Source organism: Propioniciclava sinopodophylli (genome assembly GCF_004324755.1).
GTDB classification, from domain to species: Bacteria; Actinomycetota; Actinomycetes; order Propionibacteriales; family Propionibacteriaceae; genus Propioniciclava; species Propioniciclava sinopodophylli.
In genome coordinates this window covers 282,267-339,937 of record NZ_SDMQ01000002.1, presented here as the reverse complement: position 1 = coordinate 339,937, position 57,671 = coordinate 282,267, and the positions used below count along the sequence as shown (strand labels likewise).

Genomic DNA, 57,671 nt, shown 5'->3' with positions numbered 1-57,671 from the left:
CGCCGGCCTCGGAGAGCATCCGGACGCCGACGGGCGAGGTCAGCACGAGCCAGTCCACCCGGCCGGGCAGCGAGAACGGCAGCGACTGCGTCTCGGTGACGGGGACGGCGTCCACCTCGGCGCCGGCGGCGCGGATCGCCTGCGCCAAAGGTCCCTCGGGGCGCGGCAGCAGGACGCGGCGCCCCACGAGCGCCTCGGCGGTCCCGGGGGCCCACAGGGCCTGCTCGTGGTGGAAGTCCTCGAGTTGGCTGGCGCGGGCCTCGCCGAGTGGCGTGACGTCGGCAGCCCCCTTCGCGAGCAGCTCCAGGGCGACCTCGTGGCCCAGGGCCCCGGCGTCGACGGGCAACGGGGCGCTGCGCCGGGCTGTCACCGACGACGTCCCCTCGGCGTTGAACACCGAGGCGGTGAACTCGACGTGGCCGTTCACCACGCGGGCGTACGCGCCGACCGGCGCGGCGCAGCCGGCCTCGAGGGTGGCCAGCACGGTGCGCTCTGCGGTCACGCAGAGCCGGGTGTCGGCGTGGTCGAGCTGCAGCAGCACCTCCCGCAGGCCGACGTCGATCGTGCGGCACTCGACCGCGAGCGCCCCCTGCCCGGGCGCGGGAAGCAGGTCGAGGGTGTCGGTGGCGGCGTCGAAACGGCCCAACCGCGCCAGCCCGGCGCGGGCGAGCACCACGGCGTCCAGGTCGCCCGGCTCGGTGCCGTGGCCGTGCACGCGCGCGAGACGGGTGCCGACGTTGCCGCGGATCTCGACGACGGTCAGGTCGGGACGCTGCGCGCGCAGCTGGGCGGCCCGCCGCGGCGAGCCGGTGCCGACGCGCGCCATCGGGGGCAGCTCGGCGAACGTCAGGCCGTCGCGGGCGCACAGGGCGTCGAACGGCAGCTCCCGTTCGGGGATCGCCGCCACGGCCAACCCCTCGACGGGGGCGGTCGGCAGGTCCTTCAGGGAGTGGACGACGAGGTCCACCGCGCCGCGCAGCAGCGCCAGGCGCAGGGCTGCGGCGAAGACGCCCAGGCCGCCCGCCTCGAGCAGCGATCCCGACGTGACGTCGCCCTCGGAGCGGATCGTCACCAGCTCGACGGAGTGCCCCAGCGCGCGGAGGGCGTCCGCCACGTGCCCGGACTGCGTGCGCGCGAGCTCGGAGCCGCGCGTGCCCAGGCGCAGGTGGAGGCGGCCGTCCGCGGTGTTCATGGGGCCGCCAGCTCCCCGGCGACCCGTGACGCGTGGGCGACGACGGCGGCCAGCCCCGTGCCGGCGAACCAGGCGCCGGTGATGGCCAGGCCCGGAGTGTTTGCCAGGTGGGTGGTCAGCTCGTCGACCCGGACGCGGTGCGCCGGGGTCTGCGGGGGCAGCGAGTTGGGGAAGTGGATGACGCCGTGGCCGACCACCTGCTCCTCGGCCAGGTCGATGCCGAGCAGGACGCGCGCGTCGGCGAGCGCGCCGGCCAGCGTCGGCTCGGGCGTCGGGACGCCGGCGCGCCCGTAGGAGACCCGCAGCACGTGCTTGCCGGTGCCGGCGACGACGCCGGGCCACTTGATCGAGTAGTGCGTGATCGCCTTGCAGCCGACCCGCCGCTCGGCGCCCTCGGCGTCCGGGGTGACGAGCAGCCCGGAACCCCGCGGGCCGGCGTCCAGCTCGGGTGCGTCCAGCACGATGCAGACCTGCGCGAGGTCGGCCCCGCGGGGCAGCTCCCAGTCGCCGATGGCCAGGTCGGACAAGGGGCGCAGCAGGTCGAGCGCGGCGCGACCGTCGAGGGCGACGACCAGGCGGCCGGTGGTGTCGACCTGCGGCTCGCCGACCGGGACCGGCGGGTCGGCGGGGTTCGGCGCGCGGCCGGCCTCGTGGTGGGTGACGCGCCAGGTGTCCCCGTCGCGCTCGACGGAGGTGACGACCCGCCGCGTCGCGACCGTGCCGCCAAGCCCACCGATGCGCTCGACCATCGCGCGCGGCAGCGTGAACAGGCCGCCGGACGCCGAGCTCACGACTGCGCCGGGGGGCGCGGCGGCGCGCAGGGCGGCAGCGGCCCGGACCAGCGACCCCTCGCGGACGAGCGCCGCGCGGAGGCCGGGGGAGACGACGTCGACCGACAGCTCCGAGGGGTGCGCCGAGTGGACGCCGCCGGCGATGGGGTCGACCAGCCGGGTCAGCACCTCCTCGCCGAGGCGGGCGACGACCAACGAGGCCAGGTCGGGGGCGTCCGCGCCGGTCTCGGGGCCCATGGTCAGGTCGTCCCGCGCGCGGGCCAGGCCCTCGGGCGACAGCAGGTCGACCACGATCGGGTCGTCCAAGTCGGTGGGGATGCCCAGCACGCCGTGCGGGATGCGGGTCGCGAACCCGCCCGAGCGGTGCGACCACAGCCACGACTGGCCGGACGGGTCGACCACGTCGAGGCCGACCTCACGGCACAGCTCGGCGGTGGCGACCGAACGCTTCGCGAACGACTCGGCGCCGAGGTCCACCCAGACGCCGCCGATGGGGGCGCCGAAGACCAGCCCGCCGCACGTGCCGCGGGATTCCAGCAGCAGCGGGGCGTGCCCCGCCTTGGCCAGCGTGAGCGCTGCGTGCAGGCCGCCGATGCCGCCGCCGACCACGATCGCGTCGAGGTGCGTCATGGCTGGTGGATGAGCTCGACGAGACGGGTGAGGATCGCCGGGTCCGTCTCCGGCGGGACCCCGTGGCCAAGGTTCACCACGTGGGCGGGGGCGGCGCGGCCGCGGTCCAGCACCTCGCGGGCGTGGCTCTCCAGGGCGTCCCAGCCGGCGAGCAGGCGGGCGGGGTCGATGTTGCCCTGCAGGGGCATGCCGGGCAGGCGGGCGGCGGCCTCGTCCAGCGGCGTGCGGTAGTCGATGCCCAGCGCGTCCGTGCCCTTCGCCATCTCCTCCAGCAGGTGGCCGGTGCCGGTGCCGAAGTGCAGCCGCGGTACGCGCCCCTCGACCGACGCCAGCGCGCGGCGCGACCACGGGGCGACGCGCGCGGCGTAGTCCGCCAGCGGGAGGGACCCGGCCCACGAGTCGAACAGCTGGACGGCCGAGGCGCCGGCGTCCACCTGGAGGGTGAGGAAGGCGCCGGACAGGTCGGCGCACCAGGCCATCAGCTTCTCCCAGGCGGCCGGGTCGGCGACCATCAGGGAGCGGGCGGCGAGGTGGTCGCGGCTGGGGCGGCCCTCGACGAGGTAGGCGGCGAGGGTGAAGGGGGCGCCGGCGAAGCCGATCAGGGGCGTCCAGGCCGCTTCGCCGGACGGCGTGGTGGCGAGTTCGGTGGTGATGAGCCGGATGGCCTCGGTGATCATGGCGGTGTCGCCCAACCTGTGGGCGACGAGCCGGTCGACGTCGGACGCCGTGCGCACCGGCTCGGCGATGACCGGGCCGACGCCGGCGACGATGTCGACGTCCACCCCGGCGAGCTTGAGCGGGATCATGATGTCGCTGAAGAAGATGGCGGCGTCCACCCGGTGGCGGCGCACGGGCTGGAGCGTGATCTCGGCCGCGAGCTCGGGGATCAGGCAGGACTCGAGCATGCCCGTGCCCCGGCGCACCTCGCGGTACTCGGGCAGGGAGCGCCCGGCCTGGCGCATGAACCAGACGGGGTGGGTCTGGGGACGATCGCCGGTGAGGGCGCGCAGCAGCGGAGGTGTCGGGCCGGTCGGAGTCACGGCCCTGATCATAGGCGGGTCGGGGGCAGGCGGAGCCGGGTGCCCGACCGTCGTGCCGGATTCGGGATCGTCGGCGCGCAGTGGTTGAATGGGTCGGGTCATGGCGCTGCACCTCGTCTCCATCCACCACGCCGAGCACGGGCTCGGCGCAGTCGAGTCCGCCACCCCCGCGGTGCCCGGTCTCGGACGCCGCGTCGTCGCCGCGTCGGACGCGGTGCGTGGCGCTGTGGTGCTCGCCACCTGCAACCGCGTCGAGGTGTACGTGGACGCCGACGCTCCCACCCACGTCGTGGCCGAGGTCGTGCGCGCCGAGGTGGGGGAGACCTCGATGACCGTGCGCGAGAACGCCGACGCCCTGCAGCACCTCTTCGACGTGGGCGCCGGCCTGGACTCGATGGTCGTGGGCGAGCGCGAGATCGCCGGCCAACTGCGCCGCGCCCTCAAGCAGGCCCGCGAGGAGGGCCTGGCCACCGGCCTCCTCTCGGAGACGATCGAGCAGGCCCTGCGCACCTCCCGCAAGGTCTCTCATCTGACCCGTCTCGCAGCCACCGGCCGCTCCGTCGTGTCGGTCGGCCTCGACCTGCTGCGCCGCGACTGGGCCACCACCCGCGTCCTGCTCGTGGGCACCGGCGCCTACGCGGGCGCCGTCGTCGCCGACCTGGACCAGCGCGGCGCCACCGACGTGGTCGTGTGGTCGGCGTCCGGCCGTGCGGGGGCGTTCGTCGCCACCCACCTCGGCACGCGCGATGCCGGCCCCGACCTGCTGGACGCCGTGGCCGCGGCCGACGTCGTGGTCACCTGTCGCGGGCTGGGCGCCCCGATCCTGTCGGCAGAGGACATCGGTGCCGTGATGGCCCGCCGCGACGGCGCGGAGCTGGTCCTGGTCGACCTGGCCGTCTACCGCGACATCGACCCTGCAGCCGCCGCCCACCCCGGCGTGATGCTGCTCGACCTGCCCACCATCCAGCGCCACGTGCCCGAGGCGTCCCACCGCGAGATCGGCCGCGCCCGCTCGCTGGTGGACGCGGGCGTCCGCGACCTGGTCGGCCGCCTGAAGGGACGCGAGATGGACCCGGTTGTAGTCGCCCTGCGCGACACCGTGAACGCGATGGTCGCCGACGAGGTGGCCCGCCTGCCCCAGGGCCGCCAGCTCACCGCCGAGGAAGCCGCCCACGCGCTGCGCCGGCTCGCCGCCCGGCTGGTGCACGTGCCCAGCGTCCGCGCCCGCCAGGCCGCCAACGAGGGCCGCACCGATGAGTACCTCACCGCGCTCTCCGCCCTGTGGGGGATCGAGCCCGAGGTGCGGCCCGTGCTGCGCAACCTCGAGATCGACCCGGCCTCTGAGCCGTTGCTGGGCGACCGCGAGCAGTCCGCGATCGTGCCGCCGGATACGCTCGACTGCGACACCTGCCCGATCACCGGGCTGCGCCTGTCCGATCTGGGCGCGTCCCGACACCTGGAGGCCCTGTGACCGACGCCATCCTCGTCCTCTCCTACGGCGGCCCCCGCGGCCCCGAGGACGTCCTGCCCTTCATGCGCAACGCCACCCGCGGGCGCGGCATCCCGGACGAGCGGCTGGTCGAGGTGTCCGGGCACTACCAGATGTTCGGTGGCGTCTCCCCGATCAACGAGCGCAACGGCGAGCTGATGGACGCCCTCGGCGCGGTCCTCCGCGAACGCGGAATCGACCTGCCCATCGTCATCGGCAACCGCAACTGGACGCCGTACGTGGCCGACACCCTGCGCGACCTCGCGGCGTCCGGCGCCCGCGACCTGCTCGTGCTCGCGACGGCGGCCTACGCCTCCTACTCGGGCTGCCGCCAGTACCGCGAGGACCTCGCCGGGGCGCTCGCCGAGACCGGCCTGTCCTTCGGTCTGACCAAGATCGGGCCCTTCGCCGAGACCGACGGCTTCGTGGCGGCCAACACCGACGCCGTGCGCGCCGCCGTCGCCGAACTGCCGGACGCCCGCGTGCTGTTCGTCACCCACTCGATCCCGACCGCGATGGACGCGGCGTCGGGGCCCGGCCCCCGGTCGGCCGAGCCCGGCTCCCGGATGGCTGCGCCCGGCGAAGCCAACACCTATTCCGCCCAGCACCGCCGGGTCGCCGAGCGGGTCGCCGCCGCGGCCGGGCTGGCCGACGACGCCTGGGAGATCGCGTACTGCTCGCGTTCGGGCGCCCCGCACATCCCGTGGCTGGAGCCCGATGTGAACGACCGGATGGCCGAACTGGCCGCCGAGGGCGTCCGCTCGGTCGTCACCGTGCCGTTCGGGTTCGTCAACGACCACATGGAGGTCGTCTACGACCTCGACACTCAGGCCCGCGAGACTGCGGCCGAGCACGACCTCGCCTACGTGCGGGCCGCGACCGTGGGCGTCCACCCGGCGTTCGTGGGCATGCTGGCCGACGCGGTCGAGGCGGCCCTGGGTCGCGGCGAAGGTGGATTCGACCCCGCGGCCGACCCCGCGCGCTCGCTGCTCGGCGGGCTGCGCACCTGCACGGCCACCTGCTGCGGCTCCGGACGCCCCGGCGGCCCGGCACTCCCCGCCGCGTGCGGGGCCCCCGAGACTCCCTGACCACGAACCATCCCGAACGCGAGGAGCACCATGTCCCAGGCACCCCACGGCAAGACCTCCGGCGCCCCGTTCAGCGGCGACCCGCGCGACTCCTACGTCGCGCCCGAGGACGTGAACTCCGGCTCCCACTACGTCATGTACTCGGTGTTCACCATGGCCGGCCTGATGGCCGGCGAGGCGGCCGAGCGCGCGGAGCACGCCGCCGAGACGGTCGCGGCCGTCGAGGCGACCGGCGTCACGATCCGCGGCTGGTACGACGTGGGCGGCTTCCGGGCCGACGCCGACCTGATGGTCTGGCTGCTGGCCGACGACCCGACCAAGCTGCAGGCCGCCTACCACGCGCTGCGTCGATCCACGCTGGGTGAGGTGCTGGAGCCCCGCTGGAGCAACGTCGGCGTCCACCGCCCGGCCGAGTTCAACAACGCGCACACGCCGGCCTGCTTCTCCGGCATCGCGCCGCGGCCGTGGCTGACGGTGTACCCGTTCGTGCGCTCCTATGAGTGGTACTACATGGACGGTTCGAAGCGCTCCCACATGCTGCGCACCCACGGCATGGCCGCCAAGGACTTCCCCGACGTGCTCGGCTCGACCACCTCGGCGTTCGCGCTGGGCGACTACGAGTGGCTGCTGGCCTTCGAGGCCGACGAACTGCACCGCCTCACCGACGCCATGCGCGCCCAGCGCGCCGTCGAGGCCCGCCTGCATGTCCGGGAGGAGACCCCGTTCTTCACCGGTCCGCGCGTCGAGCTCGCGGCGTGGGTCGAGACGCAGCCCCACGAGTGACCCAATCCGCCGCGGCTCGGTGGGAGCGAAGCGCCGAAAGCCCCGGCAGTTGGTGCCGAGAGCCCCGGTGGTTGGTGCCGAGAGCCCCGGTGGTTGGTGCCGAGAGCCCCGGTGGTTGGTGCCGAGAGCCCCGGTCCTATGCGCCGGTAGCCCCTATCCCCGCGCAGGTCGACGGCGAGAAGAACTTGGGAGGCGGCGGGTTCCCCGACGCCTGTTGGTGGGGGCAGGCGCAGGCCTTCGACGAGCGCGAGGCCTGCGTGGCCTTCGCGGGCGGCCAGATCCACTCCGGCCCGCTGCGCACCGAGGTTTACCGATCTGGCGGTGCGCCTGCCGGACGTCACGGTCGTGCGCCTGGGCAACCCGGAGAAGCCGGTCACGGCGAGCCCGGGGAGCACCGCAACACCCCCGGCGCGCTGGAGCACCTCCACGGGAGCATGACGGCTACCGTGCGCCGGAACGGACGGACCCTCTGGCGCGGCACCAGCCACATGGCTGGGCTCGAACACGGTGGGCTCGCCTGCGCGCAGGCCGAGCTCGCTCGCGCGGCGGGGATCCGCGACCGCTGTCGTAGGTGTCGGCAGACGACACCGGGGCTGTCGGCGCAAACGACCGGGGCTGTCGGCGCAAACGACCGGGGCTGTCGGCGGAGGGGTGGGGTGAGCGTCGGGCTGGGAGCGCCTCTCGGCGCGTGGCCGCTCGTAGCGGCTATGAGTGGAGCCCGGGGCTACCGCAGCCCGACGCCTGTACGAGGATAGGCGCCGCGCCCGTGTGAGCCAAGTGCGGGCTCAGGTGAGGTCGCCGTTGCGCCACAGGCGGGCGTTCTCGGCGAGGTCGTGGGCCATGTCCTGCAGCTTGACGGCGCGGTCGAGTTCACTGTGACCCCGCGCGACCTCCGCCCGTCCCGAGGCCACCACATGGCAGAACGCGGCGGCGCGCTCCAGCGCGATGGCGAAGTCGCCGGTGAACACCCCGCGCAGGATGGCGTCCGCCACCCGGCGAACCTCGTCCGGACCGGGCGGGTCGACGCCGGCGACGGCGTGGTTGGGCTCGGTGAAGCGGACGCCAGCGCCGTACTCGCGCGCGGCCCCGTCCGGGTCGGACACCATCCACTCGCGCAGCAGGTAGAGCCGCCACAGGGCGCCCGGCAGGGTGGCGGCCGGGCGGTGCGCCCACAGGTCGGCCAGCGTCGACAGCCCGGTCTCGTCCACGAGCGCGACGAGCCGGGCGGCCACGCTCGGATCCTCGGCGGCACGCCCCACGCGCAGCAGGGCGGCGGCCGTCTCGTGGGCCGCATGCAGCTGCGCGATCGGGTCGGTGCCCTGCCCGAGCGCCTCGAGGGCCTCCGGCGATCGGAGCACGGGCCGGTGCGGCCGCTTGGGGGATGTCACCCGACCAGAGTAGGTGCCCGGCGAAGCGAGCGGGAACGGCCCTTCGAGGCTCGCTCCGCTCCTACCTCCGGGACCCGAACGCTCGCACTCAGTGACGTGACCGCCGCGGCCGGCCCAGCCCGGCCGACGCCAGCTCCAGGTCGGCCAGCCGGGTCATCACGGCGGCGTCGCCCGTCCGCCACGCGGCCACCGGGTCGGACGCCACCTGGCGCAGGCTGCCCAGCGGCTGGTTGGCCAGCGCCCGGAGGGCCAGTAACTCGTTCCCCTCCGGCGAGGCGGCCAGCTGCGCCAGCTCCCGGGAGCGCGCGACGAACGCCAGCCGCCGCGGCACCCACCACAACGCCACGAGCAGCACCGGCACGAGGAACGCGAGCCACCCCAGTACGGTCGCAACCCGCTCGACCTGCGCCACCTGGTCGGACGCCGAGGCCGACAGGTCGCCGATCCTCCCCGCGATGCCGTCGAACGGCTGCCGCAGTTGCGCCCCCACCACCGGGACCCCCGCGGCTTGGGTCGCGGCCTCCGTGGTCTGCCGGGCCAGGTCGCTGGTGATGCGCTGGGTCTGGCGCGACGGCTCGGCGATGGCCCGGATCGTGCCGTCCACGAAGCGGCTCCCGAACCACCAGCCGATGGCCCAGACCGCGACAAAAACGTCCCCCACGAGCTGGGACGCCAGACGTCCGGGACGGCGGGCGCAGAAGCTCATGCGCCCATCATGGCCTGCCTCAGCCGCCGGTCACCACGTCCTCGCCGGCCGCCTGCCAAGCTCCGATGCCGCCGCCCAGGTGCCAGGCGTCCCCGAAACCGAGCTGCTTCATCGCCTCGATCGCGGCTCCCGACCGGCTGCCGGACCGGCAGTAGACGGCGTAGGGGGCGGCGCGGTCCAGGCCGGCGACGGCGGCTTCGAAGTCCCCGTTGATGTCGGCCAGCACCGCGCCCTCCAGGTGGCCGGCGGCGTACTCGGCCGGCGTCCGCACATCGAGCACGATCACACCGGGCGTGTCCAGGGAAACCGCGAACTCGGCGGCGTTCAGCGTGGCCCCGTAGGCGCGGGAGGCCTCGGCCGAGGCTGTGGCCCGGCCTCCCGCGGCGGGCTCCGACGCGGTGCACGCGGCCCCGGTCAGGGCCACCAGGGCGGCGACGGTCACGGAAGCGAAGCGGCGGGTGCGCACGGGGACTCCTCGGTTCGGCGAACGACTGTCGCCCACGATACCCCCATGGGTATGAGGATCAGATCAGGAAGCGGTAGAACGGGCTGTCCGGGTCGACGGGCTCGGCTCGGATCGGGCTGCGCTCGAGGCGTCCGAGCAGGTCGCCGAGCGTGGTCGGGTCACCCAGCTCGATGCCGACCAGCGCGGGCCCCATCTCGCGGTTGCTGCGCTTGACGTACTCGAAGTGCGTGATGTCGTCGTCGGGGCCGAGCACCTCGTCGAGGAACCGCCGCAGCGCGCCCGGCTCCTGCGGGAAGTTCACCAGGAAGTAGTGCTTGCGGCCCTCGTAGACCAGCGACCGCTCGACGATCTCGGCGTAGCGCGACACGTCGTTGTTGCCGCCGGAGATGACGACCACGACGACCTCGCCGGGGTTCGGCTTGGCCTGCCGCAGCGACGCGGACGCCAGCGCGCCGGCCGGCTCCGCGATGACGCCCTCGGTCTGGTAGAGCGCCAGCATCTCCGAGCAGATGGCGCCCTCGGGCACCGACACCATCTGGGGCGCGAGCTGGGCGGCGATCGCGTAGGTGAGGTCGCCGGCCCGGCGCACGGCGGCGCCGTCCACGAACGTGTCGATGCGCTTCAGCGTCGTCGGCCCGCCGGCGTCCAGCGCGGCAGCGATGCACGCCGCCCCGCTCGGCTCGACGGCCACGACCGTCGTGCGGGGGCTGAACGTCTTGAGCCACACGAGGCAGCCGGCCAGCAGGCCGCCCCCGCCGACCGGGACGACCATGCGGTCCGGCTCGCGGCCGAGCTGCTCGACGACCTCTTTGGCAACGGTGCCCTGGCCGGCGATCGTGCGGGCGTCGTCGAAGGCGGCGACCATGACGGCACCGGTCTCCTCGGCGGCCTGCTTGGCGACGGCGGACGCCTCGTCGTACGAGTCGCCCACTACGATCAGCTCGACGAACGCGCCGCCCAGGGTCAGCATGCGGTCGCGCTTCTGGCGCGGAGTCGTGCTCGGCACGTAGATGCGGCCCTTGATGCCCAGCTCGGCGCACGCCATGGCGACGCCCTGCCCGTGGTTGCCGGCCGACGCGGCGATCACGCCAGCGGCCCGCTCCTCCTCGGACAGCTGCGCGATGAAGTTGTAGGCGCCCCGGATCTTGTAGGAGCGCACCGGCTGCAGGTCCTCGCGCTTGAGCCATACCTCAGCGCCCGTCGCGGCGGACAGGCGCTCGTTGTACTGCAGGGGCGTCTCCGTGATGACGCCGGCCAGGCGGGCGGCCGCGGCGTCCACGTCGGACGCCGTCACCGGCAGGGGGCGGCGGCTCGCATCGATGGGCAGGTGGCTCACCCGCCCATTGTGCCCCCGTCGGTGGTCGTGGTTCGGGGGCGTCCCACTCACGCGTGCTGGCGGACCGGCGGCGCCACCTCGGGGGAGGTCTCGCCCACCAGGTCGAACAGGTCGGGCTCGCCCCGCTGGAGGGCGGACGCCTCGGGCAGCTCGCTGGACGCCTTGCGCCCGATCACGGCAGGGACGGCGGTGGCGTCGGCGACCAGCTCGGGCGCTGCGATCTGGCGCAGCGGCTCCTCGATGGGGGTCAACTCGCCCAGCTCGGCCTCGGTGACGTTGAGGTCGCGGAACCGGCGCGCGGTGACCATCACGCGGGTCTCCAGCGAGCCCACCGACGCGTTGTACGCCTTCACCGCAGACCCCAGCGCGCGGCCCAGCTTGTCGACGTTGTGGCCCATCGTGCCCAGCCGCTCGTACAGCTCGCGGCCCAGCGTCGAGACCTGGGCGGCCGACTCGGCCAGCTTGGCCTGCTTCCACCCGTAGGCGACCGAGCGCAGCATGGCGATGAGCGTCGACGGCGTCGCCACGACCACGTTGCGACCGCTGGCGTACTCGTGAAGGTCGGGGATCAGCCGCAGCGCCTCGAAGCCCAGCGCCTCGTTCGGCACGAACATCACGACGAACTCGGGCGTGCCCGGGTCGGCCTTCCAGTAGTTCTTCCCGCCCAGGGCATCCACGTGGCCCTTCACATTCTTCGCGAACAGGGCGAGATGGTGCTCGCGATCCCGCTCGTCCTCGGTCTCCTGGGCGTCGAGGAACGCCGACAGCGGCACCTTGGCGTCGACGTAGACGAACTTGCCTTCGGCGAGGGTGACCTTGAGGTCGGGGCGGATCACCCGATCCTCCGACGTCGTGGAGGTGGACTGCTGGGTGAAGTCGCAGTGCTCGAGCATGCCCGCGAGTTCGGCGACCCGCTTGAGCTGCAGCTCGCCCCACGCGCCGCGCACCTGGGGCTTACGCAGGGCCGTCGACAGGGCGTTGGTCTCACGCCGCAGTTGTTCGCCGGTGAACTGCACCGCCTTCACCTGCTGCGCCAGCTCGGTCGACATTGCGACCCGGGCCTTCTCCACCTCGGTGAGGCGCTCGTTGAACGCAGCGAGGCTCTCGCGGATCGGTGTCATCAGCTGGTCGGTGGCCTTGAGCCGGGCTTCGGCCGTGGCGTCCGCCTTCTTGCCCTGCTCGTCGAGCGCCTGGCCCGACAGCAGCTTGAACTCCTTCACCAGCGCGTCGCGGTCGGCGGCCACCTCGATCGCCCGCGCCACCGCGGCTGCCTTCTCGGCCTCGGCGGCGACCACCTTCGCCTGCAGCGCCGCCACCGCCGCCTGGTGCTCGGCCGCGTCGGCCTGCGAGTCGGACGCCGCGGCCCGCGCCTCGGCGACCTGGGCGCGGGCACGCTCCGCCTCCGCGCGCGCCTCCTGGACGCGCACCTCGGCCTGGCTCACCCGCAGCTCGGCGTTGGACACGTCGGCCCGCGCCCGCTCGGCGTCGGCCCGCGCGCCCTGGGCCTGGGCGCGCAGCCGCTCGGCCTCGACCCCGGAGGCGGCATCGGCGGTGCGGCGCAGCACGAACCAGGCCGCGGCCGCGCCCAACACGACGCCGACCAGCAGGGCGACCAGGAGGATGCCGAAGTTGTCCATGCCTCGATCCTGTCAGGGGCCTCCGACAATTCCCGCACGCCCCGCCGCCTGCGGCAGGATGGTGGCCGTGCACACGAGCAGCGGAGCAGGCTTCCGGAGGATCACGACCTGATGCTGCTCGCGCTCCTCGTCTCCCTGCTGGCCGGGCTGGCCACCGCCGTCGGCGGCGCCATCGTCATCTGGAAGCGGACGCCGCGACGCCCCATGATGGCGGTGGCCCTGGCGTTCGCGGCCGGCGCGATGCTCATGGTGAGCATGGGGGAGATCCTGCCCAAGGGCGTCGCGGCCCTGTCCGAGACCATGGAGCGCGGCCCCGCGATGGGCGCCACCTACCTCGCATTCTTCGCCGGCATCGCGCTGGTGCTGGTCATCGACCGGTTCCTGCCCGAGCCGCTCAACCCCAACGAGACCGAGGGGCGCGAATCCGAGTTGTCCTCCGGCGAGGGGCAACGCCGCACGAGCACCCTGCTGCGGTCGGGGCTGCTCGTGGCCGTCGTGCTGGCGCTGCACAACTTCCCAGAAGGCATGGCCACGTTCGTCGCCACCTACTCCGACCCAGCGCTCGGCCTGACCCTGGCCACGGCGATCGCCATCCACAACGTGCCCGAGGGCATCGCGGTGGCCGCCCCCGTCTACGCGGCCACCGGTTCGCGCAGCAAGGCGTTCTGGTGGACCACGGCGTCCGGCCTGACCGAACCGCTGGGCGGGTTGCTGGCCGCCGCCCTGATCGCGTGGGTGCTGCCGGCGTCGCTGTTCGGCGTCCTGTACGGCCTCGTCGCGGGGATGATGATCTTCCTCGCGCTCGACGAGCTCCTGCCGGCGGCGTGGCGCTACCAGACCGACAAGCACCAGACCATCTACGGCATGATCGCCGGACTCGCCGTCGTCGCCTGCAGCCTGGTGCTCTTCGCCCTCTGACGTGCGGCAGGATGGACGTCATGGCACTGGACCACATCAGCGACCTGGCCGCCTTCGTCAGCGCGTCCCCGAGCTCCTTCCACGCCGCGGGCGAGGTCGCCCGGCGGCTGGACGCGGCCGGCTTCACACAGCAGCCCGAGGACGAGCGGTTCGTCCTCGAACCCGGCGGCGGCTACGTGGTCCGCGACGGAGCGGTCGTCGCGTGGCACGCCCCCAGCGGGTTGGACGCCGCGCACTCGGGCTTCCGCATCGTGGGTGCCCACACCGACTCACCCGCGCTGAAGCTCAAGCCGCAGCCCACGGCGTCCGCGTTCGGGTGGCAGCAGGTGGCGGTCGAGGTCTACGGCGGCCCGTTGCTCAACCAGTGGCTCGACCGCGAGCTCGGCGTGGCCGGGCGCGTGGTGACCCGCTCGGGCGAGCAGGTGCTCGTCCGGACGCCCGCGTGGCTGCGGGTGCCCCAGCCGGCCCCGCACCTGGACCGCTCGGTCAACGAGGCCCTGAAGCTGGACAAGCAGGCCCACCTCAAGCCCGTCTTCTCGGTCGGACGCCCCGACCTCGACCTGCTGCAACTCATCGCCGACGAGGCCGACCTCGACGCCGCCGACGTCGCCAGCCACGACCTCTACACCTACGTCACCGAGGCGCCGGCCGTGTTCGGTCCGACGGGGGAGTTCTTCGCCTCGTCCCGGCTCGACAACCTGTCGTCGGTGCACGCCGGGCTGGTCGCGCTGCTCGAGGCCGAGGCGTCCGACGACATCACGGTCCTGGCCTGCTTCGACCACGAGGAGGTCGGCTCGTCCTCGCGCTCGGGCGCGGCCGGTCCGCTGCTGGAAGAGGTGCTCCGCCGTCTCGCTGGTGCGGTCGGCGTGGACACCGACGGCTGGCACCGCATGCTCGCTCGCTCGTCCTGCATCTCGGCGGACGCAGGCCATGCCGTCCACCCCAACTACGCCCACGTGCACGACCCCGACCACCGGCCCGTGCTGAACGCCGGCCCGCTGCTGAAGCACAACGCCAACCTGCGCTACACCTCGGACGCCACCAGCTCCGCGCTGTGGCGGCGCGCGTGCGCCGCGGCGGGCGTCCCGACCCAGGACTTCGTCTCGAACAACGCCGTGCCGTGCGGCTCGACCATCGGGCCGATGACCGCCGAGCGTCTGGGCATCGTGATGTGCGACGTGGGAATCCCGCTGCTGAGCATGCACTCGACGCGTGAACTCGCCGGCGTTCAGGACCCGGCCTGGCTGGCCGGCGCGCTCACCGCGTACTACGCGGGGGCCTGACGCCCCGGTCGCTCATCCGAGGGCTTGGGCTCGGTTCGGGCGCGCGCATCCGGCCATCTAGGATGGTCTCCCGTGGCACTCACCATTGGAATCGTCGGTCTCCCCAACGCGGGCAAGTCGACCCTGTTCAACGCACTCACCCGCAACGACGTTCTCGCGGCGAACTACCCGTTCGCGACGATCGAGCCGAACGTGGGCGTGGTGGGCGTCCCCGAGCCGCGGCTGGCGAAGCTGGCCGAGATCTACGGGTCGGAGAAGCAACTGCCGGCGACGGTGTCCTTCGTGGACATCGCAGGCATCGTGAAGGGCGCCTCGCAGGGCGAGGGCATGGGCAACGCGTTCCTGGCCAACATCCGCGAGGCGGACGCCATCTGCCAGGTCACCCGCGTCTTCGAGGACGCCGACGTGACCCACGTCGACGGGTCGGTGAACCCTGGCAACGACATCGAGACGGTGACCACCGAGCTGATCCTGGCCGACCTGCAGACGCTGGAGAAGGCGATCGTGCGGGTCGAGAAGGAGGCGCGCATCAAGAAGGAGGCGCGCCCCAAGCTCGAGGCGATGCAGGCGGCTCAGGAGGTGCTCAACGCGGGCAAGACGATCTTCGCCTCGGGGATGGACACGGAGCACCTGCGCGACCTGTTCCTGCTGACGGCCAAGCCATTCATCTACGTCTTCAACTGCGACCAGGACGAGCTGGCCAACGACGCCCTCCGCGAGCGGATGAGCGCGCTGGTCGCCCCGGCCGAGGCGGTGTTCCTGGACGCCAAGTTCGAGTCCGAGCTGGTCGAGATGGACGAGGACGAGGCGCGCGACTTCCTCGCCGAGATGGGCGTGGAGGAGCCGGGCCTCGACAAGCTCGCGCGCGTCGGTTACGACACCCTCGGGCTGCAGTCGTACCTGACTGCCGGCCCCAAGGAGTCGCGCGCGTGGACGATCCGCAAGGGCGCCACCGCCCCCGAGGCCGCCGGCGTCATCCACACCGACTTCCAGAAGGGCTTCATCAAGGCCCAGGTCGTCTCCTTCGACGACCTCGTCGCCGCCGGGTCCGAGGCCGCCGCCAAGGCCGCCGGCAAGATGCGTCTGGAGGGCAAGGACTACGTGATGGCTGACGGCGACGTGGTCGAGTTCCGCTTCAACGTGTGAGCTGGTCGGGCGATCCAGCCCGATCGACCGAGCGTCACCTCACAGATGCACCTCGAAAGTGAATCTGCGCCCGATGGAGCAGGAGCGGATTCACTTTCGAGGTGCATCTGCGCGGGCCCACCCAGACGGGCAGGGGCGCTGATTCATCAGGCCGGACGCCGGGACACCAGCAGCGCATCGGCGACGAGATCGTGGGGGAGGGCGTCCCACTCGATGGGGACCACACCGACCCAGTCCAGGTGCGCCCCGAGCACCCGGGCGCAGTCGGCGATCAGTGGTGTCGTGTGGTCACGGTGGTGGATGTCGGCCACGTTCCAGACCACGAAGCCGCCCGGTCTCGCGACCCGGGCGCACTGGGCGGCCACCAGCCCGAGCTCACGCAGGTAGCGTGCGTAGTCGCCGCCGTCCCGCTCGTAGGCGGTGAGAGGGTCGGCCTCATGGTCGGTGGCGGTCATGTACGGCGGGGAGGTGAGCACCAGGTCGACCCGGCCCGCGATCGGAGCGTCGGCCTCGGCGAGGACGTCCAGCAGGGCGCGGGCGTCGCCCTCGATGACGGACGCCGTGGGCACCCGCTCCCGAACGAGCGCCACGCGTTCCGGCAGAAGCTCGATGCCCCACGCCTCACGCCCGAGCGCGATGGCCCTGGCGAGGGTCGTCCCGAACCCCACGAACGGGTCGAACACCACGCCGCCGGTTTCGGTGCAGCGCTCGATCACGTGGTCCACGACTGCGGCGACCATGTGCACGTCCTCGTCGGCGCCGGGGGGTCGCTCGGCCACGAACGCGTCGTGCGTCGCGCGCACTGCGTCGAGGGGGCAGGTCATGCTGGGCAGGTTAGGTGGGGCCCTTCGAGGCGCGCTCCACTCGCACCTGAAGGACCGTGGGCATCCACGATCAGAAGCGCTTCGCCCAGACCGGACCGGCCTCGGCGTCCCAGGAGTAGATCTGCTCGCCGGAGACCCACGTCCGCAGGACGCGCTGGGCCAGTTCGAGGGGGTTGCCCGTCCACAGGACGACGTCGGCGTCCTTGCCCACCTCCAGGGAGCCGATGCGATCGGCCACGCCCATCACCCGTGCGGGGTTGATGGTGATCGCCCGGAGGGCGGCGTCGGCGTCCATGCCCTCGCGTACCGCGAGCGCCGCCTGGGTGACCAGATACTCGATGGGCACCACCGGGTGGTCGGTGATCAGCGACACCGGCGAACCCGCCCGGTCGAGGATGCCGGGGGCCGCCAGCGAGCGGTCGCGCACCTCCACCTTCGAGCGGGTGACGATGAGCGGCCCGTACAGCACCGGGATGCCGCGCCCGCCCACGAGGTCGGCGATCTTCCACGACTCGGTGCCGTGGTCGAGCACGAGCTCGTAGCCGAACTCGTCGGCCATCCGGATCGCGGTGGCGATGTCGTCGGCGCGATGGCAGTGCTGGCGCCACGGGATCTCGCGGTTCAGCACCTGCAGCAACGCCTCGTGGACGAGGTTGCCGCCCGCGTCGTCCTTGGCGGCGTGGTTCCGCGCCTCGGTGAAGGCCCTGCGGATCACCAGCGCCGTGCCCAGCCGGGTCGAGGGGGTCTTCTTCTGCTCGCCGTAGACGCGCTTGGGGTTCTCGCCGAGGGCGGCCTTCAGCCCGGACGGCGAGCGCAGCGCCATCTCGTCGACGATCCGGCCCCACGTCTTGATGGCGACGGTCAGGCCGCCGATGGGGTTGCCCGAGCCGGGGTTCACGTTGACCGCGGTGACACCGCCCATGACAGCGTCGTCGAAGCCCTGGTCGAAGGGGTTGATGGCGTCCAGCGCGCGGGCGCCGGCCATCACCGGATCGGTCATCTCGTTGGTGTCCTGGCCGGCCCAGCCCTCGCCCTCCTCCCACACGCCGAGGTGGACGTGGGCGTCCACGAAACCGGGCAGCACCCAGGCGCCCGCTGCGTCCACGACCTCGTGGCCCTCGGGGACGTCGACGTCGGGGCCGAGGGCGCTGATGCGACCGTCGGTGAGGACGATGGTGCCGTCGAAGGGCTCGGCGGTGACGGGGACGATGTGGGCTCCGGTGATGGCGACATTCATGGGCGCGAGCCTATGCCCATGCCTGGGCTGGGGGCATGCCACACCTCACGGGGCGGGGCCTCGGCGCGCCCACGCCGCTTCGCGATGCGGCGCCGCTGCCTCGCGTCAGCCCAGGTCCAGGAACTCCCTCAGGCCACCTAGCTCGCGCCCGATCTGGGCCAGGCCCCGCTGGTGCGCGGCCTGCAGCTTCGCGACGTTGCGCTCGCCGTTGGAGATCTGCATCGATTCGGGTGCGAACACCCACGCGTCGCCTGCGCGCTCCAGCTCGAACAATTCCTCGCGGGTCTCGTTGTAGCGCGCCGGACGTGCGATGAGGGCGTCCGCCACGGCCGGATAGCGGCGGAAGTGACGCCGGAACAGCCACGGGTTGGACGCCGGCTTCTTGGTGTAGCCGCGCTCCTGGGTGAGGACCACCACGAACTTCCGGTAGCCGGCCTCGCGCGCCGCGTCGATCGGGATGCCGCCCGATGCGCCGAGGGCCCCGTCCACGTACAGGTCGCCGTCGATGTCGACCGGTGGCATCACGATCGGCATCGTCGAGGACGCCTGCACGCGCACCATCAGGTCGTGGGTGTCGTGGACGTCGGCGCGCCCCCACCGGACGGTCGCCCCGTCGCGGGCCCGGAAGGCCGTGATCGACAACTCGCCCGGGTGGGCGTCGAAAGAAGTCCGGTCGAACGGCAGCGCCTCGTCGGGCCCGGACGTGCGCCGGTAGATGTAGTCGGAGTTGAACAGGCCCTGGCCGCGGACGAAGGTGCGCCAGTTGCCGAAGTTGGGGTCTGCGGCGAACGTGGTGAAGGACGCCCGCGCCCGCCACGTGTCGCCGGCCAGGTAGTTGACGGTGTTGGACGCCCCCGCAGAGATCCCCGCGACGAACGGGAACACCAGGCCCTCCTCGACGAGCCGGACCACGACGGCCGAGGTGTACGCCACGCGCATGCCGCCCCCCTCGAACACGAGGGCGACGTCGGGGGCGTTCACGACGCGGGCGGGGGTCTCCGGCACGCGTCGAGCCTATCGCTCAGTTTGGCCTACGAGCCCGACTGATCCCCGTCGGCGTCCGCAGCGGACGCCTCCCGGTTGCGGTTCGCCCGCCGGTCGTTGCGCTCCTTCAGCCGCAGCACGTTGGCGCGCGGGTCGAGCGGCTTGAGGGCTGAGCGCAGGTTGAAGTCGATCGGTTCAGGCAGCATCCAGCCCAGCCGGCGGGCCAGCAGGCCCAGCACGGCGCAGGTGACGATCGAGACGCCCATGCCGTCGTCGGCCATCCCGAGGTGGAACAGGGCGAGCGCCTCGATGCTGCCAACCACCGCCAGCGACGCGTACAGGGTGTTGCCGCCGAACACGGCCGGCGTCCGCCCGACCAGCACGTCGCGCAGCATGCCGCCCCCGACGGCGGTGATGACGCCGAGCATGATGGATGACACGGGCTGCAGCCCCAGGGAGGCCGCCTTGATGGTGCCGGTCGCCGACCAGCAGCCCAGGGCGAGCACGTCCGCCAGCGCCAGCGCCCGGCGGGGCCACGTGCCCTCGAGGTTGATCAGGTAGGCCACGAACGCGGCGATGAGCGCGCCGGACAGGTAGGCCGGGTCCACCAGCGCGACCGGGTACCCCGCACCCAGCAGGACGTCGCGGATCATGCCGCCGCCCAGGCCGGAGATGATCGCCAGCGTGGCGAACCCGACGATGTCGAAGCGCTTCGAGCGGGCGACCGCGCCCCCCAGCAGCCCGTTGGCGACCACGCCCATCACGTCGACGAAGCGGAACAGCGCTTCGGCATCCCACTGCGGTGGCACGCACCCTCCTTCCGACGCCCGCCATCCTCCCACGTCACGCCCAGGGCCCGCGGCGTCCCGGAGGCGGAGCGCGAGCAGTGCTGGAGCGGTTCGCGGTGGCGTCCAGCGCAGGGCGGGCCGGCCACCGTGGAACCCGTGCACGACGAAGCGGGGACCGTGGGCAGGATCGAAATCCCGCTCGCGGTCCCCGCCTTTGAGCCGGTCGGCTCAGGCGCCCGGAGACGCCAGCCGGGTGATGATGCCGTTCAGGGTGGTGGAGGGGCGCATCACGGCGTCGGTCTTCCCGGCGTCCGGGCGGTAGTAGCCGCCCAGGTCGACCGGGGAGCCCTGCACGTCGATCAGCTCGGCGGCGATGGCGTCCGCCTGCGCCCGCAGCTCGGTCGCCACCGGCCCGAAGGCCGCGGCGAGTTCGGCGTCGTCGGTCTGCTTGGCCAGCTCCTCGGCCCAGAACACGGCGAGCCACGCGTGCGAACCGCGGTTGTCGGTCTGCCCGACGCGGCGTGCCGGCGACTTGTCCTCGTTGAGCAGGGTGCCGGTCGCGGCGTCCAGCGCCGCACCGAGGACGCCCGCGCGGGCGTTTCCGGTGGAGCGGGCCAGGTGCTGCAGGCTCTCGGCCAGCGCGAGGAACTCACCGAGGGAATCCCAGCGGAGGTAGTTCTCCTGCAGGAGCTGCTGCACGTGCTTGGGTGCCGAGCCGCCAGCTCCGGTCTCGAACAGGCCGCCGCCGTTCATCAGCGGAACCACCGACAGCATCTTCGCCGACGTGCCGACCTCGAGGATCGGGAACAGGTCGGTGTTGTAGTCGCGCAGCACGTTGCCGGTGACCGAGATCGTGTCCTCGCCGCGGCGGATGCGCTCGACGGAGGCCTTGGTGGCCTCGACGGGGCTCATGATCGAGATGTCCAGGCCCTCGGTGTCGTGGTCTTCGAGGTACTTCTTGACCAGCGCGATGAGGTTGCGGTCGTGGGCGCGCTCGTCGTCCAGCCAGAAGATGGCCGGGGTGCCGGAGACGCGGGCACGGGTCACGGCCAGCTTCACCCAATCGCGGATCGGGGCGTCCTTGGTCTGGCAGGCGCGCCAGATGTCGCCGGGGGCGACGTCGTGCTCCATCAGCACCTCGCCGGACGCCGTGACGACCTGGACCTTGCCGTTCTGGGTGATCTCGAAGGTCTTGTTGTGCGAGCCGTACTCCTCGGCCGCCTGCGCCATGAGGCCGACGTTGGGCACCGACCCCATCGTGACCGGGTCGTAGGCGCCGTTGACCTTGCAGTCGTCGACGACGGCCTGGTAGACGCCGGCGTAGGACGAGTCGGGGATGACGGCCAGGGTGTCGGCCTCCTTCCCGTCGGGGCCCCACATCTTCCCGCCGATGCGGATCATGGCGGGCATGGAGGCGTCCACGATCACGTCGGAGGGCACGTGCAGGTTGGTGATGCCCTTGTCGGAGTTCACCATGGCCAGCGCGGGCCCGTCGGCCAGCTCGGCGCCGATGGACGCCTTGATCTCGTCGCCCTTCTCCAGGCCCTCGAGGCCGGCCAGGATCGCGCCGAGACCGTTGTTGCCGTTGAGGCCGGCCGCGTTCAGCTCCTCGCCGTAGGTCGCGAAGGTCTTGGGGAAGAAGGCGCGCACGACGTGGCCGAAGATGACCGGGTCGGAGACCTTCATCATCGTGGCCTTGAGGTGCACCGAGAACAGGACGCCCATCTCCTTGGCGCGGGCGACCTGGTCGGCGAGGAACGCGTCCAGGGAGGCTGCGCGCAGGACGGTGGCGTCCACGACCTCGCCCTGGAGGACCTTGAGGTCGTCCTTGAGGACGGTGACGTCGCCCGCGGTGTCCACGAGCTGGATGCGCAGGGTGTCGGCCTCGGGCATGACGACGGACTGCTCGTTGCTGCGGAAGTCGTCGCGGGCCATGGTCGCGATCTCGGTCTTGCTGTCGGCAGACCAGGCGCCCATCGAGTGCGGGTGCTTGCGCGCGTAGTTCTTGACCGCCAGCGGCGCGCGGCGGTCGGAGTTGCCCTCACGCAGCACGGGGTTCACGGCCGAGCCCTTGACCGCGTCGTAGCGGGCCTTGGCGTCGGCGTCCGCGTCGGCGTAGGAGGGCAGGTCGTAGCCCTGCGCGTTCAGCTCGGCGATCGCCGCCTCGAGCTGGGGAACCGACGCCGAGATGTTCGGCAGCTTGATGATGTTCGCCTCGGGCGTCTTGGCCAGCTCGCCGAGCTCGGCGAGGGCGTCCGGGACGCGCTGGGCGTCGGGCAGGACGTCGTTGAAGGCGGCGAGGATGCGGCCGGCCAGCGAGATGTCGCGAGTCTCGACCTCCACGCCGGCGGCCGAGGTGAAGGCCTCGATGATCGGCAGGAGGGAGTGGGTGGCGAGCAGCGGCGCCTCGTCGGTGAGCGTGTAGATGATCTTGGCCATACGGACTCGGGTCTCCCTTGAGTGTGTCCAGTGATGCACTTTCCACCCTATCGGGTCGCCGTCGGCCCGGAGGAACCCGATGGGGCCCCCATCGGTATGAGCGATGGGGGCCCGACATCTGTTCTGACCGGAGATGGTGTGACGATTCCGGCCGATGACACGAGGGAAAGTGCCTTCACCCACGTCACCCGGGTGAAGCGGTGGACTGCAGACCACCGACGGCCACTCGATCGTGCCATCCCACGCCGCACCTCGCGGCTCGACGTGTAGGGACATGTCTAGCGTCCGCCGGAGGCTCCGAGCAAGGCCGGCGGCGTGTCGTCCACAGGGGAGTCGATCCCTCCACAGGGGAGTCGGTGGACATCCACAATCCATACCCAACCCCCTGTGGAGAACCGTGCCAGACTGGCTGATGTGAGCATCGACCGGCCCCTTGCCCGCGCCCTCCCGACCGAAGCCGGGGTGGACCCGGCCGGGGTGCACGCATTCCTCGACGGGCTGGCCCGCCGGCGCATCGACCTGCACAGCCTCCACCTGCTCCGCCGGGGCCGGCTGGTCGCCGAGGCGACCTGGGCGCCGTACCGCCCCGACGACGCGCCCCTGCTCTACTCGCTGTCGAAGACCTTCTGCTCGGCCGCGGTCGGGCTGGCCGTCGCTGACGGCGCCCTCTCCTACGACGACCGCCTCGTCGACCTGTTCGCCGACGTGGTGACGGACGCCGGCCCCATCGCCTCCCGCATCCGCGTGCGCGACTGCCTCGCGATGGCGACCGGCCACACCTCCGACACGGTCTGGAACCCCCGCGTCGCCCAGGCCCCCGGCCGCTCGCCGTGGCGCACCACCCTCGGCGTCGAGCCCGACGGGGAGCCCGGCGCGACGTTCTGCTACAACCAGTGGGCCACCTGGACGCTGGCCGAGGTCGTCCGGCACGCCACCGGGTCGTCGGTGCTCGACCTGCTGCGCGCCCGCGTGTTCGGCCCCCTCGGCATCACGCACGCCACCTGGGACACCGACCCGGCCCGCCGCGTCCTCGGCTTCTCGGGGCTGCGCCTCGCGCCGGAGGCCATCGCGTCCTTCTTCCAGCTCCTGGCTGACGACGGCGTCCGCGACGGCGAGCGCATCCTCCCCGTGGAGTGGGTCACCCGCCACCGGCAGCGCCACGTCGAGACCGCCCCGACCCAGCAGAACCCCGACTGGGCGCAGGGCTACGGCTGGCAGGTGTGGCACGACACCCACGGCGGGTACCGCGGCGACGGCGCGTTCGGGCAGTTCGGCATCATCATGCCGACGCAGGAGGCTGTGCTCGTGCTGACCGGCCTGACGCTGCGCATGCAGGAGGTGCTGGACGAGGTCTGGGCGTCGCTGCTGCCCGCGTTCGACCGCCCCGGCACCGGCGACGACCACCAGCTGGCCGGACGCCTCGCGCGCGCGGCGCTGCCCACGGTCGGCGGGGAGCGCGGCGGTCCGGTGCACCTGAGCTTCGAGAACCGGACGAACCGGTGGCACCTGATGGACGACGCGGACGGCTGGCAGCTGCGCTGGGTGGACGCCGACGGCGGCGACAACCGCATCCCGGTGGGGTTCGGGCACTGGCGGCGCGGCGAGATGACGTGGGTCGGGCGGCGGCTGCAGGTCGCGGCGTCCGGCGCGTGGGTCGGCTGGGGGCACTGGGTCGGCCACGTCGTGACCCTGGACGCGCCCCACGGCGTGCTGGTGCGGCTGCGCGACGACGGGTCGGGGCGGATGGAGTGGGTCGAGTCGGCGCCGCTGGGCGCCACGAGCCTGGCCGGGCTGGCCGTCAGGGGCTGAGGCCGCGCCGCTCAGAGCCGTGCGCGCAGCCCCGCAAGCGCCCGCAGGAGGCGGCCTCCTCGCCGTCCGAGAGCTGGGTGGTGGACCGCACCGTACGGGTGAACTCGTCGAGGCGTCCGGCCGCGTTGGCCGGCGTCCCCGACGACAGCGACGCCCAGCTCCGCTCGAGCCGGCGGCGTCCACCCGGGTTCGCGACGCCGGCGATCGCGCTGGGCACCGCCCGGATGGAGGGGCCCAGGTCTCGGGGGAGGGCGGTTGCCCGGTGACTCGGGCGACACATCTGAGTGGCGGCTCTGGGGCCCGGGTTGCATATCTGGCTGACGCAACACACGCCCAGGCGCGCCATGCGTCAGCCAGCATTGTCGCCCGGGACGACATGGAGCCCGGGTTGCATATCTGGCTGACGCAACACACGCCCAGGCGCGCCATGCGTCAGCCAGCATTGTCGCCCAGGCCACCGGCCGTCGGCTCGGCCGACGATCGATCCATCGTGCAACGGTGTAACCGGCTGAACAGTCGGTCGATTGCCTTTAGCATCGAGTCATCACCCCGGCAGGGGTGAGACCGAAAGGCCCAGGCCCGTGCATCTGAAGTCAAGCTCCGACGGGCGCGCACCGCGCCCCCCAGCCCACCTTGTGGGCAGGCTGCGCATGATGGTGGTCGACGGCACGATCCCCACCGGCGAGCCGGTCGCGATCGAGCGGATCGCGGAGCTGCTGGGCGTCGACGACACGGCCACTCTGCTGGCGCTCATGGAGTTGGGCCGCGACGGCTTCCTCGAGCGGGTTGGCGAGGACGCCGTCCGGGTACGCGACCGCGTCGAGGCCCCCGGTGACGGAATCATCCAGGTCCGGCGCATGCTCGAGCCCACCACGCTGCGGACGGCCGCCGAGCACGCTCGCCCCGTCGACCTCATCACCCTGCGGAACCTGGCGGACGAGGTCGAGGCAGCAGTGGCCGCCCGTGACTACCTCGCGTTCCGGCGCGCCGACAACGCGTTCCTCGCCACCTTGCTGTCCTTGCACCCCAACCCGGAGCTCGCCCGGGTTTGCACCGAGTTGGGGGAGCGCACCGCGTACGAGGGGTTGAGGGTTCCGGTCGAGCATGGCCTCCTGAGCGACACCCTGCGCCCCGACGCGCGCATCGTCGACCTCATCGCAGCAGGTGACTTCGCGGGCGTGGAGTCGCTGGCGGCCAGCCTTATCGACCGGTTGCGCCTCGTCGGAGCCCCACTGATGGACTCACCCCATCTGGTTGGTGCCCCGATCCCCGTGGACGTCGACGCCGACGTAGAGTTCCTGGAGGTCCCGGTCAGCTGACCAGGCCGTCGTTCACCATGCCGAGCGTCCGGGTGCGCTGGCTCGTCCAGTGCAGCGTGAGGTCGCCCACGGGCCTGCGATCATCCCCATCATGGAGGCACCCAGCGGGTGACTCTAGTGTGGGCAGCGGTCCTGGCGGCGGCATGGGCTCGCGTCCCTGCTCGTCCTCGCGTTCACGCGGGACCTGAAGGCCGACGTCCCCATGGGACCCGCCCTCATCGTGGGCACGGCCGTCGGGGTGGCGTCCTCGACCGTTGGGCTGCCCTGGTAGCAGCCTGGCGGCGTTGGGTCAGCGCGCCTCGACCGGGACGAAGTCGCGCTCGCGGTGGCCGGTGTAGACCTGCTTGGGGCGCATGATCTTCTGCTCCGGGTCGGTGACACCCTCGAGCCACTGGGCAGCCCACCCGGCCGTGCGGGGCACCGCGAACAGCACGGTGAACATCTCCGGGGGGAACTTCAGCGCCTCGTAGATCAGCCCCGAGTAGAAGTCGACGTTGGGGTAGAGGCGGCGCTTGACGAAGTACTCGTCCTCCAGAGCGATCCGCTCGAGCTCGACGGCGATCTCAAGCAGAGGGTTCACCCCGGTCACCTCGAACACGTCGTCGCAGGCCTTCTTGATGATGCGGGCGCGCGGGTCGTAGTTCTTGTAGACGCGGTGCCCGAAGCCCATCAGGCGCGCCTTGCCGTTCTTCACGCCCTCGACGAATTCGGGCACCCGGTCGACCGACCCGATCTCGCGCAGCATCTTCAGGACGGCCTCGTTGGCTCCGCCATGTAGCGGGCCGAACAGGGCGCCGATGCCGGCGCCGGCCGAGGTGTAGACGTCGTTGCCGGCCGACGCCACGGCGCGCACGGCGTTGGTCGAGCAGTTCTGCTCGTGGTCGGCGTGCAGGATGAACAGGATCTCCATCGCCCGCGACACCCGCGGGTCGGCCTGGTAGACGCGCTGTTGGCTCTGGAACAGCATGGCCAGGAAGTTGTCGACGTAGCCGAGTTCGTCGTTGGGGTAGACGTAGTGCCGGCCGATCGAGTGCCGGTAGGACCACGCGGCCATGGTGGGGATCTTCGCGATGAGCCGGACGATGTTCATCTCGCGGGCCTCAGGGTCGTCGAGGCGGCGCGAGCTCGGGTAGAACGTCTGCATGGACGCCACGGCGGCCATCATCTTCGCCATAGGGTGCGCGTCGTGGCGGTAGGAGCGGATGAAGTTGCCCACGTTCTCGTGCACGAACCGGTGGGTGTTGACCGTGTGTTCCCACGAGGCGAGCTGGTCGGCGTTCGGCAGCTCGCCCTTCAGCAGCAGGTAGGCCACCTCCAGGTGGGTGGCGCTGGCGGCGAGCTGATCGATCGGGTAACCGCGGTACTCCAGGATGCCCGCGTCGCCGTCGATGTAGGTGATCGCGCTGCGGCAGGCGGCGGTGTTCATGAAGCCGGGGTCGTAGGTGGCGAGGGGGCCCTGGGCCGTGCTGACCTGCTTGAGGTCGTTCGCCTTGATGGTGCCGTCGGTGATCGGCAGGTCGAAGCTCGCCCCACCGCTCCTGATCGAGAGGGTGTCGGTCATACGACGCACGGTAGGGCTGATCCCGCCCGCGTGGGTGATGGTTCACCAGTCGGGCACCTGGCCGGAACATGGTGCCAAGGAGTCGATCAGCGCGAAGCGGGGGTCTGCTGTTCGAACCGCAGTCGCCAGGAGTCGTTGGCCTTCACCCAGATGGAGGAGCGCAGGCTCACCGCGCTGCGGGAGCGCGCGCGCCAGCGCAGGTGGACGACCCACGGCGCGAGCTCGTCGATGCCCTCGACCTCGACGGTGACGGGGTCGTCGTAGGGTTTGAGCGTCGCCAGGGTCCGCCCCTTGCCGGACGCCCGCCCCGCGACGTCGTGCTCCAGGAACTTCGGGTGCAGCAGCGCCTCGGCAGCGGAGCGGTCGGAGCGCACGGCGTCCGAGACCCACTGACGCTGGAGGGCGACGACGGGGTGTTCGTCGGGATCCTCCGCCGGGTCGGGGGCCGCGTCGAACAGGTCCGGCTCGCGGCGTGGCCCGGGGGAGAGGTCGGGCGTGGGCGTCCGGATGACGGTGGCGGAGAAGCCGGGGCCCTCGTTCACTGGCAGGCCCTTTTGGAACGCGGTGGCCGCGGCGCGGGCGCGGGCGTCTGCGGCCTCGTTCAACTCCTGGCCGGCGTGGCCCTTGACCCACTCGAACGTGACGCGGCGACCCTGCAGCTCGCGGTCGAGGTCCTGCAGCAGCTCGACGTTGAGCACCGGCTTGCCGTCGGCCTTGCGCCAGCCCTTGCGCTTCCAGCCCGGCAGCCACTTGGTCAGGGCGTTGATGACGTACTGGGAGTCGCACATCACCAGCAGGTCGTCGTCGGCGTCGCGGGTCTGGCGCAGCAGGTCGAGCACCGCCATGAGTTCACCCATGTTGTTGGTGCCGTGCTTCCAGCCGCCGGCCGCCCAGCGGTCCCCGTCGATGAACCAGGCCCACCCGGCGGGCCCTGGGTTGGACAGCGACGAACCGTCTGCGGCAGCAATGATCACCCGGTCATTGTGCCGCACCAGCGGTTCAGGGCCATCCATCACCCCCCATCGGCCTCACCGGCCTCCACCCCACCCCGGGTGTGCACTTCGAGGCGGCGGGTCTATCGCTGTAGCGCTAGTTTTGTGAGCTCGAAGCGCACACCGGGGGTGGTCTCGTCCCAGAGGATCGGCTCAGCCGACCAGGACACGACCCGACTGCCAGCCCAGCCGAGGCCGGACTACTGCGCTCAGTCGATCGACGTAGCGTGGCAAGTCGTCGCGGATCGTGGCCGGGGTCACCGGCACGACGACCATCCCGTAGGTCTGGTAGTCGAGGTCGCGGTCGACGGTGGACGCCCAGCGATCTCCCTCCACCTCATCGTGGCCTTCGTGGAACTGGCGGGAGTGAACCTGCACCACGACGCCTGCGTCGGGGAAGAAGCCGTCGGGCTTGCCGATGAGCTTGTCGTCGGTGGTGGTCAAGCGCGGGTTCAGGAGCATGGCAGGCAGGGTTGGGTGCTCACGGACGGCAGCGGCCAGCTGCGCCTCGGGCACGGACCATGCACCCCGCCGGTAGTCCAGGACGGCTCGGACCATGCCTCCGTCCGCGTTGGGGCGTCCGCACTCGATCTCTCGCGTGACGCGGTCAGCCGTCGTGCGCCGGTTCTGGAGCGCCGCAAGGCAGATCCCTCGCAGTTGGTGGTCGGTCAGCTGCCGCAGTCGCATCGCATCCGCGAGTGCCCGCTCGATGGGCGCCGCACGCACGTCCTGGATCATGACCGCTCGGGGGAGACGTTTGGTCCGCAGCGTCTCGTACCCAGCGGCGCGCATGCGTGTCCGACAGGTCTGGGGTACCAGGAGGGTCGCGACAGGCGGGGCGTCGTGTCCCTGCGCGAAGCCATGCAGGTGCAGCGCGTGCACTCCCGTCACGATGGATCGTGGCCCAGCCCAGAGTGTGGCCGCCAAGAGGAGGTCGGCGTCCGACCAAGGGCCGGGGGCACGCGAGTAGACGGTTCGTAAAGGCCTGCGGCCCACGCGGACGAGGTGCTGCAGGTGCGAGACGGACGCCCCGGCCTTCAGGAGTTGCTGGGTGGTGGCGAAACCCCGCTGGCCGGGGATGTCAGGGAACGTGCTGGAACTCATGCCCGGACAGTCGGTGGTGAGGGTCACTTCCGGTCACCGGATTCCCCACCTGTGGACAACCGCACAGTTTCGCCGGCTTGGTCCACAGCCCTCCGTGTGCACTTCGAGCTCACAGAACTAGCGCCACAGCGATGGGCTCGCCGCCTCGAAGTGCACACTGGCGTGGGCATATGGGCAGATTGGCACCGAGGCGGATCGTCAGCACGAGATCCGCCTACAAGCGTCGGCCTAGGGGCGGGCGCGTCCTGGGGCCTCAGGCGCCGGGGTGGGGTCGCTCATCCTGCGGGAGGCGGCGGCCTGCGTCGCGAGCACGGTCGAGCGGGCTGCCAGCAGGATCATCGTGAAGAACACCGCCACCGAGCTCATCGCGAACGGGACGCCGAGGGCGTCCGTGCCGCTCAGGGCGATGCCGGCGCCGAAAGCCAGGTTGGCGATGGCCAGCACCGTCGCGGTGATGCCCTCGCGCCACAGGCCGAGGGCCTTGGCCTCGCGGGCGGCGAGGAAGATGAGCAGGGCAGCGGCCGCGACGAGCGGGAACCGGAGCCACTGGGCGAACAGGCTGCCGTGCACGTCGGCCTCGAGAAGGCGCCAGACGGGCCAGCTCACAACGCGCGTGAAGGAGCTGGGGCCGGCGGCCCACAGGCCGGCGAGGTGCATGACCAGCAGGGTGGCGAGGGCGCCCCAGGCGTACACGCCGGTGCGGGTGGTGAACCACTGCGCGGGCGTCCGCTCGAGGGCGATGGTGGCCGTCGTCATGGCGGTCAGGGCCACCAGCGCTGCGCCGAGGTCGGCGGCGCCGACCCACGTGGGGTAGACCTCGCCCAGCACGATGCCGCGGCCCACGAAGCCCGCGACGATGGCGCAGGCCACGGTCACCCACGGCAGCACCTTGACCAGCGGGTGGGCGCCCTTGAGCCGCAGCGCGACGATCCCCGAGATGAGCGCGAGCGGCCCGGACAGGACGGCGGAGGCGCGGTGCGCCATCTCGATCCACGGGTTGCGGTAGAGCAGTTCGTTCACGGGCCCCCCGGGCAGGATCGCGTCGGCGTCACAGCCGGGCCAGTTGCCGCACTCGAAGCCCGAGTGTGTGGCGGCGACCAGCGACCCGCCGATGACGGCGAACAGTGTGAAGAGGCCTGCGGTGCGGAACAGGATCTTTACCCAGCGGGGGACCGTCGTCATGGTGGAGTGTCTCCGACTCGTTGTAGTAGCCGACTCCACCATAGCCTCAATGGGGGTGTTGGTGCCGCGAGTGTTCGTGCTCGTGGTCACCGTCGATGTGCGGGTCGTCGAGGAAGTCGCCGTCCGACGCGTGCAACGAGCCCAGCCCGTAGGCCGTCTCGAGGTTGCGGCGGGTCAGCACCTCGGCCGGCGGCCCGGCCGCCACGACGTGCCCGCTCATGAGGATCACCCAGTCCGCCGCGCGGGCCTCGTCGAGGTCGTGGGTGGTGAGAACGACGGCGTGCCCCCGGTCGCGCTCGGAGTGGATGATCTCGTCGATGGTGCGCGCGGACAGGATGTCCAGACCGGTCAGCGGCTCGTCGAGCAGGAGGGCCTCGTGGCGCTGGGTCATGCCCTGGGCCACGTAGACCCGCTGCCGCTGGCCGCCGGAGAGCTCGTCGAGGTGGCGGTGGGCGAGGTCGGTGACGCGGAGGCGCTCCATCGCGCGCTGGACGCGGGCGCGATCGTCGGCGCTGGGGCGTCCGAACCAGCCCAGCTTGGGGTACAGCCCCATCGCGATGGCCTCGCGGACGGTGATCGGCGTCCCCTCGGGGAACGCCAGCGACTGCATCACGTACGCGACCTCGCTGTGCCGACCGCCGGGCTTGCGCCCGAAGACGCTGATCTCGCCCGACAGGGGTTCGATGACGCCCGCGATCGCGTTGAGGATCGTCGACTTGCCGGACCCGTTGGGGCCGATGATCGTTGTCACCTTGCGGTGTGGGATCGTGAAGCTCGACGCCTTGACCGCGATGTTGCGCTCGTACCCCAGCACCACATCGGACGCCTCGACCAACAGTTCGTCGTTGCTCACGTCGTGGCCTCCTTCTGGCGGAACAGCGGCCTAACCGCCAGTGTCACGAAGAACAGCGCGATGGCGACCAGCGCGATGGTGGCGGCACCCGCGGTGCCCCAGTAGTAGCTGAGCACCAGTCCGAGCCACACCGTGAACGCCGCGAGCGCGGCCGAGATGACGAACATCTGCGGGATCGTGCGCGTGACGAGCGCGGCGGTGGCCGGCGGGCCGACCAGCAGTGCGAAGACCAGCAGCGTGCCCACCGCCTGGAAGCTGGCGATCACCGCGGTCGCGATCAGAACCAACAGGGCGGCGTGGGTGAACCGGGGGTTCATGCCCAGCGTCTTGGCCTTGGTCGCCGAGAACGACAAGGCGAGCAGCGGGCGGTAGAGCAGCAGCGAGCCCACCAGCACGGGGACGCCGAGCACGAGCATCGCCGTGAGCGTCTCGGCGTTCACGCCGAAGATGTCGCCGAACAGGATGCTGGTGAGCGAGCCCGTGTAGGAGTTCGATTTGCTGATGATCACCACGCCCAGGGCCATCATGCCGACGAAGAGCAGGCCGATGGCCGTGTCCTCCTTCAGGGCGGTCTGCCGGTGGATCAGCTCGATGCCGCCCACCATCACCAGCGCGGCGATGGCCGCCCCCAGGTAGGGGTTGAAGCCGAAGATCACCGCGGCGGCGATGCCGGGCAGTACACCGTGCACGAACGCGTCACCGAAGAAGCTCATGCCGCGCAGCACGAGCCAGACGCCCACGATCGAGCTCATGAGGCCGGCGGCGAGGCCGCCGATGAGCGCGCGTTGCTGGAAGCCCAGGAGAAAGGGCTCAAGGAACCAGTCCACGGAGGAACAACCTACTTCAGGGCGTCGGCGATGAGCCGGGCGTTGGTGAGCATCATGTCGGAGTACGTCTCGGCGCCCGAGCCGGCCGGGCCCACGGAGCCCTCGAACAGCTGGACGACCTTCAGGTCGGTGCCCGCCTCGGCGGCGACGGCCTCGACCAGACGCGGGTTAACGGTGTTGTTGGAGAAGATTGCGGACACCTTGTCCTCGCGGACGACCGCGACCAGGTCGGCCAGCTCCTGGGAGCTGGGCTCGGCGTCGGTCGACCCGCCCGGGATGACCACCCCGGCCACCTCGAAGTCGTAGGCCGCCGCGAAGTAGTTGTAGGCCTCGTGGTCGGTGACGAGGACGCGCCTCTCGGTGGGGACGGCGCTCAGGATGTCCCGCACCTCGGCGTCCGTCTGGTTGAGCTTGGTCTCGACCTCGGTGCCGCAGGTGGCGTACTTGTCGTCGCCGATGACCTTCGCCAGCTCGGCGCCGATGAGGGAGGCGGCCTTGGCCATGCGCTTCACATCCATGTGCACGTGCGGGTCGAACTCGCCGTGGTTGTGCCCGTCGTCGTGGCCCTCATCAGCGTGGTCGTCGTGCGCGTGGTCGTGCCCGGCGTGCTGCTCGGCCGCCTTGGCCTCGATGTCGGCATAGGTCAGCGGCTCGAGCAGGGGAGCGACCTCGAAGATCGTCGCGCCGTCACCCTGGGCGCCGTCGAGGGCAACCTCCAGGCCTGATTCGAGCCCCAGGCCGTTGGCGACGACAAGCTTCGTCTTCGTGAGGTTGGCCACGTCGCGTGACGACACCGAGAACTCGTGTGGGTCGTCGCCCGCGCCCATCAGGGTGGCTGACGTGGTGCCCGCGCACGCCGTGATGTCGGTCAGGATCGACCCAAGCTGCGTCGTGGTCGCGATGGCCACCGGGCCATCACCCCTCGAGGGGGCGCCAGGCGGGGACGCCGCAGGCCCGGTCGGGCTGCACGCGGCGAGGGTCAGCAGGAACAGAATCGCGAGGATGGTCGAACGCACAGCTCGACAATAGAGCATAGTGAGAATCATTCTCAAGTCACGATCGCAGGTGGCTGCGTGCTCGCTGGGAAGTCTTGTTGATCCTGATCGTGTGCTCGCGGTCATGGCCGTAGCCACGCGCGAACCACGTGTGATAGGCCATCACGCGTCCCGATGGACCCAGCAACGCGGTGCAGGCGCCATCGTCGTCCATCTCGGGCGCATCACGCGCATCCAAGTACATCGGCTCCAAGCCCTTGCGGAGGAGTTCGACACAGGGAGTAGTAGGGCTCGAAGTCATCCAGCGCCGTACCGTACGGTACGAATCCTTCTTCGACTACGACTCGGATCCGACGGTGGGGAAGATTCCCGTCCCATTGCTTGATCAACGAGGCGGGCCAGTGCTGAATGAGGTCGGGGCCAAAGCGATCTGAGGACTCCTCCGACTTGTGGAGCGCGTGACGTGTCTGGCGCAGGTCGAAGAATGCCATGAAGGGATTGATCGCGATCGGATTGTGGAATCGATGGCTGACGACGCCGCCGTCCGGCATTCCGGCGAAGCCGAAGCCCCCGCTGACGAACGCGTCAAAGGCCGCCTGAACTTCTGGCCAGTCGACGATGAAGTTGTCCTCATCGGTGTACAGGAGGTAGTCCCATGATCCCTCGAGGCCTGCGCCGAGGAGTTCCCGAAAAACTGGCAGCCCGTATGCTCCAAAACTGCCATCGACGCGGTGGAACTGGGGGAAGGCGGGCTCGGAGAACAGGCGAGATCGCCTGAGGAGTGCCTCGTTCTGGGTATTCGTCGCCAGACGCACCCTGCGATCCCGGAACCAGTCGGCGAGCTGCTTTCGCCTGATGGCCACCGAGGGGATGCTGGGGCGGGGGATGGCTGCGCGTTTCGTATCCACCTCGGCGGCGGTGAATTCGTGCCACACGTTGCCCGGGTGGTCGAGGTGGAGGAGGTTGCCGTCCGTGCGCTGAGTATTTGCCCGGTTGAGCGCCGCTGGGTATCGGGGTAGGGCACAGTCGATATTCAGTTTCAGCGCCGCTTGGCGGCGTCGGTGAGCGCCGTGGTGCCGGTGGCGCTCACCGACTCTGGGTCAGGCCGTGCTGGCGACGTGTTCGCGCATGTTGGTGCCGCCGGTCTCGATCCAGATGGTGTTGTGCACGATGCGGTCCATGATCGCGTCGGCGTGGACACCGGAGCCGAGCCGTTGGTGCCAGTCCTTCTTCGGGTACTGGGTGCAGAACACGGTCGACGTAGCGTCGTAGCGGCGCTCGAGCAACTCCAGGAGCATGCTGCGGACCTGATCGTCGGGTCGATCGAGGAGCCACTCGTCGATGACCAGCAGGGTGAACGCGGCGTACTTGCGGAGCCACTTCTCCTTCCCGGCGGGCCTGTCACGGGCCGCGGCCCAGGACTCCTCGAGGTCGGGCATGCGGATGTAGTGGGCCCGGTAGCGGTGCGCGCAGGCTTGCTTGGCCAACGCTGAACCGAGGTAGGACTTGCCGGATCCGGTGAAGCCTTGGAACACGACGTTCTGCTGCCTGGCGATGAACGTGCAGGTCCCCAGCTGGGCGATCACCCCTCGGTCGAGGCCGCGTTGCTCGACCAGGTCGAGGCGGCGCAGGTCCGCGTTCGGGTACCGCAGTCCCGCGCGGCGGATCAGTCCTTCGACCTTTGCGTGGGTGAACGTGGCGTGGGCGTCGTTGACGACCAGCTTGATCCGTTCCTCGAACGACATCCCCATTGTGAGCGTGTCGTCCTGGGTTTCGAGGGCGTCGATCAGGGCGGGTACGCCCATCTCGCGGAGCTTGCGTTTGGTCTCGGTGTCGATCCGCGTCACTGGGCACCCCCGTAGTAGTCGGCGCCACGCACGTACCCGGCCGACGCAAAGGGGCCGGCCGTCTCAGGGTCTGGTCGGCCCCAACCGGGCTGGTCCTGGCCGCTGTCGAGGATCGGGCGCAGGTGCGCGTAGCGGGGCGACCGGACCCGCGTCAACGCGATCCGGCAGGCGGCATCCACGCGGGCCGCCGAGTAACGCTGCGTGAGGCGCAGCACGGCCAACGCGGCATCCAGGCCCTGCTCGTCCACCGGTACGGACTCGAAGATCCGGTTGACGACGGTGAGGGCGTGCTCCCCGACCCGACCCGCCCATTCCCGGACCCTCGCGGCGTCCCACTGCCGATAGCGGGGCCCCTCGGGCAGGTCGGCGTCGTGGGTGCGGTACTCGTTGACCACCCCGGGCGGGGCGAGCAGGTGGCTGGTCAAGCGTTGCTGGCCGGCGTACACCTCCAAGGTGGTGTCGGTGACGCGCAGGTCGACACTGCGGCCGATGTGCGCGTACGGGACGGAGTAGAAGTTCTTCTCCCACACCACGTGTCCGTTGCGCTGCACCCGTCGTCCGTACGTCCACCGGCTGATCTCGAACGGAACCGTCGGCAGCGGCCGCAGCAGCGGCTTCTCCTCGACCTCGAACACAGCCTGCCGGGACCCCGGGCGCTTCTGGAACGGTTCGGCGTTGTACGCCTCCACCCGTTCGTAGATGGCTGCCCGCAACTCGGCCAGCGTCGCGAACCGGCGGTCCCGCAGGCCGGCGATCACCCACGTCGCGATGTTCCCGACGGTGTTCTCGACACTGGCCTTGTCCTTCGGTTTGCGGACCCGGCCGGGCAGCACCGCTGCCGAGTAGTGCGCGGCCAACTCCCGGTAGGCGTCGTTGAGGACGACCTCCCCCTCGGCGGGATGCTTGATGACGCCGGTCTTCAGGTTGTCTGGCACGATCCGCGGCACACTGCCACCGAACCAGGCGAACATCGTCGCGTGCGCCCGCAGCCACGTGTCCTGCCGCATGTCCAGGGTTGGCTCGACGAACGCGTACCGCGAAAAGGGCAGGGCACCCACGAACAAGAACACCCGCCGGCCCTGCCCCGACACCGGGTCGGTCAACGACATCGTCGGCCCCGACCAGTCCACCTCGACGCTCTGACCGGCCTTGTGACTGACCCGTGAGGCCGCCCCCGCGACCAGCACGTGCTGGGAGTAGTTCTTGCAGAACCGGTCATATCCCATCGCCGTCGACCCCTCGGCGTGGCACCGGTCGACGTACTCGCCGTGGAGCAGCTTCAACGTCACCCCCACCCGCGCGAGCTCACGATGCACCACCGGCCAGTCGGGTTGGGCGTGGACGCTCTCGTGTTCACCCCGGCCAGGGAACAACCGCGCATACACGGCCACCTCGTCCAGATCGGCGATGTCGTCCCAGCCGACGCCTTCCCGGTCGGCGGCCTCGATGACGGCCGCCACGCTGTGACGGGACATGCCCTGCGCGGCGATCTGCCGACCCGAGAACCCCTCGGCCCGGAGCCGAAGCACCAGCTTCGCCCTGATCTTGCGTACCATCCGAAATCACTCCTCCTGCCGCGTGATTGGCCACACGGCAGGGGGAGCCTAGGAACTGGCGCTCACCCCGAATACTCGGTGGCGCCCACGGACGCGAACGCGACCACCATCACATGGCGCTCAAACCCAATACAGATGGCGCTCAGAAGACCGAATACTCAGTGCGCCACACACCGAATTCTGAGACCGAGAACCGGTTGTAGAGATCGTCGTCTTCGGCGCCCCACCCCAGGAAGCGCTGTTGGTCGTACCCGCCGATCTTGGCGAACGACTCGGCGGCGCATGCTGTCAGGCCGCCCACCGTCACGGCCATCTGGTGGCGTGCCAGACCGTCGACGGAACCATCGTTCACGCGCCCTTCCCTGATGATGTCGAGGCTGGATCGATGCGTGAGATAGTGCACCTCCGAGTGCGGCACCAAGTAGCTGTTTCCGATCGAACGCAGTGTGCCCTCCAGCGTGGCAAGGGTTGCGACCTCCGGAACGCAGTCGGCGTCGGCGAAGACGAGGTAACGAGCGTGGGAGAGGGCGGCCGCCGCATTCAGCAGACGCGACTTGTTGAACAGGTCGGGATCGCCCTCTACGACAAGATGCTCGTCGACGGCAGTCCCGATCGGCAGCGTGGTCCGGTTGTTCTCCTCCGCCAGGATGATGCGGGCCTGCGGCAGGTGTGAGCGGTAGTAGGAAACGGTGAACAGCAGATTCCGCATCCGCTGCGGCGATGCTGCCCTGAAGGGGATGATCAGGTCGATTGAGGAGGCCGGGTCGCTCGGGCTGTCGGGGAAACCTCCCTGCGGGGCGAAGGCACTCGTCAACGCACTTCGGATCTCGGCTGCGAAGGCCAAGACTTCGTGTCGGCCCGTCACGGGACCGCCCGCGAGCAACCCGTCCACGCCGAGTAGTACCGCCCCCACGTCCGTGCCATCCAGGCCGAGGGCGTCCCTGGCTTCGCACGTGGGGTCGAAGAGGCACAGAGCCTGTGCTTCGGGAGGTAACAAGGGCACTCGGCTCGTGGTTGCCACCATCGGGTGGACGAGCAGCTGGGGCGTGTCGTCGAGCCACGCCATCATATCGGTGATGTCGATGGGCGGCTCGCTCGCCCCTTCCAGGAGGATCAGCAGGCAAGCTCGGTCTTTGGCCAACGTTGATAGCCCCACTAAGCCGCCGGAGGCATCACGTACGGACACGGCGGGTATGGCCATGCGATGATAATCCGGTTCGAAGGCGTCGTCGGCCATATCACTCCCAAATGAGGTCGGGAAAGATGTCTTCGGTGCGCCTGATGAGTTCCACATAGCGCGAGGAAGCGGATGTCGAAGACACCTGGATGTCCTTCCCGAAAGGGGATACCTGCCAGGTGGTCTTGCTGAAATGCCCGCCGTTCTCCGCCGTCTGCCCGGCATTATGAAAGTAAGCCTTCTCGGCCCACTTGTCCGCGGGTGCGTCCGCCCAGTGGAAGTCCATCAACGGGCTGGCGATCGGCGTGATGCCGGCACGGACGGTCGCGAATTGCTGCATGTACATCTCAGCGCACCACGCTTGGATCGGGTGCTCGTGGCCCTCGGGGTGGTACTGCTCGGCCGTCTCGACCATGTGGCGGTGGGCGGCGACGGAGGTCCGCTCTACGTGCCTCCAGAACTCCGCGTCGGTCTGCTTGATGAAGTACTGGGCCCCGATCGAGTTGTGGTCGTGGGCCAACACCAGGTCAGGGTCGACCTCCGCGATGAGGCACAGGTCCAGGAACAGCTGCTCGCCCTTGCTGCGGATGTAGGAGGCGCTCGTGTAGCTGCCGGTGTCTGAGCCGTACCAGCAGCCGTTTTCACGTTCGAACGGCGAGAAGTCCATCGGCCGGGTGAAGAGGACATCCGGGTCGAGGTAGTTGAAGGCCTTGCGCCCCTCCTCGGGGAACTGGTCGAAGAACTGCGCCAGGAGCCACGGCTTCATCGAGGGGCCGTAGGACCTGTCCTCCCGGGTATCCGGATAGGCGTGGAGGTAGCACCGAAGATCGTCCGACTCGAAGAAGGTGCGGAGCTGTTCGGTTGGCGCACCGTCGAAGTACACGACGAGGTAGTGGGTGTTCTCCTCGTAACCCATCTCTCGGAGATGGGTCGTTTGGACCAGCATCTGCCAGAGGTAGTACGGGTGGTCGGGGAGGGGGATCAGGAACTCCAAGGAGATCGTCCTTCGGCCGACGCGGGCGGGGGAGCAACCAAGGGCCGGAGAAGTGGAACTTCTCCGGCCCTTAGGTCGTGCTGTGCGGGATCAGCCCTGAGTGGTCGTCTCGGTCTGGACCGGGGCCTCGGTGGTGGTCTCGGTCTCGATCACCGCCTGGGTGGTGGTCTCGGTCTCGATCACCGCCTGGGTGGTGGTCTCGGTCTTGACCGGCGCTTGAGTCGTCGTTTCGGTCTCTGCGGCCCGGCGCAATGCGACCGTGGTGGTGGTCGTCGTCGTGGGCACGCCTGGGACACAATCGTCGCAAGGCGGCATGTCGGGGAAGGTGAACGAGTCCCCTACCCACCCCTCACCCGCGGTCGCCAGCGGCGGCGGCACCGGGGTGTAGCTGTGTTCCGCGTCTGCGCCTGCGGTAGTCGTGTGCCCCCAGGCGAAGAACAGCGAGCCGGACGCCGACTGGTTGGCGCTGTTGTCGTTGGCCCCCGCGTTGATGATGAGGTAAACGGTCTGGCCGGGGGTAAGGGTGACATAAGCGCCCACAGGAGCTCCGATGCCGCTGCCCGGAGGCACCTGACCGGGCGTGAAGTAACGCGCAGTGGTGTACGAGAAAGGCACCGCGCTGGTCACCTGGAATCGTGGGTGATAAGGCCCCGGGGGAGTGGAGGGCTGCGACGTGTAGACGTAGATCGTCTCGCCGGTCGGGTTGTAAAGGGCGACTGTGAACGTGTAACCCTTCACAAAGCCGAACGGCCGGTTGCCGGTGTTGCAGCTGTTGCCGGGTTGCTTGCAGGCGCTGAGGACGGTGACAGTCGGCCCGCCGCTGGACTTGGCGTAGGCCGGCGCAGCTGCCGCAACCGCAACAGCCGGGACGCTCCATGCTGCGCCCTTGGCCAGGGTCCGGCGCGAGATGCCGGACTTGGTCTCTTCAGTCATGGTGTGGGGTCCCCCTGTGTCAGTGACTCATTCTCACGGCACAACATATCAGCGTTATTCCCCCTCGGGGCAAGCTCCAAGTCCCCTTGAGATGGCAACCTCTGGGCGAAGCAGGTAACGGTTTGGCAACTGCTCGCCTGCTAGCCAGCTTCCGTTGCCTCCAGCACACCTTCGAGAGCGGCCGCGAGGTGCGTCCGCGTCTCGGGCGAGATCCCCGCGAGCGCGCCGTCGGCGGCGCGGGTGCGGGCGTCCAGCACCTCGGAGAGAAGGCGTTCGCCTGACGCCGTGAGCGATAGGAGCCGGGCCCGGCCGTCCGCGGGATCGGGGGAGCGCGCGACCCACCCGCCGGCCACCAGCGAGTCAACGACGTCGGTGGCCGAGCGCGCGGCGACGTGCAGGTGTTCGGCCAGGTCCGCCATACGAACGGGCTCCAGGCGTGCCACCAAACGCAGCGCACGCGCCTGGTGTGGGTTAACCGGCAACCCCTGCAGCTCGATCGCGTTGGCCCGGCGCAGGCGCCGGGCGACGCGCAGGATCAGGTCGGCCAGTTCGGTCTCGGGAATATCCACGACGTCCTCCCGTTTATACTGAGGTAACCTCAGCATAACTAGTTTCCTCGAAGGAGGCCCCATGACTGAGATGATCGGAGGCCCCGACGCGCGCGGACCGCAGCGGATCGACCCGCGCGACCGCGCCCAGCTCATCGAATCGCCCGTCTCCGCGGCCAGGGTGGCCGCACTCTTCAAGCCCCACGCGGGGGCTCTCGCCATCGTCATCGCCGCGGTCGTCGCGGCGTCCATCGTCGGCCTCGCGCAGCCGTTCCTGCTGCGCGCCGTGATCGACGATGCACTCCCGAACCGCAACACCGAACTGCTCGCGTGGCTCGTCGGCGGCATGGTCGCCGTCGCGATCCTCACCGCCGTGCTCGGCGTCGTGCAGACCTGGCTGGCCACCACGATGGGCCAGCGCGTCATGAGCGCGCTGCGCACCGACGTGTTCAGCCACATCCAGAAGCAGTCCATCAGCTTCTTCAAGCGCACCCGGGGCGGCGAGATCCAGTCCCGCCTCATCAACGACATCGCCGGCCTGCAGTCGGTGATCACGACGACCGCCACGTCGGTCGCGTCCAACCTCACCACCGCCGTCGGAACGGCGGTCGCCATGGTCGTCCTCGACTGGCGCCTCTCGCTGCTCTCGCTGATCGTGCTGCCGCCGGCGATCGCGCTGACCCGCAAGGTCGCGCTGGTCCGCCGAGAGATCACCACCCAGCGGCAGCGCGCGATGGCCGACCTCCACGCGCAGGTCGACGAGGCCCTCAGCGTCAACGGCGCGATGCTCACCAAGACCCTCGGCGCCACCCAGTCCCGCGTCGACGCCTTCGCTGACACCTCGTCCCAGCTGGTCGACCTCGAGGTCCAGAGCCAGCTCGCCGGACGCTGGCGCATGGCGACCATGGGCATCATCTTCGCCGCCATCCCGGCCCTGATCTACCTGGCCGCAGGCTTCCCGGCACTCACCGGCAACATCACGATCGGCACCGTCGTGGCGTTCACCGCGCTGCAGAGCCAGATCTTCCGGCCCGTGATGGGCCTGCTCAACGTCGGCGCCCAGTGGATCAGCTCGATGGCCCTGCTCAGCCGCATCTTCGGCTACCTCGACCTGCCCGTCGAGGTCGCCGAGCCCACCCACCCCACGCCCGTGCCCAAGGAGCGGGTGCGCGGTGACGTCCGCTTCGAGGACGTCTCCTACCGCTTCCCCGACGGGGAGAACGACGTGCTCACCGGCATCGACCTCCACCTCGCGCCCGGCCGCTCCATCGCCGTGGTGGGGGAGACCGGCTCGGGCAAGTCGACGCTGGCTACGCTGCTCGTCCGGCTGGCCGACCCGACCACGGGCCGCGTCACCCTCGACGGCGTCGACCTGCGCGACCTCTCCTCGGCCGATCTCGCCAGCGCGATCGGCGTCGTCACCCAGGACACCTACCTCGCCCACACCTCCATCCGCGAGAACCTCCTGCAGGCCAAGTCCGACGCGACGGACGCCGACCTGTGGGTCGCCCTCGACGCGGCCCAGGTGGGGGAGACGGTGCGCCGCCTCCCGGACGGCCTCGACACCATCGTCGGCGCCCGCGGCCACCGCTTCTCCGGGGGCGAGCGCCAGCGCGTCGCGGTCGCCCGCACCCTGCTGGCCGACCCGCGCGTGCTGGTCCTCGACGAGGCCACCAGCGCTCTGGACACCGAGACCGAGCGCGAGTTCCAGGCCGCCCTCGACACCCTCGCCGAGGGCCGGACGACGCTCACCATCGCCCACCGCCTCAGTACGGTGCGCGACGCCGACGAGATCGTCGTGCTGGACGCCGGCCGCATCGTTGAGCGCGGCTCGCACGACGAACTCGTCGCCGCCGACGGACGCTACGCGGCTCTCGTGGCCTGAGGTCCGTCGTAGGCTGGGGCGCATGCTGACGGCCACTGACCTCGGACTGGCCCGGGCCCACTGGGTGGCCCCGCGGACCATCGTGTGGCCGCGCGAGGCGATCCCCTCCGACGTCGACCCGGCCGCCCTCGACTGGACCCTGCACTGCTCCCAAGCGGGCGGCATCGACCCCGAGAGGCGCGAGCCCCTCCCGTGGACGACGATCCCGCTCAGGCTCGACCCCACGCCGCCCTCGCTGGCCGGCGGACACGTCCCGCACCTCGCCGAGGACATCGTCCTCACAGTGCCGGCTCGCGACGACATCGAAGCCCTCATCCGAGGTCAGGTGGCAGTCACGGCTCGCCTGCCCAACGGGAGGGTGTTGGACGCCAGCGGCGTCCAGCTCGCCCACCTGCTCGACTCCCTCTACGCGGACGCCTCCCGCGCGACCCTGGGCGTCAGCTGGAACCACGGCGTCCCGACCCTGCGGGTCTGGGCGCCGACCGCGCACCAGGTGCACCTCCTGCTGTGGGAGTCCGGTCGCTCGCTCCAGGACGCTCCCGAGCGCGTCAGCATGACCCGGGCGTTCGACGGCACATGGGCCGCCACCGGCGACGGCTCGTGGAAGGGGGCCCGCTACCTCTACGCGGTCACCGTCTACGCGCCCAGCTACGGGCGGGTGGTCGAGAACCGCGTGACGGACCCCTACTCGATCGGCCTCACCCTCAACTCCACGCACTCGCTCGTGCTCGACCTCGCCGATCCCGACCTCGCTCCCGACGTCTGGCGCGACACCCCCGCGCCACCGCTGGCGCACCCGGTCGACCAAGTGGTCTACGAACTGCACGTGCGCGACTTCTCGCGTGCAGACAAGACCGTGCCGGACGCCGTGCGGGGCACCTTCGCCGCGTTCGCGTGCGACAGCGACGGCACCCGCCACCTGCGTCGGCTCGCCGAGGCCGGATTGACGTCGGTGCAACTGCTGCCCATCTTCGACTACTCCTCCGTGGAAGAGGATCCCTGCCGTCAGGCCGCCCCCGACTGGGAGGCGCTCAAGGCGGAAGCCCCCGACTCCCACGCCCAGCAGCGGGCGGTCCTGGGCACACCGCGGCCGGCGTACAACTGGGGCTATGACCCGTGGCACCACCAGGTACCGGAGGGGTCGCTCTGCACCGAAGGGGCGATCAACGGGGGCGGGCGCGTCCGCGAGGCCCGCCTCATGGTGGGCTCCCTGCACGCGCTGGGGCTGCTCGTGGTGCTCGACCAGGTCTACAACCACACCGACGGGGAGGGGCAGGACGGCACCTCGGTGCTCGACCGGATCGTCCCCGGCTACTACCACCGGCGCGACGACGTCGGCGCCGTGGCCCGCTCCACCTGCTGCCCCAATGTCGCCACCGAACACGCGATGGCGGAGAAGCTCATGGTCGACTCGGTGGTCCACTGGGTGCGGCACTATCGCGTGGACGGGTTCCGCTTCGACCTCATGGGCCACCACACCCGCGCCAACATGCTCGCCGTCCGCGCCGCTTTGGACATGCTCACGCCCGAACGCGACGGCGTTGACGGCCGCGCCGTCACCCTGTACGGCGAGGGCTGGGACTTCGGCGAGGTCGCCGGCAACGCCCGCTTCGTCCAGGCCACGCAGGGCCAGCTCGGCGGCACCCAGATCGCCACGTTCTCCGACCGCCTCCGGGACGCCGTGCGCGGCGGCGGGCCGTTCGACGAGGACCCCCGCCGCCAAGGCTTCGCCACCGGGCTCGCCGGCGCCCCCAACGGGTCGCCCGCCAACGGCGTCCCGGCGCTGCAGCGCGAGCGGCTGCTGGGCTACACCGACATCATCCAGCTGGGGCTGGCCGGCAACCTGCGCGACTACACGTTCACCTCGGCCCTCACGCGGCGTCCGATCAGGGGGGACGAGGTGCCCTTCAAGGGTGTGTCGGCCGGCTACGCGGACGCCCCCGACGAGGTCATCACCTACGTGGACGCCCACGACAACGAGACCCTCTTCGACGCGCTCACCCTCAAGCTGCCCCTGGACGCCCCCATGGCCGACCGCGTCCGCGCCAATGCGCTCGCGCTCGCCGTCGCCACGCTCGGGCAGAGCCCGGTGATGTGGCACGCGGGCACGGACTTCCTGCGGTCGAAGTCGCTGGACCGCAACTCCTACTCCTCCGGCGACTGGTTCAACTACCTCGACTTCACGCTCACCGACAACGGCTTCGGCGCCGGACTGCCCCCGGCCGCGGACAACGCCGACAAGTGGGTCTACATGAAGCCCCTGCTCGCCGACCCCGCCCTCAAGCCGGGCCCCGAGGACATGCGCCTGTCCCACGCGATCTGCCTCGACCTCCTCCGGCTGCGCGCCTCCAGCCGCCTGTTCCGGCTCGCCGATCCCGGCCAGGTACGCGCGAAGGTCACGTTCCCGGTGTCGGGCTCGTGGGCGCAGCAGGACGGCGTGGTCGTGATGGTGCTGGACGACCGCGTCGGAGTCCCCGTCGACGACCGTTTCGCCACCCTGGCGGTGGTGTTCAACGCCAACCCGTGGCCGGTGCGCCAGCTCGTCCCGCCGGTCGTGGGACGCCCCTGCGCACTGCACCCCGTCCAGGCGGACGGCGCCGACCCCGTCGTGCGGGAGGCCCGCTGCGACGACGGCCTGTTCAGCGTCCCGGGGCTGACGACGGCCGTGTTCGTCGAGGCGCGCTGACCCAGCGACTCTCGATTTCGACCGACGTCATGCGCGTCAGGACGCCCGCGGCTGTCGGTCGAAAGTCGCGGTCAGGGCGCTCGTCACTCGACGGTCTCGATTTTGTATTGAGTACTAGAACAAGGTGGCGTCCGGACGACCGGTCGCCCTACTCTGTGCGGGAATCCCCTCGCCGGAGAGGGGTGCGACGCCCAGAGGGGGCTCTTCGATGGCTGAGACGATGACCCGCGCGCAGCGGCTGGACCGGCTGCCGTTCACCCGCAAGCACACCAAGCTGCTGGTCGGGTCCGGCGTCGGCTGGGCACTGGACGCCATGGACGTCGGCCTCATCTCGTTTGTGATGGCCGCGCTCGGAGCCCAGTGGGGCCTCGCCCCCGACATGCTCGGCTACATCGCCATGATCGGCTTCGTCGGCATGGCCGTCGGCGCCTCGCTCGGCGGCTGGTTCGCCGATCGGATCGGCCGCCGCAACGTGTTCGCGCTGACGCTGGTCGTGTACGGCATCGCAACCGGGGCGTCCGCCCTCGTGCCGGGACCCGAGGGCATCGGCATCATGGCGGCGGTCGCGATCCTCGCCACGCTGCGCTTCTTCGTCGGCCTCGGCCTGGGCGCCGAGCTGCCCGTGGCGTCCACGCTGGTCAGCGAATACGCGCCCAAGGCTATCCGCGGACGCGTCATCGTCGGCCTGGAGGCCTTCTGGGCCGTCGGCTGGATCATGGCGGCACTGCTCGGCTACTTCCTCATCCCCGTGAGCGAGGACGGCTGGCGTTGGGCCCTCGGCGTGGGCATCGTGCCGACCCTGTACGCGCTGTACGTCCGCTTCGGGCTGCCGGAGTCGGTCCGCTACCTCGAGAAGCAGGGCCGCGTCGAGGAGGCCGAGGCCGCCGTCCGCAGCTACGAGGAGGCCGCCGGCGTCCAGGCCGTGCCCAGCCCGGACCAGGGGGCGTCCGCCAACACCGGGACCGAGTCCATCTGGTCGCCGCAGTACCGCGTCCGCACCGCCGCGCTGTGGATCGTGTGGTTCTGCATCAACCTGTCCTACTACGGCGCCTTCATCTGGATCCCCAGCATCCTCGTCGGCCGGGGCTTCCCGCTGGTGCGCAGCTTCGGCTTCACGCTGGTCATCACGCTGGCCCAGTTGCCCGGCTACGCGGTCGCCGCCTGGCTCATCGAGGTGTGGGGACGCCGCATCACCCTGTCGGTGTTCCTGCTCGGCTCGGCGATCTCTGCGGGGCTGTTCGGCTTCGCGCCAACCGAGACCCTCATCATCGTCTTCGGCTGCATGCTGTCCTTCTTCAACCTCGGCGCCTGGGGTGCGCTGTACGCGGTGGGCCCCGAACTCTACCCGACCGGCGTCCGGGGCACCGGCACCGGCGCGGCCGCCGGGTTCGGGCGCATCGCGTCCATCATCACGACCTCGCCGTGGTTCGTGCCCGTGCTTCTCGCCGCCGGTGGCGTGGCCCTGCCGTTCAGCGTGTTCGGCGTCGCGTTCCTCGTCGCCGCCGGTGCGGCGCTGCTGCTGCCCGAGCAGCGGGCAACGGCCCTGGCCGCCTGACCCCTCCCGCCGAGGGCTTGCCTTCAACCTGCCGAGGGCTTGCCTTCAACCCGCCGAGGGCTTGCCTCCAACCTGGCGAGGGCTTGAGTTCGGCGGTCTGGACCCAAGCCCTCGGCGGTCTGGACCCAAGCCCTCGGCGGTCTGGACCCAAGCCCTCGGCGGTCTGGACCCAAGCCCTCGGCGAACGGGTTTGGCAACTCCTGACGCATCGGGCACGAGCCCGGCCACGGTGCCCTAGGCTCCGAACGAAGCAGTTTGCTTGCCCGATCGCCGACCGGAGGATTACTTCGCCCATGTCTGAACTCACCTGGACCGACCTCGACCGCAAGGCGGTCGACACCGCGCGCGTGCTCGCCGCGGATTCCGTCGAGAAGGTCGGCAACGGCCACCCCGGTACTGCGATCTCCCTGGCCCCGCTGGCCTACCTGCTCTACCAGAAGGTGATGAAGGGAGATCCCGCCGACGACCGCTGGCTCGGCCGCGACCGCTTCGTCCTGTCCGCGGGCCACAGCTCGATCACGCAGTACTCCCAGCTGTACCTGGCCGGCTACGGCCTCGAGATGGCCGACCTGCAGGCGCTGCGCACGTGGAACTCCAAGACCCCCGGCCACCCCGAGTTCGGCTGGACCAAGGGCGTCGAGTGCACCACCGGCCCCTTGGGCGCCGGCGTCGCCAACGCGGTCGGCTTCGCGATGAGCGCCCGCCGTGTCCGCGAGATGCTCGACCCGAGCGCCGTCCCGGGCGAGTCGGTCTTCGACCACGACGTCTACTGCATCGCCGGTGACGGCTGCATGCAGGAGGGCGTCGCCTCCGAGGCGTCCTCGCTGGCCGCCACCCAGAACCTGGGCAACCTGTTCCTGTTCTACGACGACAACCGCATCTCGATCGAGGGCGACACCAAGATCGCCTTCTCCGAGGACGTCCAGGCCCGCTACGCCGCCTACGGCTGGGACACCCACCACGTCGACTTCACCAACGGCTTCACCACCTATGAGGAGAAGGTCGCCGAGCTCTACGACGTCATCGAGAAGGCCCGCCAGGTCACCGACAAGCCGCACTTCATCAAGGTCACCACGATCATCGGCTGGCCGCTGCCCAACAAGGCCGGCGACCACAGCGTCCACGGCTCCAAGTTGGGTGGCGACGAGATCGGCGCGATGAAGGAGCTGCTGGGCTTCGAGAACACCCCGTTCGCCATCGACGACGCCGTCGTGGCCTACACCCGCCAGAACGCGGCCGACCGCGCCGCCGAGGCCAAGGCAGAGTGGGAGCCCCGCTACCAGGCGTGGCGCGAGGCCAACCCCGTCGGCGCCAAGCTGCTCGACCGCATCCTGGCCAAGGAGGCCCCCGAGGGCCTCGACGAGGCGCTCCCGGTCTTCGAGCCGGGCTCGCTGGCCACGCGCGCGGCGTCCGGGCAGGTGCTCAACGCGCTGGCGTCCGCCGTGCCCGAGCTGTGGGGCGGCTCGGCCGACCTCGCCGGCTCGAACAACACGACGATGAAGGGCGTCGACTCGTTCATCCCCGAGGAGCGCAGCAGCCACGACTTCACCGGACGCCCCGGCGGCCGGACGCTGCACTTCGGCGTCCGCGAGCACGCGATGGGCAACATCATCAATGCGATGGCCATGGACGGGCTGACCCGGCCCTACGGCGCCACGTTCCTGGTGTTCTCCGACTACATGCGGACGCCGCCGCGCCTGGCCGCGCTGAGCCACGTCAACCCGGTGTACGTGTGGACGCACGACTCCGTCGGCGTCGGCGAGGACGGCCCCACCCACCAGCCGGTCGAGCACGTGATGAGCCTGCGGCTCATGCCGGGCCTCAACGTCGTCCGCCCGGGCGACGCCAATGAGACTGCGCACGCGTGGGCGCAGATCCTGCGCACCAAGGACCACCCGTCCGCGCTGATCCTGTCCCGCCAGAACGTGACCACTTTCGACCGCTCCGAGGGCTCCGGCTTCGCCGCGGCGTCCGGCGTGGCCAAGGGCGGCTACATCTTGAAGGAGTCCTCGGCCGAGCCGAGGGTCATCCTCGTCGGCACCGGCTCGGAACTGGAGCTCGCCGTCGCCGCGGCCGAGAAGCTCGAGGGCGAGGGCGTCCCCGCTCGCGTCGTCTCTCTGCCGTGTGTGGAGTGGTTCAAGGAGCAGGACGAGGCCTACCAGGCCGAGGTGCTGCCCCCCGACGTCCCGAGGGTCGTCATCGAGGCCGGCACCCCCGTCGGCTGGAAGGACCTGCTGGGCGCCAACACCGAGGCCGTGGGCATCGACCACTACGGCGCCTCGGCCGACGCCAAGACGCTGTTCGCCGAGTTCGGCATCACCTCCGACGCGGCGGTCGAGAAGGCCAAGGCCCTGATCGGCTGATCCAGCCGGCACCAAGGGGGCGCCATCCTCGCGGATGGTGCCCTCTTTGCTGTCCGCGGGGTGGTCTCCCAGGCCCTCGTCCGAGGCAGCAGCTTGGCATCGTCCACCCCGCGGGCCAACGTGCACTCAGCTGGCGTTGCAATGCCAGTTCCGTGGGTGCCGGACAGTTCCATGGCCCGCGGCCAGCCAAGTGACTAGCGCGTGACCCTCGGCCACGCGCCGTGCGGCGATGGCGGTGCCCAGCATGCCGGTGCCGCCGATGATGATGGTGCGCACGCTGCCCTTCTCGTCCGGTGATGAGGCTAATGTTCGGCAACGATCCCGCCGGTGATTCGGAGGACCAACCCCGCCTCGCCTACCATGACTCGGAAAACCCCCGCAGAAGTGGAACGCATGACCTACACCGACCCCCAGGCCGCAGCACCGGCCCCAGCCCCCCGCAAAAAGCGCGGCGGCACGATCGCCGCCGTCCTGGTGGGTGGCATCGTCCTGCTGGCCGGCGGCGCCTACGGTGCCGGATACATGCTCTCCGGGGAGACACTCGCGCCGAAGACGACCGTCGAGGGCGTCCCGGTCGGCGGGCTGACCCCCAGCGAGGCCCAGACCAAGCTGACCACCGAGCTGGCCGCTAGATCCGAGGCACCGATCACCGTCAAGGCCGGCGAGCACGCGCTCACCAAGAGCCCGGCCGAGCTGGGCCTGGGCGTGGACGCCCCCGCGTCCGTCGCCGCCGCGAGCGTGGGCGCGTCGTTCAACCCGCTCGAGATCTGGGAGAACCTCGTCGGCGGCCAGGCGTACGAGGCGGTGCTGACCCGCGACGACGCCAAGCTGGACGCCACGGCATCCGAACTCGCGCAGCTCACCGACGTCGACCCGGTCAACGCCGAGCTCGTGATGGAAGACTGCAAGCCTGCGCTCAAGGAGGGCGCCCCCGGCGTCAAGCTGGACGCCGCCGCCACCAAGGACGCCGTGGCCGCGGCCTACCTCGACGCGACCGAGGTGACGGCCGTCGTCGTCGAGAAGGAACCCGACGTGACAACCGAGGAGGCCCAGCAGGCCCTCGACGAGGTCGCGGCGCCGGCGCTCTCGGCCCCGGTCACGCTGACCGCCGGCGACAAGACGTTCGCCGTCGAGCCGGGCATGATCGCCAAGGCCCTCTCCTTCGAGGCGGCCGACGGGGGCATCAAGGCCAACGTCGACCCCGACATCCTGATGGACGAGGCCAGCACCGCCCTCAAGGGCCTGGGGCTGGACGAGCCGCAGGACGCCCGCTTCCGCTTCGAGGGCGGCAAGCCCGTCATCGTGCCGTCCGTCGACGGCATGGGCGTGGACAAGGAGGAACTGGTCCAGGTCGTCCAGGCCGCCATGGTCAAGGCCGGCGACCGCACCGGCACCGTGACCGTCGCCCAGAAGAAGGCCGACTTCACCACCGAGATGGCCGAGAAGATGGGCGTCAAAGAGATCACCGGCGAGTTCACCACGAACTTCCCGGCCAGCGCCTACCGGGTCAACAACATCGGCAAGTCGGCCGGCCTCATCAACGGCGTGTTCCTGAAGCCGGGCGAGGAGTTCTCGATGAACAAGGTGCTCGGTCCGCGCACCCTGGCCCGCGGCTGGATGGCCGGCGGCGCCATCGACGGCGGCCGCGTCGTCGAGCGCATGGGCGGCGGCATCTCGCAGACCACCACGACGACCTTCAACGCGATCTTCTTCGCCGGCCTGGAGGACATCTACCACAAGCCCCACTCGCTCTACTTCAGCCGCTACCCGATGGGGCGCGAGGCCACGCTCGACTACAACTCGGTCGACATGAAGTTCCGCAACAACACCGACTACGGCGTCCTCATGCAGGCCTTCACGAACAACCCGAAGGTCGGCGGCCAGGGATCGGTGACGGTGCGCGTGTGGTCGACCAAGACGTACGACGTGAAGGCGTCCGACCCGGTGCGCAGCAACGTGAAGACGCCCGGCCCCGCCATCAAGGACAACTCGCCGGTCTGCAGCCCCCAGAGCGCCATGAACGGCTTCACGGTGACCTACAACCGCCTGTTCTACCGGGGTGGGTCGCTGGTGCGCACCGAGCCGTTCAAGTGGACGTACAACACCCTCACGCCGGTGGAGTGCACCAACCCGAACCGCCGGGCGGACCGCATCGAGCGCTGATGCGCCCAGGACTCGTGCAACGACCGGCGAGGACTCGTCCTAGCCCAGGAGCGTGAACCCGTCCGGGGCGGCGTCGCCCCGGACCTGGACCGAGCGCGCGCCCATGCGCGTCGCCCACCACGCCGCGGCCACGACCGTCGAGTCGGACGCCGTGGGCAACGTGACCCACTCGCCCTCGAACCGCGCCCGGACGCCGTCGACCTCGGCCCACTCGCCCCACGCCGGGACGGTGGCCGGGGGCGTCCGGCCCTCGAGCAGGGACGAGATGCGCCCCACCCACGCCGGCCCGGAAGCCCCGGCACGCTGGGCGAGGGCGTCCAGCAGGTCTCGGGGGGTGGCCTCGGGACGCCGGCCCAGCGCGACGGCGACGCGACGGATGGCGTCCACCTGCGCGCGCTCCAGGGCGTGCTCGACACCCCGCCGGTCCACCACCCTGACACCCGTCGCCGACAGGCCGGTCACGAAGCCGATCACCTCCCGCGCGCCCGCGTCGGAGAGCACCCGCAGGCTCACCCGCTCGCCCTGCGACGGGGGCGGATCCAACGATCCCACGACATCGTTCGGCGCGGGCATCGAACCTCCTGTTGAGCGTTGTATGGTGGGGCCCTGAGTCAAGCGAGGGAACTGTCAGGAGCGTATTCGATGACCTACATCATCACCCAGACGTGCGTCGACGTGAAGGACCTCGCGTGCGTCGAGGAGTGCCCCGTCGACTGCATCTACGAGGGCAACCGGATGCTCTACATCCACCCCGACGAGTGCGTCGACTGTGGCGCCTGTGAGCCGGTCTGCCCCGTCGAGGCCATCTACTACGAGGACGACGTCCCCGCCGACCAGGCGGAGTTCTACGACGTCAACGTCAAGTTCTTCGACAACCTCGGTTCCCCCGGCGGCGCCGCCAAGATGGGCAAGATCGACGCCGACCACCCGGTCGTCGCAGCACTCCCGCCCCAGGGCGAGTGACCGGACTGTCGGGCCGCCTGCCCGACTTCCCGTGGGACACCATCGCGGGGGCGCGTGACCGCGCCCGCGCGCACCCCGACGGCATCTGCGACCTCTCGGTCGGGACGCCCGTCGACCCCGTCCCGCAGCTGGCCCTCGACGCGCTCGCGGCGTCGGCGTCCGGTTGGGCGGGCTACCCGACCGTGTGGGGGACGCCCGCGCTCCGCGAGGCGATCCGGGGCTACCTCGAGGGGCGCTGGAGCAGCGTCCCGCTGGAGGACGCCAACGTTTTACCCGTGATCGGCACCAAGGAGCTCGTGGCGCACCTGCCGCTCCAGCTCGGCGTGGGCCCCGGCGACACCGTGGTCATCCCGACCACGGCCTACCCGACCTACGAGGTGGGCGCCCGCATCGCCGGCGCCGAGGTGCTCGCCACCGATGACCCCGTCGAGGCGGCCGCTGCCCGCCCGCGGCTCATCTGGATCAACTCCCCGGCCAACCCCCACGGCGCCATCCTCGGCGCCGACGCGCTGCGCGCGTGGGTGGACGCCGCCCGTTCCGTCGGCGCCGTGCTGGCCTCCGACGAGTGCTACGGCGAGTTCGGCTGGGACGTCGAGCCGGTCTCGGTGCTGCACCCCGACGTCTGCGGCGGGACGCCCGAGGGCCTGATCGCCGCCCACTCGCTCAGCAAGCGTTCCAACGTGGCGGGCTACCGAGCCGGGTTCCTCGCCGGCTGCTCGTCGTTGCTGGGCGAGCTGCTGGAGGTGCGCAAGCACTCCGGGCTGATGGTGCCCGGCCCCGTCCAGGACGCGATGGTGGCCCTGCTGGGTGACCACGACCACGTCGCCGAGCAGCGCGGACGCTACCTCGCGCGCCGGGCGGTGCTGAAGCCGGCCCTGGAGGCCGCGGGCTTCCGCATCGACCACTCCGAGGGGTCGCTCTACCTGTGGGCCACCCGCGGCGAGGACTGCCGCGCCACCGTCGACTGGCTCGCCGAGCGGGGCATCCTGGCCGCTCCGGGCGACTTCTACGGTGCGGCGTCCGGCCGGCACGTCCGCATCGCGCTGACCGCCTCCGACGAGCGCATCGCCGCCGCGGGGTCCCGTCTCGGCTGACGCTCCGCGGCCCCTGAGCTGCGACGAAGGAGCCTCGAAGGGCCCGCCGCAAGGATCAGGGGGTCGGTGTGGGCGTCGGGCGCACATCGAAGCGCACGACGACGGTGGTGCCGCCCGTCGGCTCGCCCTCCCACGTCGCCAGCTCGCGCGAGCTCGGCGTCCACGTGCGGCCCGCGACGTCGACGCCGGCCAGCCCGAAGCGGTGGTGGTTCGCGACCGACAGGGACGCCGCCGACCAGGCCAGCTGGGCCGACTCCGCCTCGATGGTCACCTCGTCCGCGGTCCGTGTCACGCGGCTGGACGCCGGCAGCGTCCGCTCCAGGAAGGTCGCCAGCCCCTCTGGGTCGCCCGTCGGCGGGTCGAACACGCGGCAGGTGAAGGAGGCCGGCGTCTCACCGGTCAGCGCGCTCGCGAGGCGGCGGGCGTTCTCCACGTGCTTGGCGTAGCCGTTGGGGTGGCCGCTGCGCTGCACCTCCTGGGCGACGTCGTTGACGTCGCCGTTGCGCCAGTCCGGCACCTTGACCAGGGCATCGTAGAACCGGTTGGACGCGTGATACGGGTCGCGCACCTCGGTCGGGCTGCCCCAGCCCTGTGAGGGCCGCTGCTGGAACAGCCCCAGCGAGTCGCGGTCGCCGTAGGTCAGGTTGCGGATGCCCGACTCCTGGTAGGCCGTCGCGATCGCGATGGTGGACGCCCGCGGCGCGAGCCCGCGCTGGGTCGCCACCCCGACGATCATCGACAGGTTCTCGGCCTGCTCGGTCGTGACCGACACGGTCATGTCCGCCACGGACGCCGAGCATTGGTCGCCCAGGGGCATGGGTTCCTTGTTCCAGGCGTACAGCGCCCACAGCCCGACGACGATCCCGGTCATCACGAGCGCCGTGATGACCAGCGCCACGAGGACGCGTCGGATCGCCGTCAAGGGTCGCCCGCTCAGTTCGCGTGCAGCGCGGCGTTGAGCTGGACCGTCTGGCCCTTGCGGGGACGGACGGCCACGGCACCGGTCACGGAGTTGCGGAAGAAGAGCAGGGCGTCGGACCCGGACAGCTCGGCGGCCTTGACGACCTGGCCGTCCGGCAGGGTCACCTTGGTGCCCGCGGTGACGTACAGGCCAGCCTCGACGACGCAGTCGTCGCCGAGCGAGATGCCGATGCCGGCGTTGGCGCCCAGCAGGCAGCGCTCGCCGACCGAGACCTGCTCCTTGCCGCCGCCGGACAGCGTGCCCATGATCGAGGCGCCGCCGCCAACGTCGGAGCCGTCGCCCACGACGACGCCCGCCGAGATGCGGCCCTCGACCATGGACGCCCCGAGGGTGCCGGCGTTGAAGTTCACGAAGCCCTCGTGCATCACGGTGGTGCCGGAGGCGAGGTGCGCGCCCAGGCGGACGCGGTCGGCGTCCGCCACCCGCACGCCGGAGGGCACGACGTAGTCGACCATGCGCGGGAACTTGTCCACGCCGAAGACGGTCAGGTGCCCACGCGCGGCGCGTAGCGCCCCGCGGACGTCCTCGAAGCCCTCGACGGCGCAGGGGCCGGCCGAGGTCCACACGACGTTCGGCAGGACGCCGAAGATGCCGTCGAGGTTGGGGGTGCGCGGCGCGCAGACCCGGGCGCTCAGCAGGTGGAGGCGCAGGTAGGCGTCCGCCGTCGAGGCCGGGGCGGCGTCGAGGTCGATGACGGTCTGGACGACCTCGGTGCGCACGCCGCGGATGTCGTCGGCCACCTGGGCCGCGAGTAGGGCGGCCGGCGTGACGGCGTCCGCCTCGGGGGAGCCGAGGGCCGGGGCGGGGTACCAGACGTCGAGGACGTCCCCGGCGTCGGTCGTCGTGGCCAGTCCCCAGCCCCAGGCGGGGCGCGCGGCAGTCGTCATCTCAAGGTCTCCTCGGGTCGTTCGGGCAGGGCCCGCCTAGGGCCCGAAGCGTGGATCAGCCTACGTCAGGTGGGTCACCACCAGGTGACGACGGCCGGGTCCTGGGTCAGGTCGACGGTGTAGCCGCGCTCGCCGTTGAGGACGGTGGTCGCCTCGGTGGTGAGACCGTCGCGGGTCACGGTGGCGGTGGCGTTCACGGTGAACGGGATCTTCCCGCCGGCGGTCATCGCGGCCGGGTCGAGCACGGGGGCGAAGGCCGCCCACGGGTCGTTGGCGCCAGCGAAGCGGACCGAGCCCTCGGCCACCTCGACGCCGTCGGTGGAGACGCCGAACGGGCAGTTGGCCGGGCGGGACTCGGTGGCGGCCAGGCACTCGTCGTAGCGGGTCCTCACCGCGTTGAGCACGGTCTGGTGGCCGAGCTCGGACAGGCCGGGCACGACGTCCATGCGGAACGGGTCCTGGGTGGGGGAGGCGATGGTGGCCGTCGGTTCGCCGTGCAGCTGCACCTTGTCGTTGACCGGGGCGGCCGTGTAGGTGCCCGGGAACACCGGGTTGGTCGCCTCGGTGAGCTCCGCACCGTTGACGGTGAGGGCGTCGAGGTTGGCCAGCGTCAGTTCGCCGAGGCCGTCGACGAGCTTCCACGACGAGCGGCCGTCGCCGGTCAACTGCAGGCGGGTCTCCACCGGCTGGTCCCCGAGGCGGTAGCTGACGTCCACGGTCGGTGCGTTCTCCTCGCCGCCGATCGCGCCCACCTGGACGTCGGTCAGCGGGGCCGCCTCCTTCGAGGCGGCGAGAACGGCGTCGGTGAGCAGCGCGGTGTTGGCAGGCTGCTCGGCGAGGTGCTCCAGGGCCAGCGCCGCGTCACCGTCGGCCACCGACGTCAGGTAGCTGGTGGCCGTGTCGCGGATGGCGGCCTCGCGGTTGGCGCGGCTGGTCGACACGGCGAACCAGACGACGCCGGCGATGAGCGCCACCACGAGCAGCGCGGACAGCAGCCACACGAGCGGACGCGGCCCGCTCGGCTTGGCGTCGGGCCCGTCGGGCGCGACGGTGGAGCCTCCCTCGACGGTGGTGTCGAGCTCGGGGGTGTCGCCGGCCGCCTCGAACGAGGGCAGGGCCTGGGTGGGCTCGTCGGGGTGCTGCATGGGGTCTCCTGGCTTCGGCATTGACAGCCATTTTGCCACGGGGGCGCAGGGCTAGGCTGACCGGCATGGCACTGGACCTCTCCGCCGCCCTGCCCGACCTGCTCATGGCCGTGACCGACATCGAGTCCGTCAGCGGCAACGAGCGCGCCCTCGCCGACGCCGTGGAGGAGGCCCTCGTTGCCCCCCCGCACCTCACGGTCGAGCGCGACGGAGACGCCGTCGTGGCCCGGACGACGCTGGGCCGCGGCACCCGCGTGGTGGTCGCCGGGCACCTCGACACCGTCCCGCTGGCGGCCAACCTGCCGTCGTGGCGCCAGGGCGACCTCATCTACGGACGCGGTACGTGCGACATGAAGGGTGGCGTGACCGTCGCCCTCGCCGCGGCCGCCCAGCTGTCCGAGCCGCGCCACGACGTGACGTGGATCTTCTACGACAACGAGGAGGTCGAGGCGGTCAAGAACGGCCTCGGACGCCTCGCGCGCAACCGCCCGGACCTGCTCGCCGGCGACTTCGCGGTGCTGATGGAGCCCACGGGTGCCCGGATCGAGGGCGGCTGCCAGGGCACCCTGCGCTTCGAGGTCACCACGTCAGGCACGGCGGCGCACTCGGCCCGCAGCTGGCTGGGGCACAACGCCATCCACAACGCGGGCGTCCTGCTGCGGACGCTGGCCGACTACGAGCCGCGAACGGTCGAGGTCGAAGGGCTTGAATACCGCGAGGGCCTCAACGCCGTCGGCATCACCGGCGGCATCGCCGGCAACGTGATCCCCGACCGCTGCACGATCACCGTCAACTTCCGGTTCGCGCCCGACCGCGACATCGCCGACGCCAAGGCCCACTGCGCGCAGGTGTTCGCCGGGCACGACCTCGTCTGGACCGACGAGTCGCCCGCCGCCCGCCCCGGCCTGGACCGCCCGGCCGCCGCCGAATTCCTCACCGCGGTCGGCGGCGAGCCGCGCGCCAAGTACGGCTGGACGGACGTGGCGCGCTTCTCAGCGCTCGGCGTCCCGGCGGTGAACTTCGGCCCGGCCGACCCCGGCAAGGCGCACACCGACGACGAGTTCTGCCCGGTCGCCGACCTGCACGCCTGCCATGACGCCCTGCTGCGCTGGCTGGGCTGACGGCTAGGCTGCGGGCGTGGGCAAGGACAAGGGCAAGCGGCGCGGCACCCGCCACCAGGGGCCGGTGATCCGACGGCACGACCAGGTGCAGTCGACGACGACCGACCAGCGACTGCTCGAGAGCCGCGGCGACACCGACTGGGTGCACTCCGACCCGTGGCGCGTCATGCGTATCCAGTCCGAGTTCGTCGAGGGCTTCGGCACCCTGGCCAAGGTGGGGCCGGGCATCAGCGTGTTCGGGTCGGCCCGCACGCCGAAGGACCACCCGATGTACGCTGCGGCGGTCGAGGTCGGCCGCCGGCTGGCCGGGGCTGGGTACGCGACCATCACCGGCGGTGGTCCCGGCATCATGGAGGCCGCCAACAAGGGGGCCCTTGAGGCGGGGGGTGTCTCGGTCGGGCTCGGCATCGAGCTCCCGTTCGAGGACCAGCTGAACAGGTACGTCTCCCTCGGCATCAACTTCCGCTACTTCTTCGTGCGCAAGGTGATGTTCCTGAAGTACTCGGAGGGCTTCGTCGTCATGCCGGGCGGCTTCGGCACCTTCGACGAGCTCTTCGAGGCGCTCACGCTCGTGCAGACGCGCAAGATCACCCGCTTCCCGATCGTCCTGTTCGGTAGCGAGTACTGGGCCGGGCTCGTCCAGTGGCTCCGCCAGGAGGTCGCGGGCTCGGCGTACATCAACCCCGACGACCTGGACATGCTGCAGATCACCGACGACATCGACGAGGCGGTCCGCATCGTCACCAGCTTCCGGGAGAACGGGGCCGTGCCGGTCCCGCCGGTGGAGGGCTGAGCATGGAGTGGTTCCTGTGGCTGCTCGTGCCCGTTGTCCTCGCCGTGGCCGCGGTGGCTGCCACCGGGCGGCTCGGGGAGATGCCGCCGCCCGTCCACGACGCCCCCGTCCTCGACCTTCCGGAGCGCGACCTGAGCGGCGCGGACGTGCGCGGCCTGCAGTTCGCGGTGAC

Annotated in this window: 51 protein-coding genes and 1 pseudogene (2 of these 52 cut by a window edge); 18 read left to right on the top strand and 34 right to left on the bottom strand. The window is 71.0% G+C overall.

Going from position 1 to position 57,671, the window contains the following annotated elements:
- The 4 genes and pseudogenes from ET989_RS16100 to hemE all read right to left on the bottom strand — a co-directional run.
- Positions 1-115, bottom strand: partial view of a uroporphyrinogen-III synthase gene (locus ET989_RS16100; protein ID WP_241656202.1) — the 5' end (the start) only. The gene continues 506 nt to the left of window position 1, outside the view; the window shows 115 of its 621 coding nt (coding positions 1-115); it begins with the start codon at positions 113-115; its stop codon lies off the left edge, out of view.
- 150 nt (positions 116-265) lie between these two features.
- Positions 266-1,192: pseudogene (gene hemC, locus ET989_RS16095) on the bottom strand (hydroxymethylbilane synthase); the annotation flags it as partial.
- Entirely contained in the window at positions 1,189-2,613 is a 1,425-nt protein-coding gene (locus ET989_RS03780) for a protoporphyrinogen/coproporphyrinogen oxidase (RefSeq protein ID WP_131167220.1), read from the bottom strand. The gene ET989_RS03780 and the pseudogene hemC, both read right to left, overlap by 4 nt.
- Positions 2,610-3,665 carry a uroporphyrinogen decarboxylase gene (gene hemE / locus ET989_RS03775; RefSeq protein ID WP_131167268.1) on the bottom strand — a complete coding sequence of 352 codons (1,056 nt, stop codon included), beginning with the start codon at positions 3,663-3,665 and terminating at the stop codon, positions 2,610-2,612. The genes ET989_RS03780 and hemE overlap by 4 nt, the downstream gene beginning before the upstream one ends.
- A gap of 88 nt (positions 3,666-3,753) precedes the next feature.
- Here hemE and ET989_RS03770 point away from each other — a divergent pair, with 88 nt between their 5' ends.
- Genes ET989_RS03770 through hemQ form a run of 3 tightly spaced genes read left to right on the top strand, consistent with a single transcriptional unit; the run spans position 3,754 to position 7,013 of the window.
- Positions 3,754-5,124, top strand: coding sequence for a glutamyl-tRNA reductase (locus ET989_RS03770; RefSeq protein ID WP_165490012.1), 1,371 nt, complete (start codon positions 3,754-3,756; stop codon positions 5,122-5,124).
- Positions 5,121-6,230 (top strand): ferrochelatase, encoded by a 1,110-nt coding sequence (locus ET989_RS15400; RefSeq protein WP_241656191.1) that lies wholly within the window; start codon positions 5,121-5,123, stop codon positions 6,228-6,230. Before ET989_RS03770 ends, ET989_RS15400 begins: the two co-directional genes overlap by 4 nt.
- A gap of 30 nt (positions 6,231-6,260) precedes the next feature.
- Positions 6,261-7,013 (top strand): hydrogen peroxide-dependent heme synthase, encoded by a 753-nt coding sequence (gene hemQ / locus ET989_RS15395; protein WP_241656190.1) that lies wholly within the window; start codon positions 6,261-6,263, stop codon positions 7,011-7,013.
- Positions 7,014-7,798: 785 nt separating this feature from the next.
- Here the strand turns inward: hemQ and ET989_RS03760 are convergent.
- The 5 genes from ET989_RS03760 to ET989_RS03740 form a co-directional block, all read right to left on the bottom strand.
- On the bottom strand, positions 7,799-8,401 hold the full coding sequence (locus tag ET989_RS03760; RefSeq protein WP_131167218.1) for a hypothetical protein: 603 nt from the start codon (positions 8,399-8,401) through the stop codon (positions 7,799-7,801).
- A gap of 88 nt (positions 8,402-8,489) precedes the next feature.
- Complete coding sequence (locus ET989_RS03755; protein ID WP_131167217.1) at positions 8,490-9,107, bottom strand: hypothetical protein; 618 nt, start codon at positions 9,105-9,107, stop codon at positions 8,490-8,492.
- Positions 9,108-9,126: 19 nt separating this feature from the next.
- Positions 9,127-9,573, bottom strand: coding sequence for a rhodanese-like domain-containing protein (locus ET989_RS03750; protein ID WP_131167216.1), 447 nt, complete (start codon positions 9,571-9,573; stop codon positions 9,127-9,129).
- Between the two features lie 58 nt (positions 9,574-9,631).
- The gene (gene ilvA / locus ET989_RS03745) at positions 9,632-10,909 is read right to left on the bottom strand and encodes a threonine ammonia-lyase IlvA (RefSeq protein ID WP_241656189.1); all 1,278 of its coding nucleotides are present in this window, start codon (positions 10,907-10,909) and stop codon (positions 9,632-9,634) included.
- A gap of 47 nt (positions 10,910-10,956) precedes the next feature.
- Entirely contained in the window at positions 10,957-12,546 is a 1,590-nt protein-coding gene (locus ET989_RS03740; protein ID WP_131167215.1) for a DNA recombination protein RmuC, read from the bottom strand.
- Positions 12,547-12,657: 111 nt separating this feature from the next.
- On the opposite strand from ET989_RS03740, the gene zupT reads away from it, so the two are divergent.
- From zupT to ychF, 3 genes are all read left to right on the top strand, one after another.
- Positions 12,658-13,464 (top strand): zinc transporter ZupT, encoded by an 807-nt coding sequence (gene zupT / locus ET989_RS03735; protein WP_131167214.1) that lies wholly within the window; start codon positions 12,658-12,660, stop codon positions 13,462-13,464.
- A gap of 11 nt (positions 13,465-13,475) precedes the next feature.
- Positions 13,476-14,747 carry a M18 family aminopeptidase gene (locus ET989_RS03730; protein ID WP_131167213.1) on the top strand — a complete coding sequence of 424 codons (1,272 nt, stop codon included), beginning with the start codon at positions 13,476-13,478 and terminating at the stop codon, positions 14,745-14,747.
- A 72-nt stretch (positions 14,748-14,819) separates the two neighbouring features.
- Positions 14,820-15,893 (top strand): redox-regulated ATPase YchF, encoded by a 1,074-nt coding sequence (ychF, locus tag ET989_RS03725; RefSeq protein WP_131167212.1) that lies wholly within the window; start codon positions 14,820-14,822, stop codon positions 15,891-15,893.
- A 146-nt stretch (positions 15,894-16,039) separates the two neighbouring features.
- Here ychF and ET989_RS03720 read toward each other — a convergent pair whose 3' ends face one another.
- The 5 genes from ET989_RS03720 to ET989_RS03700 form a co-directional block, all read right to left on the bottom strand.
- Positions 16,040-16,717 (bottom strand): DNA methyltransferase, encoded by a 678-nt coding sequence (locus ET989_RS03720; protein ID WP_131167211.1) that lies wholly within the window; start codon positions 16,715-16,717, stop codon positions 16,040-16,042.
- 70 nt (positions 16,718-16,787) lie between these two features.
- Positions 16,788-17,954, bottom strand: coding sequence for an amidohydrolase (locus tag ET989_RS03715; protein ID WP_131167210.1), 1,167 nt, complete (start codon positions 17,952-17,954; stop codon positions 16,788-16,790).
- Between the two features lie 105 nt (positions 17,955-18,059).
- Complete coding sequence (locus tag ET989_RS03710) at positions 18,060-18,959, bottom strand: patatin-like phospholipase family protein (protein WP_241656188.1); 900 nt, start codon at positions 18,957-18,959, stop codon at positions 18,060-18,062.
- Between the two features lie 26 nt (positions 18,960-18,985).
- On the bottom strand, positions 18,986-19,747 hold the full coding sequence (locus ET989_RS03705; RefSeq protein WP_241656187.1) for a trimeric intracellular cation channel family protein: 762 nt from the start codon (positions 19,745-19,747) through the stop codon (positions 18,986-18,988).
- A 207-nt stretch (positions 19,748-19,954) separates the two neighbouring features.
- On the bottom strand, positions 19,955-22,165 hold the full coding sequence (locus tag ET989_RS03700; RefSeq protein ID WP_131167209.1) for an NADP-dependent isocitrate dehydrogenase: 2,211 nt from the start codon (positions 22,163-22,165) through the stop codon (positions 19,955-19,957).
- Positions 22,166-22,579: 414 nt separating this feature from the next.
- Here ET989_RS03700 and ET989_RS03695 point away from each other — a divergent pair, with 414 nt between their 5' ends.
- The gene (locus ET989_RS03695; protein WP_165490011.1) at positions 22,580-23,974 is read left to right on the top strand and encodes a serine hydrolase domain-containing protein; all 1,395 of its coding nucleotides are present in this window, start codon (positions 22,580-22,582) and stop codon (positions 23,972-23,974) included.
- On the opposite strand, the gene ET989_RS03690 is transcribed toward ET989_RS03695, so the two are convergent.
- Positions 23,964-24,191, bottom strand: a complete 228-nt coding sequence (locus ET989_RS03690; RefSeq protein WP_131167207.1) for a hypothetical protein — start codon at positions 24,189-24,191, stop codon at positions 23,964-23,966. The two genes, ET989_RS03695 and ET989_RS03690, sit on opposite strands and share 11 nt — an antisense overlap.
- Before the next feature lie 433 nt (positions 24,192-24,624).
- On the opposite strand from ET989_RS03690, the gene ET989_RS03685 reads away from it, so the two are divergent.
- The gene (locus ET989_RS03685; RefSeq protein WP_131167206.1) at positions 24,625-25,293 is read left to right on the top strand and encodes a GntR family transcriptional regulator; all 669 of its coding nucleotides are present in this window, start codon (positions 24,625-24,627) and stop codon (positions 25,291-25,293) included.
- Positions 25,294-25,582: 289 nt separating this feature from the next.
- Here ET989_RS03685 and ET989_RS03680 read toward each other — a convergent pair whose 3' ends face one another.
- The 14 genes from ET989_RS03680 to ET989_RS03620 form a co-directional block, all read right to left on the bottom strand.
- Entirely contained in the window at positions 25,583-26,854 is a 1,272-nt protein-coding gene (locus ET989_RS03680) for a citrate synthase (RefSeq protein ID WP_131167205.1), read from the bottom strand.
- Between the two features lie 86 nt (positions 26,855-26,940).
- Positions 26,941-27,828, bottom strand: coding sequence for a ribonuclease HI family protein (locus tag ET989_RS03675; protein WP_131167204.1), 888 nt, complete (start codon positions 27,826-27,828; stop codon positions 26,941-26,943).
- 171 nt (positions 27,829-27,999) lie between these two features.
- Complete coding sequence (locus ET989_RS03670; RefSeq protein WP_131167203.1) at positions 28,000-28,950, bottom strand: hypothetical protein; 951 nt, start codon at positions 28,948-28,950, stop codon at positions 28,000-28,002.
- A gap of 228 nt (positions 28,951-29,178) precedes the next feature.
- Positions 29,179-30,132, bottom strand: coding sequence for a COX15/CtaA family protein (locus ET989_RS03665; RefSeq protein ID WP_131167202.1), 954 nt, complete (start codon positions 30,130-30,132; stop codon positions 29,179-29,181).
- A gap of 46 nt (positions 30,133-30,178) precedes the next feature.
- The gene (locus ET989_RS03660; protein WP_131167201.1) at positions 30,179-30,985 is read right to left on the bottom strand and encodes a metal ABC transporter ATP-binding protein; all 807 of its coding nucleotides are present in this window, start codon (positions 30,983-30,985) and stop codon (positions 30,179-30,181) included.
- The gene (locus tag ET989_RS03655) at positions 30,982-31,812 is read right to left on the bottom strand and encodes a metal ABC transporter permease (protein WP_131167200.1); all 831 of its coding nucleotides are present in this window, start codon (positions 31,810-31,812) and stop codon (positions 30,982-30,984) included. The genes ET989_RS03660 and ET989_RS03655 overlap by 4 nt, the downstream gene beginning before the upstream one ends.
- An 11-nt stretch (positions 31,813-31,823) precedes the next feature.
- A complete protein-coding gene (locus tag ET989_RS03650; protein WP_206662205.1) occupies positions 31,824-32,828 on the bottom strand; it encodes a metal ABC transporter substrate-binding protein in 1,005 nt (334 codons plus the stop codon).
- Between the two features lie 203 nt (positions 32,829-33,031).
- On the bottom strand, positions 33,032-33,742 hold the full coding sequence (locus tag ET989_RS03645) for a hypothetical protein (protein WP_131167198.1): 711 nt from the start codon (positions 33,740-33,742) through the stop codon (positions 33,032-33,034).
- Between the two features lie 165 nt (positions 33,743-33,907).
- Positions 33,908-34,654 (bottom strand): ATP-binding protein, encoded by a 747-nt coding sequence (locus tag ET989_RS03640; RefSeq protein ID WP_131167197.1) that lies wholly within the window; start codon positions 34,652-34,654, stop codon positions 33,908-33,910.
- Entirely contained in the window at positions 34,651-36,210 is a 1,560-nt protein-coding gene (istA, locus tag ET989_RS03635; RefSeq protein ID WP_131167196.1) for an IS21 family transposase, read from the bottom strand. Before istA ends, ET989_RS03640 begins: the two co-directional genes overlap by 4 nt.
- Before the next feature lie 142 nt (positions 36,211-36,352).
- Positions 36,353-37,447 carry a galactosyltransferase-related protein gene (locus tag ET989_RS03630; protein WP_165490010.1) on the bottom strand — a complete coding sequence of 365 codons (1,095 nt, stop codon included), beginning with the start codon at positions 37,445-37,447 and terminating at the stop codon, positions 36,353-36,355.
- Position 37,448: 1 nt separating this feature from the next.
- Complete coding sequence (locus ET989_RS14785; protein ID WP_165490009.1) at positions 37,449-38,381, bottom strand: hypothetical protein; 933 nt, start codon at positions 38,379-38,381, stop codon at positions 37,449-37,451.
- Between the two features lie 90 nt (positions 38,382-38,471).
- Complete coding sequence (locus ET989_RS03625) at positions 38,472-39,314, bottom strand: hypothetical protein (protein WP_131167194.1); 843 nt, start codon at positions 39,312-39,314, stop codon at positions 38,472-38,474.
- Between the two features lie 140 nt (positions 39,315-39,454).
- Complete coding sequence (locus ET989_RS03620) at positions 39,455-39,883, bottom strand: MarR family winged helix-turn-helix transcriptional regulator (protein ID WP_165490008.1); 429 nt, start codon at positions 39,881-39,883, stop codon at positions 39,455-39,457.
- Positions 39,884-39,944: 61 nt separating this feature from the next.
- Here ET989_RS03620 and ET989_RS03615 point away from each other — a divergent pair, with 61 nt between their 5' ends.
- From ET989_RS03615 to tkt, 4 genes are all read left to right on the top strand, one after another.
- Positions 39,945-41,747: an ABC transporter ATP-binding protein gene (locus ET989_RS03615; RefSeq protein ID WP_131167192.1), complete on the top strand. Its 1,803-nt coding sequence runs from the start codon at positions 39,945-39,947 to the stop codon at positions 41,745-41,747.
- A gap of 22 nt (positions 41,748-41,769) precedes the next feature.
- On the top strand, positions 41,770-44,433 hold the full coding sequence (gene pulA, locus ET989_RS03610) for a pullulanase-type alpha-1,6-glucosidase (RefSeq protein ID WP_131167191.1): 2,664 nt from the start codon (positions 41,770-41,772) through the stop codon (positions 44,431-44,433).
- 208 nt (positions 44,434-44,641) lie between these two features.
- Entirely contained in the window at positions 44,642-45,988 is a 1,347-nt protein-coding gene (locus ET989_RS03605; protein ID WP_131167190.1) for an MFS transporter, read from the top strand.
- Positions 45,989-46,281: 293 nt separating this feature from the next.
- Positions 46,282-48,351, top strand: a complete 2,070-nt coding sequence (gene tkt, locus ET989_RS03600) for a transketolase (protein WP_131167189.1) — start codon at positions 46,282-46,284, stop codon at positions 48,349-48,351.
- Positions 48,352-48,477: 126 nt separating this feature from the next.
- Here tkt and ET989_RS14780 read toward each other — a convergent pair whose 3' ends face one another.
- The gene (locus ET989_RS14780) at positions 48,478-48,627 is read right to left on the bottom strand and encodes a hypothetical protein (protein ID WP_165490007.1); all 150 of its coding nucleotides are present in this window, start codon (positions 48,625-48,627) and stop codon (positions 48,478-48,480) included.
- Between the two features lie 117 nt (positions 48,628-48,744).
- Here ET989_RS14780 and ET989_RS03595 point away from each other — a divergent pair, with 117 nt between their 5' ends.
- Complete coding sequence (locus ET989_RS03595) at positions 48,745-50,514, top strand: VanW family protein (RefSeq protein WP_165490006.1); 1,770 nt, start codon at positions 48,745-48,747, stop codon at positions 50,512-50,514.
- Positions 50,515-50,553: 39 nt separating this feature from the next.
- Here the strand turns inward: ET989_RS03595 and ET989_RS03590 are convergent, their stop codons facing one another.
- Positions 50,554-51,087: an RNA-binding protein gene (locus ET989_RS03590; RefSeq protein WP_131167187.1), complete on the bottom strand. Its 534-nt coding sequence runs from the start codon at positions 51,085-51,087 to the stop codon at positions 50,554-50,556.
- A 69-nt stretch (positions 51,088-51,156) separates the two neighbouring features.
- On the opposite strand from ET989_RS03590, the gene fdxA reads away from it, so the two are divergent.
- Positions 51,157-51,477, top strand: a complete 321-nt coding sequence (fdxA, locus tag ET989_RS03585; protein ID WP_131167186.1) for a ferredoxin — start codon at positions 51,157-51,159, stop codon at positions 51,475-51,477.
- Positions 51,474-52,571: a succinyldiaminopimelate transaminase gene (gene dapC / locus ET989_RS03580; protein ID WP_131167185.1), complete on the top strand. Its 1,098-nt coding sequence runs from the start codon at positions 51,474-51,476 to the stop codon at positions 52,569-52,571. The genes fdxA and dapC overlap by 4 nt, the downstream gene beginning before the upstream one ends.
- A gap of 55 nt (positions 52,572-52,626) precedes the next feature.
- On the opposite strand, the gene ET989_RS03575 is transcribed toward dapC, so the two are convergent.
- The 3 genes from ET989_RS03575 to ET989_RS03565 all read right to left on the bottom strand — a co-directional run bounded on the left by ET989_RS03575 (position 52,627) and on the right by ET989_RS03565 (position 55,585).
- Positions 52,627-53,493 (bottom strand): hypothetical protein, encoded by an 867-nt coding sequence (locus ET989_RS03575; RefSeq protein ID WP_131167184.1) that lies wholly within the window; start codon positions 53,491-53,493, stop codon positions 52,627-52,629.
- An 11-nt stretch (positions 53,494-53,504) separates the two neighbouring features.
- A complete protein-coding gene (gene dapD, locus ET989_RS03570) occupies positions 53,505-54,440 on the bottom strand; it encodes a 2,3,4,5-tetrahydropyridine-2,6-dicarboxylate N-succinyltransferase (protein WP_131167183.1) in 936 nt (311 codons plus the stop codon).
- 74 nt (positions 54,441-54,514) lie between these two features.
- A complete protein-coding gene (locus tag ET989_RS03565; RefSeq protein WP_131167182.1) occupies positions 54,515-55,585 on the bottom strand; it encodes a hypothetical protein in 1,071 nt (356 codons plus the stop codon).
- 65 nt (positions 55,586-55,650) lie between these two features.
- On the opposite strand from ET989_RS03565, the gene dapE reads away from it, so the two are divergent.
- The 3 genes in view from dapE to ET989_RS03550 are tightly spaced (at most 16 nt apart) and all read left to right on the top strand, a layout consistent with a single transcriptional unit that may run on beyond the window.
- Positions 55,651-56,706 (top strand): succinyl-diaminopimelate desuccinylase, encoded by a 1,056-nt coding sequence (gene dapE / locus ET989_RS03560; RefSeq protein ID WP_131167181.1) that lies wholly within the window; start codon positions 55,651-55,653, stop codon positions 56,704-56,706.
- 16 nt (positions 56,707-56,722) lie between these two features.
- Positions 56,723-57,499, top strand: a complete 777-nt coding sequence (locus ET989_RS03555) for an LOG family protein (protein WP_131167180.1) — start codon at positions 56,723-56,725, stop codon at positions 57,497-57,499.
- Positions 57,500-57,501: 2 nt separating this feature from the next.
- On the top strand, positions 57,502-57,671 hold the 5' portion of the coding sequence (locus ET989_RS03550) for a DivIVA domain-containing protein (RefSeq protein WP_131167179.1). Its footprint extends 160 nt past the window's final position; only the first 170 of its 330 coding nucleotides appear in the window; its start codon is at positions 57,502-57,504; its stop codon lies beyond the right edge, outside the window.

Bases quoted from the DNA above. Each gene is read 5' to 3' on its own strand.
- ET989_RS03770 (WP_165490012.1), top strand. From the start codon at position 3,754: ATGGCGCTGCACCTCGTCTCCATCCACCACGCCGAGCACGGGCTCGGC.
- ET989_RS03780 (WP_131167220.1), bottom strand. From the start codon at position 2,613: ATGACGCACCTCGACGCGATCGTGGTCGGCGGCGGCATCGGCGGCCTG.
- istA (WP_131167196.1), bottom strand. From the start codon at position 36,210: ATGGTACGCAAGATCAGGGCGAAGCTGGTGCTTCGGCTCCGGGCCGAG.
- ET989_RS03630 (WP_165490010.1), bottom strand. From the start codon at position 37,447: ATGGCCGACGACGCCTTCGAACCGGATTATCATCGCATGGCCATACCC.
- fdxA (WP_131167186.1), top strand. From the start codon at position 51,157: ATGACCTACATCATCACCCAGACGTGCGTCGACGTGAAGGACCTCGCG.
- ET989_RS03740 (WP_131167215.1), bottom strand. From the start codon at position 12,546: ATGGACAACTTCGGCATCCTCCTGGTCGCCCTGCTGGTCGGCGTCGTG.
- tkt (WP_131167189.1), top strand. From the start codon at position 46,282: ATGTCTGAACTCACCTGGACCGACCTCGACCGCAAGGCGGTCGACACC.
- ET989_RS03685 (WP_131167206.1), top strand. From the start codon at position 24,625: ATGATGGTGGTCGACGGCACGATCCCCACCGGCGAGCCGGTCGCGATC.
- ET989_RS03605 (WP_131167190.1), top strand. From the start codon at position 44,642: ATGGCTGAGACGATGACCCGCGCGCAGCGGCTGGACCGGCTGCCGTTC.
- dapE (WP_131167181.1), top strand. From the start codon at position 55,651: ATGGCACTGGACCTCTCCGCCGCCCTGCCCGACCTGCTCATGGCCGTG.
- ET989_RS03670 (WP_131167203.1), bottom strand. From the start codon at position 28,950: ATGAGTTCCAGCACGTTCCCTGACATCCCCGGCCAGCGGGGTTTCGCC.
- ET989_RS03590 (WP_131167187.1), bottom strand. From the start codon at position 51,087: ATGCCCGCGCCGAACGATGTCGTGGGATCGTTGGATCCGCCCCCGTCG.
- pulA (WP_131167191.1), top strand. From the start codon at position 41,770: ATGCTGACGGCCACTGACCTCGGACTGGCCCGGGCCCACTGGGTGGCC.
- ET989_RS03680 (WP_131167205.1), bottom strand. From the start codon at position 26,854: ATGACCGACACCCTCTCGATCAGGAGCGGTGGGGCGAGCTTCGACCTG.
- ET989_RS03595 (WP_165490006.1), top strand. From the start codon at position 48,745: ATGACCTACACCGACCCCCAGGCCGCAGCACCGGCCCCAGCCCCCCGC.
- ET989_RS03625 (WP_131167194.1), bottom strand. From the start codon at position 39,314: ATGACTGAAGAGACCAAGTCCGGCATCTCGCGCCGGACCCTGGCCAAG.
- ET989_RS03665 (WP_131167202.1), bottom strand. From the start codon at position 30,132: ATGACGACGGTCCCCCGCTGGGTAAAGATCCTGTTCCGCACCGCAGGC.
- ET989_RS03720 (WP_131167211.1), bottom strand. From the start codon at position 16,717: ATGACCTGCCCCCTCGACGCAGTGCGCGCGACGCACGACGCGTTCGTG.
- ET989_RS03615 (WP_131167192.1), top strand. From the start codon at position 39,945: ATGACTGAGATGATCGGAGGCCCCGACGCGCGCGGACCGCAGCGGATC.
- zupT (WP_131167214.1), top strand. From the start codon at position 12,658: ATGCTGCTCGCGCTCCTCGTCTCCCTGCTGGCCGGGCTGGCCACCGCC.
- ET989_RS03715 (WP_131167210.1), bottom strand. From the start codon at position 17,954: ATGAATGTCGCCATCACCGGAGCCCACATCGTCCCCGTCACCGCCGAG.
- hemQ (WP_241656190.1), top strand. From the start codon at position 6,261: ATGTCCCAGGCACCCCACGGCAAGACCTCCGGCGCCCCGTTCAGCGGC.
- dapD (WP_131167183.1), bottom strand. From the start codon at position 54,440: ATGACGACTGCCGCGCGCCCCGCCTGGGGCTGGGGACTGGCCACGACG.
- hemE (WP_131167268.1), bottom strand. From the start codon at position 3,665: ATGATCAGGGCCGTGACTCCGACCGGCCCGACACCTCCGCTGCTGCGC.
- ET989_RS03755 (WP_131167217.1), bottom strand. From the start codon at position 9,107: ATGAGCTTCTGCGCCCGCCGTCCCGGACGTCTGGCGTCCCAGCTCGTG.
- ET989_RS03565 (WP_131167182.1), bottom strand. From the start codon at position 55,585: ATGCAGCACCCCGACGAGCCCACCCAGGCCCTGCCCTCGTTCGAGGCG.
- ET989_RS03700 (WP_131167209.1), bottom strand. From the start codon at position 22,165: ATGGCCAAGATCATCTACACGCTCACCGACGAGGCGCCGCTGCTCGCC.
- ET989_RS03730 (WP_131167213.1), top strand. From the start codon at position 13,476: ATGGACGTCATGGCACTGGACCACATCAGCGACCTGGCCGCCTTCGTC.